General features: G+C 47.0%; 48 protein-coding genes (1 of these 48 running past the window's edge). 19 read left to right on the forward strand and 29 right to left on the reverse strand.

Features of this window, described 5'->3' with window-relative positions; all coding sequences use genetic code 11:
- Window positions 1-100: 100 nt before the first annotated feature.
- From BLR32_RS00005 to trpS, 3 genes are all read right to left on the reverse strand, one after another.
- Entirely contained in the window at window positions 101-919 is an 819-nt protein-coding gene (locus tag BLR32_RS00005) for a hypothetical protein (protein WP_143011304.1), read from the reverse strand.
- 145 nt (window positions 920-1,064) lie between these two features.
- Window positions 1,065-1,700: a deoxynucleoside kinase gene (locus tag BLR32_RS00010; protein ID WP_089828197.1), complete on the reverse strand. Its 636-nt coding sequence runs from the start codon at window positions 1,698-1,700 to the stop codon at window positions 1,065-1,067.
- A 142-nt stretch (window positions 1,701-1,842) separates the two neighbouring features.
- Complete coding sequence (gene trpS / locus BLR32_RS00015) at window positions 1,843-2,847, reverse strand: tryptophan--tRNA ligase (protein WP_089828198.1); 1,005 nt, start codon at window positions 2,845-2,847, stop codon at window positions 1,843-1,845.
- 107 nt (window positions 2,848-2,954) lie between these two features.
- Here trpS and gatC point away from each other — a divergent pair, with 107 nt between their 5' ends.
- Genes gatC through BLR32_RS00030 form a run of 3 tightly spaced genes read left to right on the forward strand, consistent with a single transcriptional unit; the run spans window position 2,955 to window position 4,572 of the window.
- Window positions 2,955-3,245 (forward strand): Asp-tRNA(Asn)/Glu-tRNA(Gln) amidotransferase subunit GatC, encoded by a 291-nt coding sequence (gene gatC / locus BLR32_RS00020; protein WP_089828199.1) that lies wholly within the window; start codon window positions 2,955-2,957, stop codon window positions 3,243-3,245.
- Between the two features lie 25 nt (window positions 3,246-3,270).
- Complete coding sequence (locus BLR32_RS00025) at window positions 3,271-3,996, forward strand: ABC transporter ATP-binding protein (protein WP_089828200.1); 726 nt, start codon at window positions 3,271-3,273, stop codon at window positions 3,994-3,996.
- A gap of 12 nt (window positions 3,997-4,008) precedes the next feature.
- Complete coding sequence (locus tag BLR32_RS00030; protein ID WP_089828201.1) at window positions 4,009-4,572, forward strand: cob(I)yrinic acid a,c-diamide adenosyltransferase; 564 nt, start codon at window positions 4,009-4,011, stop codon at window positions 4,570-4,572.
- 390 nt (window positions 4,573-4,962) lie between these two features.
- Here BLR32_RS00030 and BLR32_RS00035 read toward each other — a convergent pair whose 3' ends face one another.
- Entirely contained in the window at window positions 4,963-5,625 is a 663-nt protein-coding gene (locus tag BLR32_RS00035; protein WP_089828202.1) for an ABC transporter ATP-binding protein, read from the reverse strand.
- A 99-nt stretch (window positions 5,626-5,724) separates the two neighbouring features.
- Here BLR32_RS00035 and BLR32_RS00040 point away from each other — a divergent pair, with 99 nt between their 5' ends.
- Window positions 5,725-5,946 carry a DUF2795 domain-containing protein gene (locus BLR32_RS00040; protein WP_012794455.1) on the forward strand — a complete coding sequence of 74 codons (222 nt, stop codon included), beginning with the start codon at window positions 5,725-5,727 and terminating at the stop codon, window positions 5,944-5,946.
- Between the two features lie 683 nt (window positions 5,947-6,629).
- Here the strand turns inward: BLR32_RS00040 and BLR32_RS00045 are convergent.
- The 5 genes from BLR32_RS00045 to BLR32_RS00065 form a co-directional block, all read right to left on the reverse strand.
- Entirely contained in the window at window positions 6,630-7,442 is an 813-nt protein-coding gene (locus BLR32_RS00045) for an enoyl-ACP reductase FabI (protein WP_089828203.1), read from the reverse strand.
- Between the two features lie 81 nt (window positions 7,443-7,523).
- Window positions 7,524-9,176, reverse strand: a complete 1,653-nt coding sequence (gene recN / locus BLR32_RS00050) for a DNA repair protein RecN (protein ID WP_089828204.1) — start codon at window positions 9,174-9,176, stop codon at window positions 7,524-7,526.
- Window positions 9,177-9,264: 88 nt separating this feature from the next.
- Window positions 9,265-10,752, reverse strand: a complete 1,488-nt coding sequence (locus BLR32_RS00055) for a tetratricopeptide repeat protein (RefSeq protein WP_089828205.1) — start codon at window positions 10,750-10,752, stop codon at window positions 9,265-9,267.
- A 145-nt stretch (window positions 10,753-10,897) separates the two neighbouring features.
- The gene (locus tag BLR32_RS00060; protein ID WP_089828206.1) at window positions 10,898-11,650 is read right to left on the reverse strand and encodes a zinc ribbon domain-containing protein; all 753 of its coding nucleotides are present in this window, start codon (window positions 11,648-11,650) and stop codon (window positions 10,898-10,900) included.
- An 8-nt stretch (window positions 11,651-11,658) separates the two neighbouring features.
- Window positions 11,659-12,753: a Nif3-like dinuclear metal center hexameric protein gene (locus tag BLR32_RS00065; protein WP_089828207.1), complete on the reverse strand. Its 1,095-nt coding sequence runs from the start codon at window positions 12,751-12,753 to the stop codon at window positions 11,659-11,661.
- A gap of 42 nt (window positions 12,754-12,795) precedes the next feature.
- Between BLR32_RS00065 and BLR32_RS00070 the strand changes: the two genes are divergently transcribed.
- Entirely contained in the window at window positions 12,796-14,310 is a 1,515-nt protein-coding gene (locus tag BLR32_RS00070) for a carboxypeptidase M32 (RefSeq protein WP_089828208.1), read from the forward strand.
- Here the strand turns inward: BLR32_RS00070 and BLR32_RS00075 are convergent.
- Window positions 14,305-14,949 carry a rhodanese-like domain-containing protein gene (locus tag BLR32_RS00075; protein ID WP_176842106.1) on the reverse strand — a complete coding sequence of 215 codons (645 nt, stop codon included), beginning with the start codon at window positions 14,947-14,949 and terminating at the stop codon, window positions 14,305-14,307. The genes BLR32_RS00070 and BLR32_RS00075 overlap by 6 nt on opposite strands.
- Before the next feature lie 248 nt (window positions 14,950-15,197).
- On the opposite strand from BLR32_RS00075, the gene BLR32_RS00080 reads away from it, so the two are divergent.
- The 4 genes from BLR32_RS00080 (at window position 15,198) to BLR32_RS00095 (ending at window position 22,172) form a co-directional block, all read left to right on the forward strand.
- Entirely contained in the window at window positions 15,198-20,069 is a 4,872-nt protein-coding gene (locus tag BLR32_RS00080; protein WP_089828210.1) for a PKD domain-containing protein, read from the forward strand.
- Between the two features lie 52 nt (window positions 20,070-20,121).
- Window positions 20,122-21,156 carry a PorP/SprF family type IX secretion system membrane protein gene (locus tag BLR32_RS00085; protein ID WP_176842107.1) on the forward strand — a complete coding sequence of 345 codons (1,035 nt, stop codon included), beginning with the start codon at window positions 20,122-20,124 and terminating at the stop codon, window positions 21,154-21,156.
- A gap of 57 nt (window positions 21,157-21,213) precedes the next feature.
- Window positions 21,214-21,684 (forward strand): redoxin domain-containing protein, encoded by a 471-nt coding sequence (locus BLR32_RS00090; RefSeq protein WP_089828212.1) that lies wholly within the window; start codon window positions 21,214-21,216, stop codon window positions 21,682-21,684.
- A 137-nt stretch (window positions 21,685-21,821) separates the two neighbouring features.
- Entirely contained in the window at window positions 21,822-22,172 is a 351-nt protein-coding gene (locus BLR32_RS00095; protein WP_089828213.1) for a T9SS type A sorting domain-containing protein, read from the forward strand.
- Between the two features lie 104 nt (window positions 22,173-22,276).
- On the opposite strand, the gene BLR32_RS00100 is transcribed toward BLR32_RS00095, so the two are convergent.
- Window positions 22,277-23,449, reverse strand: coding sequence for a class I SAM-dependent rRNA methyltransferase (locus BLR32_RS00100; protein ID WP_089828214.1), 1,173 nt, complete (start codon window positions 23,447-23,449; stop codon window positions 22,277-22,279).
- Between the two features lie 183 nt (window positions 23,450-23,632).
- On the opposite strand from BLR32_RS00100, the gene BLR32_RS00105 reads away from it, so the two are divergent.
- The 3 genes from BLR32_RS00105 (at window position 23,633) to BLR32_RS00115 (ending at window position 26,643) form a co-directional block, all read left to right on the forward strand.
- Window positions 23,633-24,190 (forward strand): nucleotide exchange factor GrpE, encoded by a 558-nt coding sequence (locus BLR32_RS00105; RefSeq protein ID WP_089828215.1) that lies wholly within the window; start codon window positions 23,633-23,635, stop codon window positions 24,188-24,190.
- A 64-nt stretch (window positions 24,191-24,254) separates the two neighbouring features.
- Window positions 24,255-25,418 carry a molecular chaperone DnaJ gene (gene dnaJ / locus BLR32_RS00110; RefSeq protein WP_089828216.1) on the forward strand — a complete coding sequence of 388 codons (1,164 nt, stop codon included), beginning with the start codon at window positions 24,255-24,257 and terminating at the stop codon, window positions 25,416-25,418.
- Between the two features lie 277 nt (window positions 25,419-25,695).
- Window positions 25,696-26,643 (forward strand): class I SAM-dependent methyltransferase, encoded by a 948-nt coding sequence (locus BLR32_RS00115; RefSeq protein WP_089828217.1) that lies wholly within the window; start codon window positions 25,696-25,698, stop codon window positions 26,641-26,643.
- A gap of 61 nt (window positions 26,644-26,704) precedes the next feature.
- Here BLR32_RS00115 and BLR32_RS00120 read toward each other — a convergent pair whose 3' ends face one another.
- The 13 genes from BLR32_RS00120 to tgt form a co-directional block, all read right to left on the reverse strand.
- A complete protein-coding gene (locus BLR32_RS00120; RefSeq protein ID WP_089828218.1) occupies window positions 26,705-28,474 on the reverse strand; it encodes a vWA domain-containing protein in 1,770 nt (589 codons plus the stop codon).
- Window positions 28,475-28,831: 357 nt separating this feature from the next.
- Window positions 28,832-29,368, reverse strand: coding sequence for a hypoxanthine phosphoribosyltransferase (hpt, locus tag BLR32_RS00125; protein WP_089828219.1), 537 nt, complete (start codon window positions 29,366-29,368; stop codon window positions 28,832-28,834).
- A 19-nt stretch (window positions 29,369-29,387) separates the two neighbouring features.
- Window positions 29,388-31,154, reverse strand: a complete 1,767-nt coding sequence (locus BLR32_RS00130; protein ID WP_089828220.1) for a glucosaminidase domain-containing protein — start codon at window positions 31,152-31,154, stop codon at window positions 29,388-29,390.
- 38 nt (window positions 31,155-31,192) lie between these two features.
- Entirely contained in the window at window positions 31,193-31,837 is a 645-nt protein-coding gene (locus BLR32_RS00135) for an O-methyltransferase (RefSeq protein WP_089828221.1), read from the reverse strand.
- A gap of 35 nt (window positions 31,838-31,872) precedes the next feature.
- On the reverse strand, window positions 31,873-32,571 hold the full coding sequence (locus tag BLR32_RS00140; RefSeq protein ID WP_218124129.1) for an LOG family protein: 699 nt from the start codon (window positions 32,569-32,571) through the stop codon (window positions 31,873-31,875).
- 917 nt (window positions 32,572-33,488) lie between these two features.
- A complete protein-coding gene (locus BLR32_RS00145) occupies window positions 33,489-34,073 on the reverse strand; it encodes a hypothetical protein (protein ID WP_089828222.1) in 585 nt (194 codons plus the stop codon).
- Window positions 34,074-34,100: 27 nt separating this feature from the next.
- On the reverse strand, window positions 34,101-35,507 hold the full coding sequence (locus BLR32_RS00150; protein WP_089828223.1) for an FAD-binding oxidoreductase: 1,407 nt from the start codon (window positions 35,505-35,507) through the stop codon (window positions 34,101-34,103).
- 27 nt (window positions 35,508-35,534) lie between these two features.
- Window positions 35,535-36,557 carry a PorP/SprF family type IX secretion system membrane protein gene (locus BLR32_RS00155; RefSeq protein WP_089828224.1) on the reverse strand — a complete coding sequence of 341 codons (1,023 nt, stop codon included), beginning with the start codon at window positions 36,555-36,557 and terminating at the stop codon, window positions 35,535-35,537.
- 4 nt (window positions 36,558-36,561) lie between these two features.
- Entirely contained in the window at window positions 36,562-40,260 is a 3,699-nt protein-coding gene (locus tag BLR32_RS00160; protein WP_089828225.1) for a DUF7948 domain-containing protein, read from the reverse strand.
- Between the two features lie 226 nt (window positions 40,261-40,486).
- Window positions 40,487-42,598, reverse strand: a complete 2,112-nt coding sequence (recG, locus tag BLR32_RS00165) for an ATP-dependent DNA helicase RecG (RefSeq protein ID WP_089828226.1) — start codon at window positions 42,596-42,598, stop codon at window positions 40,487-40,489.
- A gap of 153 nt (window positions 42,599-42,751) precedes the next feature.
- Window positions 42,752-44,071, reverse strand: a complete 1,320-nt coding sequence (locus BLR32_RS00170) for a citrate (Si)-synthase, eukaryotic (RefSeq protein WP_089828227.1) — start codon at window positions 44,069-44,071, stop codon at window positions 42,752-42,754.
- A 198-nt stretch (window positions 44,072-44,269) separates the two neighbouring features.
- Window positions 44,270-45,349: an LptF/LptG family permease gene (locus BLR32_RS00175; protein WP_089828228.1), complete on the reverse strand. Its 1,080-nt coding sequence runs from the start codon at window positions 45,347-45,349 to the stop codon at window positions 44,270-44,272.
- A 22-nt stretch (window positions 45,350-45,371) separates the two neighbouring features.
- Complete coding sequence (gene tgt, locus BLR32_RS00180; RefSeq protein ID WP_089828229.1) at window positions 45,372-46,502, reverse strand: tRNA guanosine(34) transglycosylase Tgt; 1,131 nt, start codon at window positions 46,500-46,502, stop codon at window positions 45,372-45,374.
- 198 nt (window positions 46,503-46,700) lie between these two features.
- On the opposite strand from tgt, the gene BLR32_RS00185 reads away from it, so the two are divergent.
- The 5 genes from BLR32_RS00185 (at window position 46,701) to BLR32_RS00205 (ending at window position 49,907) form a co-directional block, all read left to right on the forward strand.
- Window positions 46,701-47,834 carry a glycosyltransferase gene (locus BLR32_RS00185; protein WP_089828230.1) on the forward strand — a complete coding sequence of 378 codons (1,134 nt, stop codon included), beginning with the start codon at window positions 46,701-46,703 and terminating at the stop codon, window positions 47,832-47,834.
- A gap of 103 nt (window positions 47,835-47,937) precedes the next feature.
- The gene (gene rsmG, locus BLR32_RS00190) at window positions 47,938-48,561 is read left to right on the forward strand and encodes a 16S rRNA (guanine(527)-N(7))-methyltransferase RsmG (protein WP_089828231.1); all 624 of its coding nucleotides are present in this window, start codon (window positions 47,938-47,940) and stop codon (window positions 48,559-48,561) included.
- A 134-nt stretch (window positions 48,562-48,695) separates the two neighbouring features.
- Window positions 48,696-49,253, forward strand: coding sequence for an RNA polymerase sigma factor (locus tag BLR32_RS00195; protein ID WP_089829840.1), 558 nt, complete (start codon window positions 48,696-48,698; stop codon window positions 49,251-49,253).
- Between the two features lie 10 nt (window positions 49,254-49,263).
- Window positions 49,264-49,659 carry a hypothetical protein gene (locus BLR32_RS00200; protein WP_176842108.1) on the forward strand — a complete coding sequence of 132 codons (396 nt, stop codon included), beginning with the start codon at window positions 49,264-49,266 and terminating at the stop codon, window positions 49,657-49,659.
- Between the two features lie 38 nt (window positions 49,660-49,697).
- Window positions 49,698-49,907 carry a hypothetical protein gene (locus BLR32_RS00205; protein ID WP_089828232.1) on the forward strand — a complete coding sequence of 70 codons (210 nt, stop codon included), beginning with the start codon at window positions 49,698-49,700 and terminating at the stop codon, window positions 49,905-49,907.
- Window positions 49,908-50,043: 136 nt separating this feature from the next.
- On the opposite strand, the gene BLR32_RS00210 is transcribed toward BLR32_RS00205, so the two are convergent.
- The 5 genes from BLR32_RS00210 to BLR32_RS00230 all read right to left on the reverse strand — a co-directional run bounded on the left by BLR32_RS00210 (window position 50,044) and on the right by BLR32_RS00230 (window position 55,234).
- Window positions 50,044-51,930: a M1 family metallopeptidase gene (locus BLR32_RS00210; protein WP_089828233.1), complete on the reverse strand. Its 1,887-nt coding sequence runs from the start codon at window positions 51,928-51,930 to the stop codon at window positions 50,044-50,046.
- Window positions 51,931-52,015: 85 nt separating this feature from the next.
- Entirely contained in the window at window positions 52,016-52,684 is a 669-nt protein-coding gene (rsmI, locus tag BLR32_RS00215) for a 16S rRNA (cytidine(1402)-2'-O)-methyltransferase (RefSeq protein ID WP_089828234.1), read from the reverse strand.
- A 106-nt stretch (window positions 52,685-52,790) separates the two neighbouring features.
- Window positions 52,791-53,036, reverse strand: a complete 246-nt coding sequence (gene purS / locus BLR32_RS00220; protein WP_089828235.1) for a phosphoribosylformylglycinamidine synthase subunit PurS — start codon at window positions 53,034-53,036, stop codon at window positions 52,791-52,793.
- Between the two features lie 47 nt (window positions 53,037-53,083).
- Window positions 53,084-53,857, reverse strand: a complete 774-nt coding sequence (locus BLR32_RS00225; protein WP_089828236.1) for a CDP-alcohol phosphatidyltransferase family protein — start codon at window positions 53,855-53,857, stop codon at window positions 53,084-53,086.
- Between the two features lie 84 nt (window positions 53,858-53,941).
- Window positions 53,942-55,234 (reverse strand): aminopeptidase P family protein, encoded by a 1,293-nt coding sequence (locus tag BLR32_RS00230; protein WP_089828237.1) that lies wholly within the window; start codon window positions 55,232-55,234, stop codon window positions 53,942-53,944.
- Window positions 55,235-55,690: 456 nt separating this feature from the next.
- Between BLR32_RS00230 and pckA the strand changes: the two genes are divergently transcribed.
- Together pckA and folD are read left to right on the forward strand one after the other, a co-directional pair.
- Complete coding sequence (gene pckA, locus BLR32_RS00235; RefSeq protein WP_089828238.1) at window positions 55,691-57,292, forward strand: phosphoenolpyruvate carboxykinase (ATP); 1,602 nt, start codon at window positions 55,691-55,693, stop codon at window positions 57,290-57,292.
- A gap of 164 nt (window positions 57,293-57,456) precedes the next feature.
- On the forward strand, window positions 57,457-57,671 hold the 5' portion of the coding sequence (gene folD, locus BLR32_RS00240; protein WP_089828239.1) for a bifunctional methylenetetrahydrofolate dehydrogenase/methenyltetrahydrofolate cyclohydrolase FolD. It continues 673 nt past the right edge of the window; 215 of the gene's 888 nt are visible here — the first part of the coding sequence; it begins with the start codon at window positions 57,457-57,459; the stop codon falls past the right edge of the window.

Below are 57,671 nucleotides of genomic sequence, written 5' to 3' on the forward strand. Positions count from 1 at the left end.
CTATTATGATGCATGATTACAGATAATAACCTCATTGCCGCTGCTTTAATTGCCGTAAGATCACGGCTGCTGTTATGATGCAGGATAACAGATAATAACCTCATTGCCGCTGCTTTAATTGCCATACGATCGCCGTTGCCGGCGTGAAACCTAATTGCGGATGATAACTGGCAGAGAGCTGTATATACAATTGCCGTAATGTAATACCGACAGCGGCACTATTCAATTGCGGATTGGTAGACATACCTAACTGCAGCGACAATTGCTTTATAATACGATACTCGCACATCACTTTGGCAAGTGTTGTTTCATCTGTCTCCTGTGTGACTGCTACACTTAACAGAAAGGTGGGCGCTACTTCATACCCAAGGCCGGCGCTGTATATGGCAGGTACCTTGCTTTTACCCAGGCTTTGAGAACTGCCAGCGGTGGGATTAAACACGTGCAATCCCATATGCAGTTGTGGTGTAAGATGCATGAGGCATCCCAGCTCAAAAACAACAGTAGCCGCTGTTGTATACTGTGGAATGACTTCTGACAGATAATCTGCCTGCATGCCTATACTGAACCGGTCGCCCAGGGTTCTGCCATAAGACAGGCCTATCGCCTGCCGTTTGTAATCAGTATATCCGGATTGCTGTAAATGCAAGCCAAATCCGCCATGCCTGACAGGTACTGCCACTGCGGCAGCATGTGTGCTGATAGCTTTTAACAGGAAACGCCGCTCCGTACTGACACCCGCCGTCACAACAGGTATATAGGCCAGTGCTGCCTGGTTCTGTAAGGCAGTGAGTAACTGATGGAAATTCCGGCTGTAAGTACCGGCAAAGGGCTGTTTATCGACAGACAGCCATACAAGTTGCGCGCAGATAACTGCCGTGCACATTGTGCAGACAGTGGTCGCAATGATCTTTTTCATTTGCTTCGAATCTTGGATTAGTTAGTCTTTCAGGGGGATTGTTACGTGGTGTGGGTCAACGTGTTAACAAACAAAAATCTCCTCACATGGTGAGGAGACAATATTAGGAAATTAATCTTTATTAAAAAAAACTATATCATAATGATCAGAACAGACCATATAACTGGGAGTCTATTTTCGATATGATCTCTCCCAGATCTTCTTCGCTTTCCGGGAATTTATTCTTGTCAATATCGATGATCAGCAGCGGTCCTTCCGAATATTTTTCTATCCAGTTATTATAATATTCGTTGAGTCTTTTCAGATAATCCAGGCGGATATTTTCTTCGTATTCCCTTCCTCTTTTCTGGATCTGTGCTACCAGTGTAGGCACAGATGCACGCAGATAGATGAGCAGGTCCGGAGGTTTCACCATCGACTTCAGCGTTTCGAAGAAGTTGAAATAGTTATCGAAATCACGTTTAGTCATCAGTCCCATTTCGTACAGGTTGGGCGCAAAGATGTGTGCATCTTCGTAGATGGTACGATCCTGGATCACGATTTCATTGCCGTTCTGTATGTCGAGTAACTGCTTCAAACGACCGTGCAGAAAGTATACCTGCAGGTTGAACGACCAGCGTGGCATATCTTCATAAAAATCATTGAGGTAGGGATTATGCTCAACATCTTCAAACTGTGCTACCCATTTATAGTGTTTCGACAGCAGCTCAGTCAGTGTGGTTTTTCCGGCGCCAATGTTCCCGGCTATAGCGATGTGCTTGATTTTGCTTTGTTTTGCCATGATAGTATCAGGGGTCACTAATCATTCAATTCGCAGCCAGCTGATGGCAGCAAGTTATTAGTTGACTAACCTAAAATTTACAATTTATTTGGTTATCAACTGAAAAAACTTGCTACCACTGCCACTGCGATATAACGAGTGATTAATAGTAGTGAATTCCAATGAGTTTCCTCGCTTGTTGCAAAGTTTGTGCCGCACTTTCCCTGGCTTTCTCTGCACCTTCTTTCATGATACGGTTCAGGTAGGCGGGGTCGTTCTGTAAAGCGAGCGCTTTCTCTCTGATGGGGGCGATAAAGTTCACCATATCATCTCCCAACTGCTTTTTCATATCTCCGTAACGGATAGTCTGATTATCGTAGGTGTCGCGGAAATGCTTGATCACATCCGGCGTACTTACCTGTTCCATCAGCAGGAAGAGATTAGTAACAGCGTCTGACATTGGTGCACCTGGTTCGGCAGGGCCACTATCTGATTTTGCCTTCTTCAGTTTATTACGAATCAGGTCATCTGTATCAGCGAGGTACAGGGTGGCCATCTGGTTTTCGCTCTTGCTCATTTTTCCAGTGCCATCCAGACTTGGTATTTTTATCAGGTCATCTCCGAAGTTGAATGCAACTGGTTCCGGGAACAATTCGCCATAGCGCTTGTTGAAGCGTTGCGCATAATTACGGGCCATTTCCAGGTGTTGCTCCTGGTCTTTACCAACCGGTACTTTTACAGCACGATGAATGAGTATATCTGCGCTCATCAGTACAGGATAAGTTAACAGACCGGCGTTCACATTTTCCGGCTGCAGGCGTACTTTATCTTTGAAGGTAGGTACCTTTTCAAGTTCCCCCTTGTAAGCCATCATGTTGAGTAACAGGTATAATTCTGCAATCTCAGGAACGTCGCTCTGTACATACAGGGCCACTTTTTCTGGGTCCAGGCCGGACGCGATATTTTCTGCCAGCACGCGGAAAACATTGGCGCGCAGGTCTTTAGGATCGGGATGGGTGGTCAGGGAATGCCAGTCAGCTACAAAGAAATAACAGTTAAATGTTTCCTGCATCCTGATGTAGTTGCGGATAGCGCCAAAATAATTGCCTAAGTGTAAATACCCGGTAGAGCGGATACCGCTCACCACTATTTCTTTTGATGTAGCCATAATGGGGTGCAAAATAAGGAATTTGCCCATTATGGACTATCGACTATTTAAGGTAACTTTAACGCGGACATGTCCAATATTTATTATTTTTTCATTTAATTTGATTTATGGAAGTGAATGAGATGCTGGTACAACAACTGGCAGACCTGGCAAGGCTCGAATTCAGCGAACAGGAGAAAAAGGAGATCCAGGGAGATCTTCAGCGGATGATCACCTTTGTGGAGAAACTGAATGAGCTGGACACCACTCACGTGAAACCATTATTACACCTGACGGCAGACAGAAACGTGCTAAGAGAAGATACTGTAGTTCCTTCCATAACCCGGGAAGAAGGCTTAAAGAACGCCCCTGCTGCCAACGACCAATATTTCCAGGTACCGAAAGTTATCAAGAAATAGATCAACCTTGTAATGCTATAAATCTATGCGCCCACATTCCGTCATCCATTTGGAACATATCCGTAAAAGCTACTTCATTGGTAAAAATGAACTGCCAGTACTGAAAGGTATAGACCTGGACATTTTTAAGAATGAGTATGTAGCACTGATGGGGCCTTCCGGCTCCGGCAAATCCACGCTCATGAATATGCTGGGCTGTCTTGACACGCCTACCAGCGGCAGATATATCCTGAGTGGCCATGATGTGAGTAAAATGGAAGATGATGACCTGGCAAGGGTGCGTAATAAAGAAATCGGGTTCGTATTCCAGCAGTTTAACCTGATGCCGCGACTCAGCGCACTGGAAAACGTGGCCGTTCCCCTGATCTATGCCGGTATTTCCAAGAAGGAGCGGGAGGACAAGGCCCGGGCCATGTTGGAAAAAGTGGGTCTGGGACAACGTTACAAGCATAAACCCAATGAACTTTCCGGAGGTCAGTGTCAGCGCGTAGCTATCGCCCGCGCCCTGGTCAATGATCCTTCCCTGATACTGGCGGATGAACCTACCGGTAACCTCGACACCAAAACCTCCATCGAAATCATGGAGATATTCGGCACCATTCACGCCTCCGGCAATACGGTGGTACTCGTCACCCACGAGGAGGATATCGCCGCCCACGCCCGCCGCGTAGTGCGCCTGCGTGACGGCCTGATAGAATCTGACAGGCAGAACGAAGAACTGCTCGCTCACGCCGTAAAATCCAATCAGTAAACAGCATCACTGATGTCATTTAAGATCTACACCAAAACAGGCGATCAGGGCAAAACAGCGCTGATCGGAGGTACCAAAGTGCCTAAAAGTAACCTTCGCATAGACGCCTACGGTACCGTAGACGAGCTTAATTCCTATATAGGCCTGGTAAGCGACTACCTGTCTGCCTACGGCGACACAGTAGCCCTGCTGCGGGAAATACAGGACCGTCTCTTCACGATCGGTTCCTCCCTGGCATGCGACCCTGACAAGGACACCAAAATGCGTATTCCTGACCTGCAGGCCGCCGATATTACGTTGCTGGAAAATAGTATCGATAAAATGAATGAAGTGCTGCCGGAAATGAAGTCGTTCATTATTCCCGGCGGCCATGTGGCAGTATCTACCTGCCATATTGCCCGCTGCGTATGCAGGAGGGCAGAGCGCCTTTGTGTGGGACTGCAGGAGCAGCAGCAGTTCATTGAACCACTGGTGCTGCAGTATATGAACCGGCTGAGCGATTATTTGTTTGTATTAGCCAGGTGGATAGGGTATCAGCTGAAGGTGGAGGAGATACCCTGGAAGGCGAGGATGTGAGATCGGGTTCCTGGGTTGTGATAGGATTATAAACACGGCGTCAGGCATCCAGGGGGTTATTACCCGCATTTTCCCGGGGTTGTCACCCCGCGCATTTTTCCCGGGGTTGTCACCCCGCGCATTTTTCCCGGGGTTGTCACCCAACGCATTTTTCCCGGGTTGTCACCCCACGCATTTTCCCGGGGTTGTCACCCCGCGCATTTTTCCCGGGGTTGTCACCCCGCGCTACAAACACTTGGACTCCTCTGGAGTCCTATTATGTTTTGTTAATGACAGTTGATATAAAGTATACTTTTACCATGCCTTTGCTATGCCGTTACCTTGGACTTGATATGCTTCAGACATGCTTTATACCAGACGCATACCAGACGCATAGTTGGACTTAAAGAGTTACACCAGCTCCCCTACTATCCCCCCATCCTTCATTACCAATTGCCTGTCGCTCATAGGAGCAAGCTCTTCGTTGTGGGTAACAATGATAAAGGTCTGCTGGAACTTGTCCCGCAGTTCAATGAACAATTGATGCAGTTCCCGGGCATTTTTGGAGTCCAGGTTGCCCGTAGGTTCATCGGCCATGACAATATCCGGCTGGTTGATCAGGGCCCTGGCTACCGCTACGCGTTGCTGTTCCCCTCCCGATAACTGGTTTGGCTTGTGTTCCAATCTGTTGGAAAGGCCCAGGGTTTCCAGCAGGAAAGCTGCCCTTTCTTTTACCTTCGCCTTACGGGCATTTGCAATATACCCGGGGATACAAACGTTTTCTAATGCAGTGAACTCCGGTAAAAGGTGGTGAAACTGAAAGATGAAACCCATATGTTTGTTCCTGAAATCAGCCAATGCGTTCCCTTTCAGAAGTCCCAGGTTTACGTCATTCAACCAGATTTCCCCGGAACTGGGGGTGTCCAGCGTACCGAGTATATGCAAAAGAGTACTCTTGCCCGCACCGGAAGACCCTACGATAGTTACGATCTCTCCTTTGGATACGGAAATACTTACACCTTTCAGGACGTGTAAGTTGGAATAATTTTTGGTAAGATTGCGTGCGGTTAGCATACTCAAAGAAAAGTAATTAACCTTTAAAATAGTAATAGTTGTTTATTTCAAATTAAATAATACTTTTGCGAAAATTCAGAAAGTAAAAATTTCGATAACATGTACTGGACCTTAGAATTAGCTTCATACCTGGAGGATGCTCCATGGCCAGCTACGAAAGACGAATTAATAGATTACGCCATCCGCTCCGGTGCACCGATTGAAGTGATTGAGAATCTGCAGGAACTGGAAGACGAGGGGGAAATTTATGAGGGAATAGAAGATATTTGGTCTGATTACCCGTCGCAAGACGACTTTTTCTTCAACGAGGATGAGTATTAGACGGATTATTTTCCATTATTGTTGCCTCAGCAATTCGCCTATGCTTAAAAAGTTTAGCCGTTCCTTTTCTTAGGAGGAACGGCTTTTTTTATACCCTGATCAAAAACCTTATACCTGGTCAGTAATAAGCACATGGAGTGAAATGGAATTGTATGCCCCAAAGGATTGTCTTTCCGGATCAGGTTGCAAACCTGGGAGATAGCCACCAGGCATATAGTTTAACCATCCCTAAAAAGAAAGAAGTTTACGTACCTCACGCCTCTCATAGCATCTAAATGATTTTACCTTAACATTAAGTGATTCAGCAGCCGCATTGGTAGCGAGTCAGATAATCTTTCAGCAGCGTTCGGATAGCTTACTATCGGCTTACCATCGGCCTGGAATCGGCTTATCATCAGAGCGCTAAAATGGCATCAAGAGGCTATTTTAAGGACATCTATATATCGGTGGGATATTGAGGTGACCTCTAAATACTATTTTGATCCCCGGTTGCATACCTATTTGTAAGCTAGTCGCACTAAGACTGCAAGCTTTTGCATTGATAACCTCAAAACCATTTTATGGCTATCGTCAAAGACAATATTCTCATGCAGCTACCATTCTGTTTTGACAGGTTATAAATACAAAAGCCGTGAAAAAGGATCATCCCTTTCACGGCTTTCAAATTATGTTACTACGACGTATTACTTTTCCATCTGCTCAATTACCTCTGCGGATACACCGGTAAATGAGAAACCACCATCATGGAACAGGTTCTGCATGGTCACCATTTTGGTCAGGTCAGAGAACATTGCCACGCAGTAATCAGCACACTGTTGTGCACTGGCGTTACCCAGCGGGCTCATTTTCTCTGCATAGCTCATGAAGCCATCGAAGCCTTTCACACCGCTACCTGCAGTTGTTTTGGTAGGAGACTGGGAGATTGTGTTCACACGTACTTTCTTCTTGAAACCATAGTGGTAACCGAAGCTGCGTGCTACTGATTCCAGCATAGATTTAGCATCCGCCATTTCGCTATAGTCAGGGAACACTCTCTGAGCAGCGATGTAGGTCAGCGCTACTACGGAAGCCCATTCATTCAAAGCATCCAGCTGGTATGCAGTCTGCAGCACGCGGTGCAGGGACATAGCTGAAATATCGAATGTTTTATGAGAGAAGTCATAATCCAGGTCGGTGTAAGATTTGCCTTTACGCATATTGATACTCATACCCACAGAATGCAGTACGAAATCTATTTTGCCGCCAAAATGCTCCATGGATTTAGTGAAAAGGCTTTTCAGATCATCCATATTGGTAACATCAGCGGGTATAACAGGAGCCTTACACAACTCAGCCAGTTTGTTGATCTCTCCCATGCGTAATGCGATAGGAGCATTTGTCAGCACAATTTCGGCGCCTTCTTCCACACAGCGTAATGCTGTGCTCCAAGCCATAGACTTCTCGTCCAACGCACCAAATATGATACCTTTTTTTCCTTTTAATAAGTTATGAGCCATTGGGTTCAAAAATTAATTTCGGCAAAAATAGCTGTTATAGTTGAAAAAAAAAGATTAATTGAAAAGCGGCCAATTGATTAGCTATTTCACCAGCTCCCTTGCGTTTTCCAGCGCTGCTGCCGTGGGCTTCTCCCCGCTCAGCATCTGGGCTATTTTATTAATGCGTTCCTCCCTTGTCAGCAGCCTCACGTTGGTGGTTATTTTACCATCACGGGCATCCTTAAACACAAAATAGTGGTGGTCTGCCTTACCCGCGATCTGCGGCTGGTGGGTGATACAGATGATCTGGTGGCCTTTCGCCATATCTTCCATGATGAAGCTGACCTGACGGGCCGCTTCTCCGGAGATACCGGTATCAATTTCATCGAATATCAGTGTTGGCAGGGCTACAGACTGGGCTACCAGCGACTTGATACACAACATCAGCCGGCTCAGCTCACCGCCGGAAGCCACCTTCCTGATAGGGGCAAACTGTCCGCTTTTATTGGCGTCGAAGAGGAATTCGATAGTATCCTGCCCGTAGGGATTCAGCCCTCCCTGCGCAATGGAGGCTTTCAGGCGGGCATTGGGCATACCTACCTGTGCCAGCAGGGCGTTCACTTTTTCTTCAAAAGGGGCGGCGGCGCTCACACGTGCAGCCGTAATCGTATCGGCCTGTTGCTGCAGGTCTGCCCGCAATACTTCCAGTTCGGTTTCCAGGGCTGCCAGCTTTTCATCCAGGTTCAGTGCACCTTCCACTTTGCTGCTCAGCTGTTCCTGGATCTGCAGGAGTTCTGCTGTTGTCTGCACACCATGCTTTTTCAGCAGTTTATAGCCTGTTGACAGTCTTTCATTCACCAGTTCTATACGAGCACCGTCAAACTGCACCTGGTCGTTCATATGGCCTATTTCTGACGAAATATCCTGTAGTTCCAGGTAGGCAGACTGTAATCTTTCAGCTACCGCCGGAGCGTCTTTATGGAAAGCAGCCAGGGCCTGTACAGAAGACTGTATCTGTCTTAGCTGCTGGAGGATAGGCTGTTCATCTTCATTCAGCTGGAAATATACACGGCTCAGTGTGTTGCGGATCTCTTCGGCATGGCTTAACACTTTCAGTTCTGCATCCAGTTCCTCGATCTCGTTTGCTGCAAATGTGGCATCTGCCAGTTCATCCAGCAGGAATTTATTATAGTCCAGTTCCTTATTGGCGCTGTCCCGCTGATCTTTCAGTTGTTTCAGCTGGCGCTGCACCTGGGAATAGCGTTGGAACTGCTGCTGGTATTGCTGCATCATAGCTGGCTGGTTCACCAGTGCATCCAGTACTTCCCGCTGGAAATCGGATTTCTCCAGTTCCAGTGTATCGAACTGCTGATGCAGGTCCACCAGGTACTGGCTTAACTCTGTCAGCTGGTTCAGATTAACAGGCGTATCATTGACAAATGCACGCGACTTTCCGGCCGAACTGATCTCCCGGCGGATGAGTAGCTGATCTTCTTCCATATCCAGCTCATACTGTTGGAAGAAGGCTGCCACCTGCGATTTTTTTACTTTAAAGGCACCCTCTATCACACATTTTGCTTCTTTGTCAAGCAGCATTCCCGGGTCTGCCCGTTCTCCCAATATTAATGACAACGCACCCAGCACGATCGACTTACCGGCACCTGTTTCCCCTGTAATTACATTCAGGTTGCCGGAGAAATCCACCTCCAGGTGATCAATGATCGCGTAATTCTTGATAGTTAGTTTCTGTAGCATAAGGAGTATTGGAAATACGAATATATCACATTGGATTATACCGCAAATTAATACACATATTACGAACTGTATTTGCGTAGTGACAGGCTCAACCACCATTTAATCGCTGTAAACCTGCTTTTGCCCGCTGATCGAGTGAATTTTTATAGTCATGGCCTTTCATATCCAGGCATGCCTGGTAGCATTGCTGCGCTTTGGCCTTATCATTTCTTTTCTCATAGATATATCCCATCTGCAGAGAAGCCCTGGCGGCGAAGTATTCCGGGCGGTTGGTGCCTGTCCGTACTGTTGCCTCGTACATGATGATGGCATTATCGTCCTGGCCCATTTCATCATAAATGCGGCCCAGACGGTAAGCATATTCCAGCTTTTCTTCCATTGTTCCAAAATCTGCGGCCTTCTTCGTTTGCAACAGTTTCAGTGCATCAGAGAAATAACCTCCGTCGCTCAGCAGGCGGGCTTTGAGCAACAAGGTATTTGGCCATTTACCGCTTTTGGCGTCTTTTAAGGCCTGCTTGTCTGCATCGGTTTCCGTATTTCCCCGGGTGAGGATCATGTTGCGGTACTTGTTGGCCGCCTCCATATTGCCATGCAGGTAATAATACCAGCTAAGGCGCTGCAAGCCTTCCTTGAGATAGAACTTACCTTTAAAGCGGTCGATGAATTTCAGCAGATAGACATTCGCATCTTCATCCTGCCGGCACAGTTTCAATTGTCCCAGCAGGTAGTATACGTATGGAATCTCTTCAAACTGCGCACTGTCATTCCGCTCTGTCAGTACTTTAATACCTAGTGCAGCCTTCTGGTTGTTCATGGCGATATTGGCCACCATCAGGGCAAAAAGGTAGTTATTTTTGGTATCCAGCTTATATTTCTGGATAAATGTCCATACATCTTCCGGTTTGTTCTCTATGAATAATTTCAGATAACAGTAATAGTAGCAGGCTTCTTCCCTGAATAACCTGGCCACTTCCGTATTGCTGTCTATCACCTGCTGCACCTGCTGCATACCCTCACGGATACTTCCTTTCATACCAAGCGTATTGGAAATCCAGCGGAACCCTTCGGGGATAGTACCAAACACTGTCTGCATGGAACCGGCCAGCATATTATTAGGCAGGAACTGAGGAAATTTTTTCTGATTGTCTTTTAACAGGATATAGGCTTTACGGACGTCCCAGACGGCATCCCAGCGTTCACTGAACTTCAGGCGGATCATACCCCACTGGAAACGGATAGCTGCCTGTGTGTAGAGATAATAGGGTGAGTTGGCGGGACCTTCTTCCATGCGGGCCAGCCGTTCGGCCCTGAGTGGCTTTCTCTGCGCATACAATGTTGCGTCTTCGTTAAAGAAGAGGAGAAAGAAATCAACATAGTTCTCCAGGAAATACGGGATGAGGTTATCTGGTTGTGCCTTTTTTTCTTCTTCCAACAGGGCTGTTCCGGCGTCGAGGCGCAACTGCATGATGGCGTCATAGGCTTGCTGACAACGGATATTGAAGTCGAAAACCTTTTGCCGTGCTGATAGCGAAAACGAAATACTTAAAATGAATGCCAGCAGGATTGTTGTGCGCATGAAACAAATATATCTGATTGTTAACTCCGGGCCTATCTACCAAATTCCAAACCAAATTTACATTTCCTTACGGCCTGAATGTAAAAGTCCCGGCATAAAAGCCGGGACTTTCCTATTACTATCTTAAATGAGGTATATCGCGCTATTAGATAGTCACGGTTGCGTCCAGGTCATTATCAACCAGGATACGGCCACAATGCTCGCAAACGATGATTTTCTTACGCTGACGGATCTCAGCCTGACGTTGAGGAGGAATAGCATTGAAACAGCCACCACAGGAATCGCGGGAGATGGTTACCACAGCCAGACCATTACGGTAGTTGGTGCGGATCTTCTCATAAGCAGCCAGTAAGCGGGCTTCTACTTTGGTGCGGGCTTCATCGCTCTGTTTGCGGAAAGCTTTCTCTTCTTTCTCAGTTTCAGCGATGATCTTTTCCAGTTCACCTTTCTTGTGCTTCAGGTTAGATTCTTTATCAGCAATCAGTTTCTTGGCACTATCCAGGTTACGGCTCTTATCCTTTACCTCTTCGTTCGCGTCTTTAATATGCTTTTCAGCCAGTTTGATCTCCAGCGACTGCATTTCGATCTCTTTGGTGATAGCTTCAAACTCACGGTTATTCTTAACGTTATCCTGCTGCTTCTCGTATTTCTTCATCAGGGCCTCTGACTCTTTAATTGCCGCCTTTTTGTTGGCAATAAAGTCCTGGATGCCACGGATTTCGTCCTCTACATGAGACAGACGGGTGTTCAGCCCTTCAATCTCATCTTCCAGATCCTTTACTTCCATTGGCAACTCTCCCTTCAACACCTGGATCTCATCCAGTCTGGAGTCCATCTTCTGTAGCCTAAGCACAGACGCCAATTTTTCTTCTACGGAGTATTCTTTTACAGTAGCCATGTATGTTTTTATAAGTAATTTACCGGATTTGTACGAATTGTAGATTTAAGAGGCGCAAAATTAGGGAATTTTTCGGTCAATATATGATAAAATAATTCAACCGTAAACTGCTCACTCTCGAAATGTCCTACATCCGCTATAACTATCTGATTTTCAGCATCAAAAAATTCATGGTATTTAAAATCAGCCGAAATATAGGCATCTGCCCCTGCAGATATTGCCTTTTTCAGCAGGAAACTACCCGCTCCCCCGCAAAGAGCCACTTTTTTAACAGGCTTTCCCCTGAGCGGCGTATATCTCACACATCCTGTATCGAACTGCTGTTTCACCCAGCGCAGGAAGGTATCCTCATCCATCGGCTCTTTCAGGTATCCCACCAGTCCTGAACCCACTTCTGCATATGCATTCTCCAGTTTCACCACATCGTAAGCCACTTCTTCGTACGGATGATTATCCTGCAATGCCCTGATCACATATTGTTCCAAATATACGGGAAATATCACCTCTACCTTTGTTTCCGCCTCATGATGGCGCTCTCCGACCTTGCCCACATAGGGATTGGTGCCTTCTCCTCCTTTGAAAGTACCTGTTCCATCCACACTATAGCTACATTCACTGTAAGCGCCAATATGTCCGGCGCCGGCTGCAAAGAGGGCAGTACGCACCTTTTCTGCATCTGCCTGTGGCACAAATGTATAGAGCTTACGTAACAGCTCTCTTTTGGGCGACAGTATACTACAGTTCTGCAAGGCCAGTTTCCGGGCCATCATGTCACAGACGCCGTTCCTTACATTATCCAGGTTGGTATGCGCTGCATAAACAGCTATATCATTCTTGATAGCCTTGATAGCTACGCGTTCTACATAGTTATTACCATTGATCTTTTTCAATCCGCCGAAAACAATAGGATGATGGGCCACTACCAGGTTACACTTTCTGGCAATAGCCTCCTCAATTACGGCTTCGGTGGCATCCAGCGTCAATAATACGCCGCTTACCTCCCAGTCCGGGTTGCCAAAGAGCAGTCCGGCATTGTCGTAACTTTCCTGGTATTGTAAAGGCGCAAAGGCCGCAATGGCATTGGTAATGTCCCTGATCTTCATATTGCCGGTAATTTACCCCTACTTTTGCACAAAATCAAAAGCATGGCACAGACCTCATCTACAATAACCCACTACGAAGCCTATAAAGAAAAGATGCAACAGGTTGCAGATATACGGCATGCAATGGCTGTACTTGGCTGGGACCAGGAAACCTATCTGCCACAGAAGGGAGCTGCATTCCGCGGACAACAGATCACTACTCTCAGTACGCTTGCCCATGAACTGTTCACCGCCCCCCAGTTGGGCGCGCTCTTGGAAACGCTCAACAACGAAAAAGCAGCCCTCGACCCTGTAGCGGCAAAGAATATTACTCTATCACTGGAAGATTACGAGAAGAATAAGAAGTACCCTGCCAGCTTTGTGGCTGAACTATCGAAGACTACCAACGAATGTTATCATGCCTGGATCAATGCCAGGAAGGAGGGCAACTACGATCTCTTTGAACCGGTGCTGAACAGAATGGTAGCATTGAAAAGGAAGGAAGCAGACATCCTTGGCTATGAGGGCCATCCTTATAATGCCCTGCTGAACGAATATGAAAAAGGGTCTACCACTGTCATGCTCGATAAGATATTCAGCGATGTCAAAACAGCGTTGACTCCCCTGCTGCGTAGCATTGAACAGCGCCCGCAGGTGAAGAAGGATTTCCTGCACCTGCATTATGACCGCAACCGTCAATGGGAGTTCGGTATTCAGTTGCTGAAAGCCATGGGCTATGATATGAATGCAGGTCGGCAGGATGTGTCGGAACATCCGTTTACCACCAGTTTCAATCCTCAGGACGTGAGGGTCACCACCCGTATCGATGAAAATGATTTCGGGAATATGACCTGGAGTTGTATTCACGAGGGAGGTCACGCATTGTATGAGCAGGGACTTGATATAACTGCTTACGGCCTGCCTTCCGGTGAGGCAGCCAGTCTGGGTATTCATGAGTCACAGTCCAGGTTATGGGAGAACAATGTAGGCCGCAGCCTGGTATTCTGGCAGCATCATTATCCACAGTTACAGCAAATATTCCCTGATAACCTGGGTAATGTAAGCCTGCAGGACTTCTATAAAGCTATCAACCTGGTACAGCCATCCCTTATCCGTACGGAGGCAGATGAACTGACCTATCATTTCCATGTGATGGTGAGATACGAAATTGAGAAAGGATTACTGGATGGTACTTATCAGACAAAAGACCTCCGTGAAATATGGAATTCCTACTATAAGGAGTTCCTGCATGTTACCGTACCTAACGATACGCAGGGTGTTTTACAGGATATCCACTGGTCGCATGGCAGCTTTGGTTATTTCCCTACCTATTCCCTTGGTAGCTTCTACGCAGCCCAGTTCTTTGCAACTGCGCAACAGCAGATTCCCGGATTGACAGAGCAGATCGCGGAAGGCAGGTACGAAGATCTGCTGACCTGGTTACGCCAGCAGATCCATCGCCACGGTCGTTATTATACTTCCAATGAATTGTGTGAGAAAATAACCGGTCAGCCGCTGGATTTCAAATACTTCCTGGAGTATGCCACTCAAAAGTTTGGTGATATCTACGGCTTATAACTTATCAGATACACCTTGTTTACGCCACACTTCTCTGCCATCTCTGTAAAGAATAAAAGTTGGCAGGGAAGTGGCGTTTACAGCCTGCATTACCTCGCGGTCACGTCCTCCGTCCACCTTCAACAGGCGTACTTTTTTATTTTCTTTCAGATATGCCTGTATAACAGGTTCCATCTTCCGGCAGGGTGGGCACCATTCCGCTCCTACATCCACCAGCACATCCCCGGATGCGACTGCCATGTGAAAAGTATCTACGCTCATCTGTTGCACGTCAGCCACACCTTCTACAGGTAGTCCAGCCTGCTTCCAGGCATTGATACCGCCTTTAAGCTCAATCACTTCTCTGAAACCATTCTCCCGTAGCCATTTTGCTGCGGCCGTACTCCTTCCGCCGCTCAAACAATATATGTATATAGCCTGCTCTTTGTCAAGATATTGCACTCTCTCTATGAATTCCCCTTTTTTCGTGTAATCGGCTTGTAAAGCATTGTGCAGATGACCGGTATTAAACTCCCCGGCCGTCCGTACATCAAAGACCTGGGCATCCTTTTTCTGTATAGATTGCTGAAATACAGATACATCTACCTGCTGCGCGCTGGCACCACTCACTACTGAAATAAGTAAACCTAAAAGTGCCACGTATGTATAACATTTATAAATCATATTTTTGCTATATATTGTTGAGCTTGTGCTTCCGTAAATTGTTCGTTAGTACTGCACAGTAATAACTTTTGTGTGATTTTGGGACAGCCCCTGAACTGTTTGTGCAAAGTTTACGTTTTAATCTTTAGGATCAGTATTTTTTTAATATTATTCATTTTTATTATTTTTTACACTCTATTTTTCACCCTGAGCTGGCGTCGACAGACAACAGCCATATCCGGAAAATGAAACACCAATACCTACGCCAATTTACGCACTTCTGGTATGCATTGTCATGCTTCGTAGTGTTTTTTCTGCTTTCTGGTGCCAAGGCACACGCACAGAACACTGTAGCATTTACCGCCGACAACTGGAGTGGTTGCGGTGCAGTGTTCGTACAATTTTTAAATCAGTCAAGCCCCGTAGGTACTGCCTCGTGGGACTTTGGGGACGGAGGCGCCACATCCTCGTTATGGAATCCGACACGTTCATTCAATCGCCCTGGTAATTTCACTGTAACGCTTACGGTAACGTTTCCAAATGGGCAGGTAAGTTCCACGCAGCATGTTGTGAATGTTTACAATAAGCCAACAGTAGCTTTCTCTACGTCTTCCCTGGCAGGCTGTACTCCGCTGAATGTAACATTCACTGACCAGTCAACTGCCGGAGATGGAAGTATCTCCAGTATTAACTGGGACTTTGGGGATGGTAACGGAGCTACCGGTTCCATTGCCACCCACTCGTACGATAAAGGAGGCAGCATTACGGCCACCTCTATTGTTACTAACAGTTTCGGATGTACAAGCAGTGGTTCACAAACAATGCAGATAAATGCTACCCCGCAGGTATCGTTTACCAGCAATAACCAGGGCGGATGTCGTGCACCGACAACTGTCAATTTCACCAATACCACCACGCTGAATACCGTGGGTGCTCCCCCGGCTATGACCTATCTCTGGGATTTCGGAGATGGAGCTACCAGTGCGAGCCAGCATCCAAGCCATGACTATACTTCTACAGGTAAATTCACAGTAAAGCTGACCGCTACCACCGCGGATGGTTGTTCACAGACTTCTACTAAAACGGACTATATCGTGGTAAATACTGCCGTGGCAGATTTTACCATCCAGACAGATGCCTGTAGCGGCAACGATGTGACCTTTACCAATACTACGCTGCCAGCTCCGGTGTCTTCTACCTGGACATTCTCAGATGGCTCGGTAATAACCACAAAAGATGCGGTAAAGAATTTCGCAACCGCAGGTCCTTATTCCGTTACGCTGAAATCCATCTCTGCGGATGGTTGTGAAGCGATCGTTACACGGAATTTTACTATTTCCGCACCTCCGACCATCAATTTCACCATGTCGCCAACAGCAGCATGTCTGGTGCCGGTAAATGTACAAATGACCACAACCGGCTCCGGTGGCAGCACGTTTGCATGGGACTTTGCTGATGGCACCTCCAGTACCTTACAGAACCCGCTGCACACTTTTACCGCAGAGGGCACCTATAACGTAAAAGTAGTGGCTATCAGTGCGATAGGTTGTAAGGATTCTGCTGTCAACTCTATTACCATCCAGAAGCCAACGCTTGCTATCACCGGAACCGCCAGAGGTTGTGCGCCGCTGACTGCAACATTTGGCACTACCATCGTAAGCGCTGATCCGGTTGTTTCATATGCCTGGGATTTCGGAGACGGCAGTGTTTCTAACCAGCCTACTCCGACACATGTATACACCAATCAGAACCGGTATACTGTCATCCTGACCATTACGACCCGGACAGGCTGTACACAGACGGCTACTTACGATGTAAGAGTCGGCAATCCTATCAATGTTGACTTTACAGTTGATCAAAATGTCGGCTGTCAGCCACAAATATTCCGCTTTACCGATCTCTCCACCCCTGCTATCGGTGGCTTAACATACCAATGGACGTTTGAGGAGAACGGTAGTGCTCCAGGTACTTCCGGAACAAGAAATCCTACATATGTCTTCAATACACTCGGCATGCACGACGTGACACTGACCGTTACCAATAATGGTTGTTCGCGGAGCCTGACCAAAACCGATTATATTGAAACATTAGCACCTATAGCCGACTTTGCGATAGGCGCAGTTGATTGTGCGAACCCTTTCACAAGGGTATTCACTGACGAAACCAACTGGGGAACCGGCCCTGTAGGCACCTATTCATGGGACTTTGGCGACGGTACCACCGACAATACACCGTCTCCTACCCATACTTATGCTGCAGATGGTACTTACACTGTAGTGCTGAGTGTATCCAACGGTACCTGTACTTCCACTTTCTCTGCTGTAGTAAGGGTCATCACTGCAAAACCGGTGATCTACGCTACTCCAAACGTAGTTTGTCTGGGTACTTCAACTACTCTCAGTGTAGATCCTTTCCCTCCTGGTACTATTACTTCCTTCAGATGGAATTTCGGTGATGGAAGAACAGGTGGCGGTAGCAGCAGACCAGTAGTTACTTACAGAAATACAGGTACTTATAATGTTGTCTATACAGCTAACGACGTGAACGGTTGTCCACACGTATCTGACCCGCTGAGAGTAGATGTTAACGGTTCCACTGCCAGCTTCGTTGTAGATCCACGCCAGTGTAAAGACCAGCCGGTTAGTTTCACTGACCAGTCTACCACCCGTGCCGGCAATACCATCGTTTCATGGACTTTCGATTTTGGTGATGGCTCAGCTCCGGTAGCTTATACCACTCAGCCGATAAACATCACTCATATATTCACTGTGGCCCAGGACTACCCGGTAACGCTGACAGTGAGAGATAACACAGGTTGTGAAGACACTTCTGTCCAGACTGTGACAATCCCTGAAATAAGCGCCAACTTTAGTGCGAAAAGCAACATTGCGTGTCTGAATGTACCGTTCCAGTTTGACAACTCTTCTGTAACTGAGCCACTGACCTATGCATGGACATTCGGAGATGGCGGCACCAGTACAGATAGAGATCCGGCGCACATTTATACCGCACAGGGAACATTTACAGTAACGCTGACCGTAACAAGTGCTACGGGTTGTACCGCTGACACAACTGCCACTAATTTCCTGAAAGTACCTAATCCGATCGCTGACTTTACCTTCCCGAATGTAGCGGGAGATATCTGTCCTCCTGTGAAAGTACAGTTCACTAACCAGTCTACTGATTATGTGAAAACTTCGTGGGATTTCGGAGATGGCAGTGCATCAGACGAAGACAATCCTTTACATAACTATATCAGACCCGGCACCTTCCCTGTTACCTTAACCGTTTACTCAGAAGGTGGTTGTGCAAGCCCTGTTGCCGGACCTAAAGACATCACGATCGCTGGTCCTGACGGTAGCTTCACTGTAACGCCTGAAACGGGCTGCTGGCCGCTAACAGCTAGTATGACAGCGGTATCGGCCACTGCACAGCGATTCATCTGGGACTTTGGAGACGGTTATTCCGTACGTACCACCACTCCTGCTTCTCCATCCTATACTTATCAGAAAGAAGGGATATACTACCCGGTAGTATTGCTGGAAGATGCACGTGGTTGTACAGTACCTGCATCAGGCAGTCCGAAAATAACTGTAGACAGGATCACTGCTGCTTTCGGCGCTGATATCACCCAGGCTTGTGACGGAGGAACAGTGAAATTCACCGATTCTACCAAGGGTGTTTCTATTGACGATGGCATGATGGCTACTTATGTATGGGACTTCGGAATAAGCGGCCGTACAGATGATGTAGCGACCGGTCCTAATCCAACTTTCATTTATGATGCTCCTGGTATTTACACGGTAAAAATGACCGCCACCAGCTATTATGGCTGTGTAAAAGATACCAGCATGCAGATAGAAATAGAAGCGAAACCTGTAGCTCAGATAACACCAATTACACCGGTCTGCGTCGGGACGGCGGTACAGCTGGTAGGAACAGACACCAGGAACCTGCCGGGTACGACGTGGAACTGGACTACCAATAATCAGCAGTATAATGTTCAGACACCTCCGGCTATCACTTATTCACAGGCAGGTATTTATCCTGCACAACTGATCATCACCTCTGCCAGTGGCCTCTGTAGTGATACTGCTACTGAGAATGTGCAGATAGATAATTATCCGACCCTGTCGCCAACACCGGTTGCTGCCAGCATTTGCCGCGGCCAGTCTGTTACGCTGCAGACAAACACACAGGCGGGTGTGGATATTACCTGGACTGACTATAACATTTCTGATATCAAGAGTGCTTCTCCTGTTGTTACACCTGATATAGACACTACCTATCACGTAGTTGTTGCAAACACCACCGGTTGTAGCGCGGAAGCAGATGTAAAAGTAACTGTATCACAGCCGTTCACTGTACAGGTAAATAGTGGGGATATCTGTCCCGGAGGCGCCGTACAGTTACAGGCACAGGGTGCAATTACTTATAAATGGATCCCTGCTACAGGTCTGAGCAATGCAAATATTGCCAACCCGATGGCTACTCCGGATACAACTACTACCTACCAGCTTATTGGATATGGCAATGACAATTGCTTTACTGATACTGTATCGTCTACCATTACCGTACATCCGGCCCCTGTTGTGAATGCAGGCGCGGATATGGAGGTTCCGACAGGTACAGTCGTACAGTTGCCGGTAACAGGCAGCAGCGATATTACACAGATAGAATGGTGGCCGGCCAGCTCCCTGAATTGTGTGGATTGCCTTACACCAATAGCAACACCGAGAGAAAATACCACCTATCATGTAAAAGTGACTAACGCGTATGGTTGTACCACTATTGATGATGTTACCATCACACTGGTATGTTCATCAGGTGCTATATTCCTGCCGAACACATTCTCACCGAATGCTGACGGCGCGAACGACATTTTCTATATCAGAGGTAAGGGTGTAAAATCAGCCAAATCTTTCAGGATATATAACCGTTGGGGACAGCAGGTATTTGAAAGGACCAACTTTAATGTGGAGGATCCGGCATATGGATGGGATGGTCGTGTGAATGGCCAGCCAGTGGATCCGGACGTGTTTATTTACGTGGCAGAACTGGTTTGCGACTCAAACGAAACTTTCACCCTTAAAGGAAACGTAATGCTGGTAAGGTAATTTTTACCTGCCAGCATCCCATTAATACCATATGATATTAAAACTTGCCAGCATGAGAATGAATTGTAGAAACCTGTTAGTGGCATTGTGCGTTTGTGGCACACAATCACTGGTAGCACAGGATATACACCTGTCCCAGTTTTATGAAACACCGATCTTACGTAATCCGGCGCTGATAGGCTTGTTCAACGGCGACTACCGCGTACAGGCTGTATACAGGAACCAATGGAACAGCGTTACTATACCATACCAGACAGGCGCATTAAGCGCGGAAATGAAGTTCCCTGTAGGGAGCAGTGAGGATTTTGTGACTGCGGGCATACAGTTCACCTATGACAGGGCGGGTACTGCCCGTTTGCAGTCGGTACAGGCATTGCCAGCAGTAAACTACCACAAGTCACTGAGCCAGGATAAAAGTATGTTCCTGTCAGTAGGCTTTACAGGCGGCATTGTACAGCGACAGTTCGATGCTACCAAGCTGACTTTCAACAACCAGTATACCGGTGGACAGTTTGATCCTACGGCGCCTACCGGTGAAGAAGGCAGACTGGCGCTGCGCGGATACTCTTACCTGGATGCAGGCGCGGGTATCAGCTTTAACAGTACACTGGGTGCAGATGAGCAGGTGACCTATTATATAGGTGCGGCCCTATTCCACTTTAACCGTCCAAAGCTTTCCTTCTACAAGGATGCTACCATTGCCCTGGATCCCAAGTTCACCTTTAATGCGGGGATCACCTTCCCGCTGGAGGAAAGACTGAAATTCATCGCCCAGTACAATGAGATCCATATGGGCGCCTACTCAGAATACCTGGGTGGAGCTTTGCTGGGTTACAGCCTGTATGACGACGGACTGGAAAGTACAAGAGCATTTTATTTCGGTGCCTATATGCGTTATAAGGATGCCATCATCCCATCTTTCCGTCTGGATATGGACAAGTATGAGATCGGCGTGACCTATGATGCGAATATCTCGAAGCTGAAAACTGCCAGTCACAGCATGGGCGGTTTTGAAATATCGCTGGTATTCAAAGGATTCCGGAGCAGAAACAGTACGCTGGAAAGTGTCCGCTGTCCCAACTTCTGATTGTTGCACCAATTGTTATCTTTACACCTGACTTTAATCACGTAAACAGATAAACAGATGAACATAACAGTTGGTGCCAAAGCTCCTGCCTTTTCGCTGGTAAGTACAGACAAGCAGACAGTTTCCCTGGAGGATTTTAAAGGACAGAACCTGGTCATTCTATTTTTTCCGATGGCCTTTACCAGTGTCTGCACAGCAGAACTTTGCAGTATAAGAGATAATATTGCGCTCTATAATGGTCTGAATACGGCGGTAGTAGGAATATCTGTGGACTCGCCTTTCACACTGAACAAGTTTAAGGCTGACCAGAACCTGAATTTCACCCTGCTGTCGGACTTTAATAAAGAAGCTTCACCGGCTTACGGGGCTTTTTACGAGACATTTAACCTGGGTCTGAAGGGTGTTTCTAAAAGAGCAGCCTTTGTGGTGGATAAAGAGGGCGTCATCAGATATGCGCAGGTGTTAGAATCTGCCGGCGATCTGCCTGATTTTGAAGGAGTTAAGAATGCGCTCAGCAGTCTGCAATAAAAGTTATCCGAAAGCGTTAAATTTTTTAAAAAAGTAATGGCGGGCCTTCCTTTTTGGCTCGCCATTTGTTATTTTTACATAGGTGATATTGTGAAATAAATCGACTGATATTTGAAAAAATCTTTATCTTTACGGGTATGTGGAAAACCTCTACGCTATTACTTACTTGCTTCCTATGCCTTGCATCCTTAACGGGATGGGCACAAAGCGCTAAAACTTCTCCATTCTCTGATGGAGGTAGTAAGATCGTGAAGCTATATCCTAACCCGGCAACCAGCAGGATCAATTTCGAATTACAGAACAATAACGACCAGGGGTATGATCTTATTGTCTTTAACTTCCTGGGAAAAAGAATAGATCAGTTCAAAAATCTGAACACACGTACTACAGTTGAATTGGATAAATATTACAGTGGTGTATATATCTTCCAGTTAAGAGACCGTCAGGGCAACCTGGTAGAATCGGGTAAATTCAACGTAGTTAAATAATTCATCAGGCATTTCCTTTTAACTAGTTATAAAAAGAAAGGGGCTCGTACAGAACGGGCCCCTTTTTTATTTCCCCCCGGTTGTTGCCCGGGGTACAAAATACCTTATTGCACTTCTACGATGAGGAACTTCAGATAAGTGGTATTCTCGATATTCCACAGGATCGGATGGTCCTGCGCCTGGGTCTGGAAGGTTACCTGACGCAGCTTCTTTTTAGCGTCTTTGGCGGCCATATCGATGATCTCCAGGAAGAGGGATGGCGGCACCAGGTTGGTACAGGAAGCTGTTACCAGGAAACCTCCCGGCTTCAGCAGTTTCATACCGCGCAGGTTAATCTCCTTATACCCTGTAATGGCCTTCTGGATGTTTTCGCGGCTTTTCGTGAATGCCGGCGGGTCCAGGATCACTACATCGAATTTCTTTTCTTCCCGGGTCCATTGCTTCAATACATCAAATGCATTGACTGCCTGGAACTTACATACGTCTTCCAGGTTGTTCAGGGCGGCATTCCGGCGGGCGGTATTTACCGCATGTTCGGAAATATCCAGTCCGAGTACACTTTTGGCCCCATAGTGGCCTGCATGGCAGGAGAAGGTACCGGTATAGCAGAATGCTTCCAGTACATCGGCGCCTTTCACTATATGCTGGATGGCACGACGGTTATCCTGCTGATCGAGAAAATAACCCGTTTTCTGGCCATTTTCTATATCTACATGGAACTTAAGACCATTCTCATTGATGATCACGTTAGTGTCGAAAGGAGCGCTTAAAAAGCCCTTTTGCTGGGATAATCCTTCCAGTTCACGTACGGGTACGTCATTTCGCTCATAGATCCCTTTAGGGGAGAAGATCCTGTTCAGGGCATCCACAATGGCGCTTTTCCAGCGGTCCATTCCCAATGCCAGCGTCTGCAATACAAAATGGTCGTTGAACTTGTCGATGACCAGGGCTGGCATCTCGTCTGCCTCTCCGAAAACCAGGCGGCAGTTTTCCACATATCCCAGCTGCTGGCGGTATTTCCACGCTTTCAGCAGGCGGCGGTAAAAGAATTCAGCATCAATCTGCTCATCCTTATCGCGCGTAAGCAAACGCACCAGGATCTGGGATTGGGGATTGATATATCCCCTGCCGATGAAAAAGCCCTGATGTGTAAATACGTCTACCGTATCGCCAGCGGTCACCGGTCCGTCAATTGTCCCCACTTCGTTCCCAAATATCCATGGATGGCCCTGCAGCACACGGTTCTGTATCTTTTTCTTTAAAAAAACTTTGGTCATTGCAATTTTTTCCAGGCTGCAAAGGTAAGGCAATTACAGATTAGGAGGTGGTAATTTAGGGTGGGTACGTGAGGCCCCTTCTCTTCTCTGTGTCAATTTGTCTTCTCTTTCTATCTTGGCAAGTTAATTGTCTGATGTACCTTTGCAGACAATATTACTTCATAAAAAGAAAACGTAAAAGATATGCAGACAAACGGACAGGACACCGAAAATGGTAAAGGCATGCCGGATATTAATGCTGATGAGAACATGAGCGGCACCACACACCTCAACGATGCCTTGGCGGATGAAAGCGAACTGGATAAGAAACAACAGGAGCTCAACGAAATAAGGGATAAATACCTTCGCCTGGTTGCGGAATTTGATAACTTCAAGAAGCGCACCGCTAAGGAACGAATCGAACTGATGCAGACGGCCAACAAGGAAGTGATCATTTCTTTGCTGGATGTGCTGGATGATAGCGAACGTGCAAGTAAACAGATAGAAAACGCTACCGACATTAATGCCGTAAAAGATGGTGTTGCGCTGGTTTTCAATAAATTAAAGTCGACCCTGCAAGCCAAGGGCCTTAAACCTATGGAGAGTTTGCACACCGAATTTAATCCTGATCTACACGATGCCATCACTGAGATTCCCGCACCCTCAGAAGAACTGAAAGGAAAGGTAATTGACGATATGCAGAAAGGGTACTACCTGAATGACAAATTGATACGTCATGCCAAGGTAATAGTAGGGAAATAAGTGACGTTCTGACAGAAATGCTTTCATTAACCATGCCGGCAAATTGCCGGCCTTAGTGTGATATATGTCTACCAAAAGAGATTACTACGAAATACTGGGTATTGCCAAGTCTGCCTCCCAGGATGAAATCAAAAAAGCTTACCGTAAGGTAGCTATGCAGTACCATCCTGACAGAAACCCCGACAATAAAGAAGCAGAGGAGAAATTCAAGGAGGCGGCAGAAGCCTATGAAGTGTTGAGTGATACCGATAAACGGGCCCAGTATGACCGTTTCGGACATGCCGGTCTGGGCGGCGGCCGTGGTGGCTTCAACGGAGGCGGTATGAACATGGATGATATCTTCTCCAACTTCGGAGACATCTTCGGAGATGATATCTTCGGCAGCTTCTTTGGCGGCAACCGCGGAGGCGGTGGTGGCGGAAGACGCGGCAGAGGGACCCGTGGTTCCAACCTGCGCATCAAGATCCGTCTGACCTATGAAGAGATCGCGAAAGGCGCTAATAAAAAGATCAAGGTTAAAAAATATGTTCCCTGTCACCACTGTAGTGGCCTGGGAGCCAAAGATAAAAATGCATTCCAGACCTGCGGTACCTGTGGTGGTTCCGGTCAGGTAAGGAAAGTGACCCAGACCTTCCTGGGCCAGATGCAGACAGTGACTACCTGTCCTACCTGTCACGGTGAAGGACAGACCATTACCAGCAAATGCGGCCACTGTAAAGGTGAAGGACGCGTTTATGGCGAGGAAATGGTAAGCATCGACATCCCTGCAGGTGTACAGGAAGGTATGCAACTGAGCATGAGCGGAAAGGGTAATGCCGGCGAAAGAGGCGGCGCTCCCGGTGACCTGCTCATACTCATCGAGGAAGAACCACATCCGGAACTGCAACGCGATGGCCTGAATGTAGCGTATGACCTCTACATCTCCTTCCCTGACGCCGTATTCGGCACCTCTGTGGAAGTACCTACCATCGACGGTAAAGCGAAGATCAAAATACCAGCAGGCACCCAGAGTGGAAAGATCTTCCGCCTGAAAGGCAAAGGATTCCCTTCCGTAAACTCTTACGAGAAAGGCGATCAGCTGATACACGTGAATGTATGGACGCCACAGCAGGTAAGCAGTGAAGAAAAGGCATTTCTGGAGAAGATCCAGTCTTCTGAGAACTTTAAACCGAACCCGGAGAAGTCTGAAAAAGGCTTCTTTGAAAAGGTGAGGGATATATTTAGCTAAATGCTGTCATTTCATCATGGCAGTATAGCAGTATTAACACAGCACGTACTCAGACTTTTAATATGAAGAGGTTATATCAAATTGGTATAACCTCTTTTTATTTTATTGCGCTAAATAGCTTCGGTTTCAGTATGGGATGGCGGTCGGCGCCTCTCCTGTCTGGAATGCTATCGGGCGTTGTCAAGCGAATAGGGGATTGAATATGGATTGGACAGCACCGGTCTTGTCCTTCTTACTTTGTCTTTCTTACTTTTATATTTTTTACTTTTACAGGCTAATGTTCGATCCATCCAAACTTCAGATGCTGGAAAACCGCCTGGTAAAGGTGTTCAAACACCTGCGCAAGACTGCGCGCCGGCAAAATATTACCTGCTATAGGGTGTATGATGATGATATTCCGGAGTTTCCCTTCAGTATAGAATTGTATGAAGACCACATTTATGTGGCGGAATACCAGCGCCAGCACGGTATGGAGGAAGAAGAACATGAAAACTGGCTGGATAGCTGCCTGGAAGTGATCTCCAAAGTGCTGGAAGTACCCCTGGAAAAGATCTTCGTAAAACAACGCCAGCGTAAGGCCAGCAGGCAGGATCAGTATGAGAAGCTGTCTTTTGAAAGCCATGAAATGACCGTACACGAAGCAGGCCTTTCCTTTAAAGTAAACCTGTCTGACTACCTGGATACCGGCCTATTCCTCGATCACCGTATTACCAGGGGCATGGTCAGAGAGTTATCTGCCGGCAAAAAAGTACTGAACCTCTTCTGTTATACCGGTTCCTTCTCCGTATATGCTGCGGCTGGCGGCGCCATCCAGGTTACTTCTGTGGATCTTTCCAAGACCTATCTGGCATGGGCAGAAGAAAATATGCGGCTAAACGGTTTTGATGTGGCCAAACATCGCTTTGTACACGCCGATGTATTACAATACCTGGATACCCTTGCTGAAGGCGAATTTGACCTGGTAGTACTCGATCCGCCCACCTTTTCGAACAGTAAACGGATGAAGGATTTCCTGGACATTCAGCGCGACCATGTCTCCATCCTTAATAAAGTGTTAAGGGCCATCAAACCGGGTGGTGTGATCTACTTCAGTAACAATTACCGTCGTTTTGTGCTGGAGAGCGACCGTATACTAGCCTCCGAAATAAAGGATATTACGGCGCAGACCATGCCGTTTGACTTTCAGCAGAAGCTGATCAGGAAGTGTTATAAGATCACGCGATAAATGGCGGTAATAGCGGTAAATGGCGGTAAATAGCGATAAGGAGGGGTAAGGACTTTAAGGTTTAATCTTCTATTTTCTTCGATTTCTTCAGTTCTCTCAGTAAGACGATAAATTCCTTGCGGTAGCCGCCGGGATCATCGTCCAGCGACCGCTTTGCGATGTCCAGCACCATATTGCAGGAACCATCTCCTTTATAGGCGGATTTTCTTAGCAACATCCCCATCAGGGCCACTGCACTGGCAAATCGGAAGTCGCCGGAGGCTGCCCTGAACTCAGTCAGTTCACCCGGCACTTTATAATGCAGGAATCTCATGGTGGTGTCAATCGCTTCCCGGTACCCCAACTGAATAGTAGCCAGGGAACTATCCGCTTCCCTGTTTCCATTTTGTGGAACGATCTCATACATGGCTACGGCACAATGCCCTGACCCGATGATCCCACCGGAGATCTTATCGGTTGCCGAATCTTCATCATTTATCACTTTGTTTTCATAGCCTATCAACCTGTAAGACTTCACTGTGCGCGGGTTAAAGAGCACATCAGCCTGCACGTCTTTTGCCACGGTAAACAGGGTGCTCCCAAACTCTTTTGCGAAGATTTTATTGGCTTCTTCCAGGTTATCGATATAGGCAAAATTGCCATTCCCTTTACTGGACAAAGTCTCTAATTTGGAATCCTTGTAGTTTTTCATCCCAAAACCCAGGCAGGTAAGCAATACGCCGGTCTCCTTTTTACCGAGTATCAGCTGCTCCATGTCGTAATCGCTGGTCTGGCCGACGTTAAAATCGCCGTCGGTGGCCATGATGACCCGGTTATTCCCGTCTTTGATGAAATTCTCTTCTGCTATTTTATAAGCCAGCTTAATGGCCGCTTCCCCGGCTGTTGCCCCTCCGGCACTGAGGTTGTCTATTGCATTCAGGATCTTCGCTTTCTGATCGCCGGGAGTACTGGGCAGGATAATACCCGGCGCACCGGCATAAGCAACGATGGCTACATGGTCATTACTACGCAGGTTATTGACCAGGATACGGAAGGCGGCCTGTAACAAGGGTAGCTTATTGGGCAGAGACATAGACCCGGATACATCTATCAGGAAAACGAGGTTACTGGGAGGCAGGCTATCCAGGTTGACGGCTTTACCCCGGACGGCGATCTGTAATAAGCGGTGGTCAGTCGCCCAGGGGCAGGTGGCATAACTGCTGTAAATCGCCAATGTCTGTCCGGGAGGTGGTAATGGATAATGATAATGGAAGTAGTTCATCATCTCCTCTATGCGTACTGCATTGACGGGGATCTTTTCTTTTAGCTTTACGAAACGCCGGATGTTGCTGTAGGCCGCTCTGTCTACATCTACGGCGAACATAGAAGCGTTCTTTATATCCGTTTCGATAAACTTATTCTCGTAGAGCGTCCCATAGGTCTCATCAAAGAAGGCGCGGGTACCCATAGCAGAATTGCCGTAATTGGGATTGGAACCATTGGAAGAACGTTCCCGGGCGATGGCTTTGGCCTTTTTTGCCACATCATCCTGGATCTCTTCCCTGCTGTTCAGCTGAACAAGCATACGGCTATAGGCTCCCGCAGACAAACGTTTCGGGAAGTATTTGTGATGTTCAAATAAAAGTGTCGCGTCCTGAGAGGGCACCGCAATGCGAAAAAGTCCGTACTGGTTCGTAATAACCCTGGCGGTATCATTGTTTACTGTGACGATCACTCCCTGCAGCGGACTGTGAGAGATGCTGTCTTCGACTGCCCCTGAAATCCATATCTTCTGAGCTCTCCCAGGTACAAGGATAATTAAGCTGGCAAGCAGCATAAGGAGCCTTTGCATCAGTTTTGCATCAGTTATACATAAATATAATAAAAACGGAAAAAGGAAGATAGGAATTGTGAATATGATTGGGGATTGGGGCGTGGGGACTGGGGGTGAGAATCATCCATTTCCCCGGGGTTTGTCACCCCGGGCTACAAACACAAGGCTCCTAAAGGAACCTATTGACGTTTGTTGGAAACAGAGATTGGAGCCTTCCGGGGGAATCCGCTCCGCCAGGAGCGGCGTGTTTGTAGCGCGGGGTGATAACCCCGGGTCATAAATAATGCCCCATTAAATCGCGTATGATTATATGGGGCAATATCCCCCGGGGTTCACGCAACCACGTGAACCCCGGTCCGTATAATTACATCTAAATTATTCCAACAGTTTATAGATCTCCGGCAGGTTTCGTCCCAATCCATCATAATCCAATCCATAACCCAGCAGGAATTTATTAGGCACTGAGAAACCCAGGTAATCAATCTTAATAGGATACTGCATTGCTTCCGGTTTAGTGAGCAGCGCAGCGATCATCAGTTTTTTAGGCTGCTGATGCTCCAACTGTGGCAGGAACTGGCTGAGGGTTTTACCGGTATCCACGATGTCTTCCAGGATAACCACGGTACGGCCGTACAGGTCTTCATCCAGACCAATTGCCTGCACTACGTTACCGGTGGATTTCATCCCTTTGTAAGAGGCCAGTTTAATGAAAGATATTTCTGCCTCAATGGTAAGGTATTTGAAAATATCTGCGGCAAACATAAAGGAGCCATTCAGGATGGCGATGAACAAAGGCTTTTCTCCTTTCAGATCATTATTGAGCGCTGCAGCCAATTCTTTTATGCGCTCCTGTAGCTTGTCAGCATTGATGTATGGCTCAAACTTTTTATCGTGTACCTGTATGACAGACATGTGATTCCGATTTATGTGATTAGATTTTACCGACCAAAAGCCGTTGTCCTATTTTGATATCAAAATTTTCCAGATGATTCCATTGCTGCAGCTGTTCTACTGTTACGTTGTAGCGTTTCGCAATACCATACAGCGTTTCTTTCGTCTGTACTTCGTGATATAATGAATTGCCTTCTCTTATAGGTCCGCCTTTCCCGGCTGCTGGTTGAGACGGTGCCTCTGCAGGTTGCGCAGGAGATGTTGTTACTACCGGTTCAGCAGGTTCCTCTGATGCAGGCGTTGGTTGCGCCGGTGTTGCAGGTTGTGTACCTGATGGCTGCGTGGTAGCTGGTGCAGGTTTGGAAGAAGACACAGGCTGCGAAGACGCTGGCGCTGGTTGTGCCGGTGCTGCAGGTTGTGTACCTGATGGCTGCGTAGTAGCCGGCGGTCTGGAAGAATATACAGGCTGCGAAGACGCTGGCGCTGATTGTGCCGGTGCTGCAGGTTGTGTACCTGGTGTAGTAGCTGGTGGTTTGGAAGAAGATGCGGGCTGTGTGGCAGCAGGCTTCGAAGCTGCAGGTGTATTCTGTGCTGCGCCACCGCCTGTAGTCTTCACTTCTCCCAGCTTCTTCAGATCATCCATCATACCTGGAGGCAGATTACTCTGCTGGGCAGGCGTATTGTTCTGCTGTTGCTGTGCCGCGTTCTGCTGCGCTATTTCCTGTTGCCTTTCCATTTCTTCTCTGACGTCTTCCACGATCTGCCCCGGATGAAGATCACCTTCTGTAGGATCTTCTGCCGGCGGATTTTTTGCCAGACGAGGTGTTTTGTTCGCATAACCGGCCAGTGCCAGCCGCTCTCCTACTTCAGGTTCCTGGCCTTCTTTCATTTTATTACGGCGGCGTAACCAGCGAAGCTGGATACCTTCCGATTGTGCAATGTCATACATGGTTTCACCAGCAGCTACTGTGTGGTAGTCGTTCTTTCCTGACTTGCCTTTCTTCTGCAGGAAGATAAAGGTTGCTTCTGGTAAAGGATCATCATTCGGCAGGTCATTGTAGTGAACGAGGTTTCGTAGTTTGATATCCCGCTGATCGGCTATCTGTATCAGTGAGGTGCCGGCAGGTACCAGTATTACCTTACGGTCATTGATCTGGAATACGCCTTTAGGTGCATTGGCTTTGCTAATACCGGATGATTTACTGCCACCAACAGGTGCTTTGGATGGTTTGGATGCCGCCACTTCATCACCTGTCTTAGCATTGCCTGTTCCTGCTTTGGCCACGCCCTCTCCTTCCAGCGTATACTGCTGCAGGTTGTAATCTTCAATGAGCTTGATCAACTGTTGCGGATAGGTATTGCTGGTAGCATACCCGGCCTGTTTCAGGCCATAGGCCCATGATTTATAGTCTTCTTCCTGTAGCTGGAAGAGGAAAGCATAGCGGGGATTATTCCGCAGAAAGTCTGAATGATCCCTGTAGGAATCGGCTGCGGAAGGATATTTGCGGAAACATTCCTGGCGGGCGTCATCGTCATACCTGACACTTTCGCCGGTCCAGTTGTTCTTACATTTTATGCCGAAATGGTTGTTGGAGTTTTGCACCAGCCAGCTGCCACCCGACTGCGTTTCCAGGATACCCTGCGCCAGCTTGATGGAAGCTGGTACGCCACTACGCTGCATTTCAGCAATGGCGATATCCTTGTACTTTGCAATATACTGCTGGGTAATCAGCACTTGCTGTGCCTTCAGCATGGGCATGCAGCCAAACAGAAAGCTACACACTAAAACATATCTCCTTAGTTGCATGTACGGTGAATTTAATGGGTATGGTTCTCGTAAGCGGATCAGCTGATCTTTCTGATGATCATCAGGCCGTCCCTGAGCGTCAGCAATAACTGTTCCGCTCTTCCGTCAGCTGCTACCTTTTCGCAGAAGCTGATCATTGCTTTGGCATTGTTACTTTGTCTTGATGGTTCTAATAGCGTCTCTCCATGAAAGAGTACATTGTCCGCCAGTATATATCCTCCCGGGCGTATCTTCTCCCAGACCAGATCGTAGTAGTGCTCATAGCCTGTTTTATCTGCATCGATAAATACCAGGTCAAATACTTCATCCAGCTGTGTTATAATATCTGCTGCCTTACCAATATGCATTTTTATCTTTCCGGATAGTCCTGCTTCTGCGAAATAACGCTGGCACATCTCTTCTCTTTCCTCATTGATGTCGATGGTGTGTAATACACCTCCTTCCTTTAATCCCTGTGCCAGGCAGATAGCCGAATAGCCGGTATACGTCCCGATCTCCAGCACCTTAGTTGGTTGTAGCATATAGCTCACCAGGCTCAGGAACTGTCCCTGCAACTGGCCGCTTAGCATATGCGGCTGCTCGACCTTCAGATATGTTTCCCGGTGTAACCGCTTCAACACATCTGTTTCAGGACTAGTATACTTTTCTGCAAACGCTTCTACAGCAGCAGGAATTATATCCATGTTGTACAATTTTTGCAAAAATATGGCAATAAATCCTAGAAGTTGGGACGCAACTTATTCGTTGTGTAGAATACCCTGAAGTATTCCACCACTTCATCGGCTGTATCAAACAGCTTTAACAGGCCCAGGTCTTCCGGAGAAATATTGCTTTCCTTTTCCATCATGGTGCTGCTGATCCACTCCAGCAGCCCGCTCCAGTATTCCCTGCCTACCAGTACCATCGGGGTTTCCGTCATTTTCTTGGTCTGGATAAGGGTGGCTACTTCAAAGAATTCGTCCATGGTACCGAAGCCTCCGGGCATCATGACAAAGCCCTGGGAATACTTAGTGAACATTACTTTACGCACAAAGAAGTAGTCGAAGTGCATGTTCTTGTCATGGTCGATATATGGATTAGGGTTCTGCTCATGTGGCAGAGAGATGTTCACACCTACTGATTTCCCTTTCACTTCCTGCGCGCCTCTGTTGGCTGCTTCCATTACCCCCGGACCGCCTCCGGTGATGATGCCGAAGCCTTCATCGGCCAGGCGTTTTGCAATATCGTGTGCTAATTCATAATACCTGCTTCCGGGTTTGGTGCGTGCAGAACCGAATATAGAGATACAGGGGCCCATTTTTGCGAGAGATTCAAAGCCATCCACGAACTCGGCCATGATCTTGAAAATCTGCCAGCTGGAATGGGCTTTTGTTTCTGTCCAGTCTCTCTCCTTCAAATGCATTAAACGATCGTTCATTACTGAGAGTTGTTTGTTCTATAATTGGCTAAAATACTGAAAAAGTGCCGTGAATACGACAGCGAATATAATGCAGGACATTTTAAAGGGCAGATCAGTTCCCCCTCATATGGATTGAGCGTATGCGGAGGGCGGCAACTGCAGAAACATTGCTGAAGCTGATAATACGAGCGTTTTTAAAAAGAAGCAGGTAACTTGAAAGAAACCCGCTTAACATTTAACACGTTATGAACATGTAGTTGCCGTTGTTTGACATACCACATAATTTTTATCCATAGCTGGCCATAACGTATAACGTTCAATGCTTTTTTCTTCCAGGTTAGTAGTGTTGTAATAATTGCAGCCTGTATGTACAGGCATGTGAACAGTACAGTGTTTTCATATAACGTGGTTTAGTTTTCACTTTTGACCTTGAGGGTGGTCAATTTTTACTTAAAATACAGATAATCTTTGTTAATTCCTAACATGATAAAAACAATTGGCAACTAACAATTAATGCAGTCGGGTTACACGGAAAAACACACTGTATAAATACGCAGACATCAGGGAAGCTTGTCGCAATACGCCATCCCACATCCTATATCCTGCATCCTATATCCTGTATCCTATATCCTGCATCCTGTATCTATCCTGTATCTATCCTGTATCCCATATCCTGATAGTGTCCTGCCACCCATAGGAGACAGCTAAGTAGCAGACGGTTAAAGATGGAGCCAGCGGGCCTTCGGCTCTTTGGGCATACGATTGATACTGCCCAATAGATATTCCAAAGCCCATACGCTTGATAAAATCCTAACAGCGATCAGATCCCCAGAGAGGCGCCGACCGCAGGCCCATACTTTAACCGCACGCTACTTGCGGTAAAAAAAAAGGGATCGGGCATTAAATACCCGATCCCTTTATCAAGTAGTTTTTTCCTAAAATCCAAGGCTGGCGCCCACACGCAGTATCAGACCATTCTGGTAAGGCGATCTGCTATCCTGCAATACATCATATAAAGCCATAATGCTAAAGGCAGCACGCTCACCGACAGGCTGTGTATAACCACCCCCCATCAGCAGGCTGGCTACGCCATAGTTCTCCTTGACAACCGTTTTTGGATCAGTATCGTAGTAGGTGCTTTTCAGATTGACGTAGTTGTATTCCGGCTGGATATGAATAAAGAGGAAATCCAGCGGATATACACGGCCCCATACACCGCCACCAAAGATACTATACTGGTTGCGCTGGCCGGTATTGCCATAGTAGTCACGGAAACGCTCGGATCCGTATTGGGCATTAATAGCCAGACCGGCTGCAAATAACTGGGAAATACGGTAACCTACCAGCGGGGATATGTTGATATTGGTATAATCTCCAAATGCGAGGCCCAGGGAACCTCCAATAATGAGGCGGGAACCATCAAATTTTTTCTTGTGGCTAGTTGTATCTGTTTTGTAATACTGTGCATGTACCAGTTGTACAGCTGTCAGCAGTAAAAAACACAACAATAAACGTTTCATATTACTGTCCTTTTAAATGGTTTATCATCAATCAAAAATCTTCCCCCTGTTCAGTATATTGGATGGATCGAACACCTGCTTGATCTGCCGCATCAGCTGCATAGAAGTGTTGTCAAATATCACATCCATATAACTTTTCTGTACCAGGCCTATGCCATGTTCTCCGCTGATGGTACCTCCGAGCTGTTTTACCAGCAGGAAGATCTCGCGGATACCTTCTTTCAGTGTTCCGTTCCACTGCTCTTCGGTCAACTCTCCCCGGATGATATTCACATGCAGGTTGCCATCGCCGGCATGTCCGTAACACACGGAATGGAAACCATATTTACTTCCTATCTCTTTTACACCTTTCAGCAATACCGGCAGTTCTGCCCTTGGTACCACTGTATCTTCCTCTTTGTAAACAGAATTGGCTTTTACGGCTTCTGCCACCCGGCGGCGTAATTTCCAGAGTTCTTCTTTCTGCTGATGATCTTCTGCAAAGAGGATCTCTCCACAGTCGAATTCAGTTACTACTCCGGCAATTCCCTCCATTTCCTGCATCAGCACCTCCTGATAATTTCCGTCTACTTCTATCAGCAGGTGGGCTTGCACATCATCTTCTATTTTGACAGTGCTGCTGTCTACATACTTACTCACCCAATCCAGTGCATCCCTTTCCATAAATTCCATGGCGGAAGGTGTGAACCCCGCACGGAAGATAGCGCTTACCGCTGCACAGGCATTTTCAGCCGACCGGAAAGGCACCAGCATCAGCAGGTTGAATTTAGGTAAGGGGATCAGGCGGAGTACAATTTTGGTAACAATACCCAGTGTGCCCTCACTACCCACTACCAACTGTGTCAGGTTGTAGCCGGTGGCGTTTTTCAGCACATTAGCCCCTGTCCAGATCACATCCCCCGAGGGAAGCACCATTTCCAGGTTCAGCACGTAGTCTTTCACCACTCCATATTTAACAGCTTTAGGCCCTCCGGAGTTCTCTGCAATATTTCCCCCGATAAAGCAGGAGCCTCTGCTGCTGGGGTCGGGGGGATAGAATAAACCTTTTTCTTTTACGGCATCCTGCAATACTTCAGTGATCACACCGGGTTCTGTAGTCACCTGCAGGTTTCTTTCGTCCAGGTCCAGGATCCGGTTAAACCGTTCCATGGAGATCAGCACACCACCCCATTGTGGCAATGCGCCGCCGCTCAGTCCTGTACCACCGCCACGGGGAGTGACAGGCAGGCCTTCCTGCTGGCACAGACGCATGATGCGGCTCAGTTGTTCTGTAGTATCCGGTTTCAACACCACCTCAGGGAGATAGTGCAAATCTTCTGTTTCATCATGTGCATAGTTGTCCAGGCTTTCTGAATCAACTATCACATACGCTGCCCCTACTATCTCACGAAAAGCTTCGAGATGGCGGGTATTTACTTTCGCGAAATCGATCATGCAACAAAAATAGGAAAAAGCATCCTGTTAAAAAGAAGGACAGATAACTGACCTCTTGGCGCCAGAAAAACTACGGTTGGGATACAATCCGGTATAAACAATACCAATCTCATAAGCACCACGACGATTATTGAACTGGGCCAGTGATGATGTGGTTACGTCGTAACTGAACATAATCTTTACCCTGTTCAGCTGATATCCCACCAGGAATACCGCCGCATCATTCAGACGGTAATAAGCGCCGCCATACAATTGCGTGCCTCCGTCGCCGGAAAGGTTATAAGCAAGGTTACCACCAAACACTGTTTCTGTTGCTCCGGCCTGCCTTGCATAGTAGGCAGAGGGATTCACGATCACTTTATCACTCAGCTTCACACTACTGTTCAGGAAAGCGATGTACCGGCGTGCGATCACATTATCTCCCTCGAAAAATGTTTCCCTCGGTGTATTGATATGTTGTGCTGATACGCCAACATTGATATAAACATTGTCTGTCGGGAAATAAGCATAGTTCATTCCCACCTGCATATCAAAGTAAGAGATCTTCGTCTGGCTGAAAGGCTCTGCTGTGGGCACCTGTGCGTCAAAGAACTTTCCATTCCACTGGTCGCCGAAAGTCAGTTTCGTTACATCTACCCTTTTACTGGCAGATCCTACATTGAAGCCGAGCGACAAGAGGCTGCTCTGTCCCAGCAGCTGGTGATAGGCGATAGACCCGTATACTTTGGTGGAGGTCAGGTTACCACTGCCTGCCACATCCCTTAATACTACACCGCCTACACCTAACCAACCATATTCAAGCCTGTCGCGGAATAACTGAAAATCTCCAAAGGCTGACATGGTCTTATAGGGAACGGGAATGCTGGCCCACTGATTACGGTAATTGATGCCGATACGGTAATTACCATCCGGAATGAAGCCTGTATTAGCAGGATTTGTAAGGAGCGGTGAATTGAAGTATTGCGAGAAATGCATATCCTGTGCATTTCCCTCGAATGCTGCGGTTAACAACATTATACAACCTGCGATGTGTTTAAAAATCTGCTTCATATCATCATCTTAACAAGGTTACGCTTCCATTCCTGGTAGCAGTGGTACCGTCACTAAATTGTACGTTGATCACATATGCATAGGCGTCCATTGGTTGTAATGCACCTTTAAAACCTCCATCCCATCCTATTGTCGGACTATTCGATTCAAACACCATCTGGCCCCAGCGATTATAGATCTTCATATTAAACTTGTCAATACCAAACCCTTTTACCAGGAATACATCATTTACTCCATCTCTGTTCGGAGAGAACGCGGATGGGATATCAAACAGCGGTATTACGATAGCACTCACCTGCTTGTGGGCTGTATCCGTACAACCCGCGCTGTTTGTGGATATTAGGTATACATCGAATACGCCTGTCTTATTGTACTGGTGCGACGGGTTAGGTTGCGAAGAAGCATCGCCGTCTCCAAATTCCCACAGGAAAGTTACTGCATCCGGAGAGGATTGGTTAGTAAAAGTGATAGGCGTATTTTCCACCGGTTTAGTCGGTGTAAAAGTAAAGTCGGCTGTTGGCGGCGGGAACACGTTGATCGTCATGGTGGTATCATCTGTTTTGTTACAGGTGTTATTATCCACCACATGCAATGATACCGGAAAACTGCCCGCATTCGGATATACGTGAACGGGATTTACTTCAGTAGAAGTAGTACCATCGCCAAAGTCCCACGTAAATGATTCACCGCCCATGGTTGTATTCACAAACTCAATAGTAGCAGGCACACAGGTGCTGTCGGGCGCTGTGAAGGAAGCCCTTACATTCTGCGCTACACGCAATGGTACAGTGTCTGTATGCGGTGCATTACAATAATTCGTGTCAATCAATGTCAATGTTGCGTTATATACACCTTCTGCTGCATAGCGGTGTGTGTATGGGAAATCATTCGGCCCTACGATTACAGGAGCGGTATTGTCACCGAAATTCAATTCAAAAGAAGTATCAGTAAAAGGTCTCGGCGGTGTCGGCGCTGTGAAATTAAACTGGTAATTCAAATCTTCACATGGTGGTAGACGCTGTGCTGTCATATCAAAGTCAGCCCTGTCGGTACGGATACGCAGGTCCAGTATAGCAGTGTCACAACCATTACAGCTGGCGGGATCACATTTGACGAGGGTCACCCTGTAGTTGCCGGGATTATTGTAAGTATGCTGAATGGTGTCTTTACCGGTTACAGGTGCAGAACCATCTCCAAAGTTCCATGTCCAGGTCTGTGCCGGTATACGTGTGGTATCGACAAAAGTAATCGTGGCCGGTACACAGTAATTCGTTCTTCTTTCCAGCGTTTTGATACCTGCCTTTACACCATCCAGGTTGAAGGCGATCTTCAATGCACCCAGGTTACAGTTAGGAGGAGCAGTTGTTGCATATGCGCCTGGCGTAGTCGGATAACGCGGCCTGACATCCGGATTTCTGCTGGTTGGACACCAGGCACAGATACCCTGGTAGATCACACCATTACGATCGAAACGGCTGGTACCACCATCCACGTGTTCATAAGTACCATTGCCGCCAAAGTAACTCCCATATAGTATGTCTGTAGCATCGCGCTGTAATACAAAGAAATAGAAATCCTGACTATCCATCGTACGCTGTAAAGGATTCTTCAGCGGTAAACCTGATGTATTGGAATTGGGATAATGCAGTTCAACGTCAATACCGCCGCCCCATCCGGATACGTACACGTTTTCGCAACGGTCTACGAGGAAAGCCACCGGTGATATACTCGGCGTGGAAGCACCTTTACCAAATGTGGTGGAGTATACAAATGCAGACAGATCCGGCTGCAGTTTAGAGATAAATTGTTTTGAGTTGTCATTGTAGAAAGAGCCCGTATTAGGCGCCTGCTGCGTAGGCCAGGTTCCTTCGGTAGTACCCATGATGTATACAAACCCTTTGGAGTCCAGCTGGATACCGTATACCTGGTCGGCTGCCACTGTGTTGGCACCCATATAAGTACTCTGTAAGATGGATGTACCATCTGCACTGATATGCGCAATGAAACCATCGCATATCCCCCCTCTGTAAGCGCCATAGATAGGGTTTCCCCTGATGGGGAAGTTGTTACTGGCGGTACCGCCGGCAACATATAATGTACCGCCGTTCAATGCCAGCACATACGCTGCATCTTCCTTGCTGCCACCAATAAAGCTGGCCCACAACAGGCTGGAACAGTTCTGATCTATTTTCAGTACCACACCATCCTGCGCGCCTCCGAAGCCTGTCTGAAATGCGCCGGATGTTACAGGAAACTTATCTGAACGGGTACAGCTGGCTACGTAGATGTTGCCGGTATTATCTATCACTACTTCACTGCGGGCATCATCGCCGTAGTTACGCAGCAGCACGGAAGCGCCCAGTGTTCTGTCTTCACGGATATTAACACCGTCATCGCCAGGACTGGCCACAATGAGAGTTCCTATGATAGCAGAACCTGTAGCATTGAGTTTGGTGACCGCAATATCCCATCCACCACGGTTACCCACCACTACCGGCTGACCGTTGTTGGAAGCGGCACCGGGGAAGTTGCCGGAAGTAGTTCTTCCTGAGATCACCAGGTTACCGGCAGGATCTACAAAGAGACTATGTGGTTGTTCCTTGCCACCGCCACCCAGGTAGGTAGCATAGACCAGGTTACGGCCATTCGGAGAAAACTTACTGATACCAATATCAAAACCACCTTCAGCATAAGTATTTTGCACTACGCCTGGTGTAACAGGATATCCTACATTAAATACGATACCACCGCCATAAAAGGCGCCTGCATTATCGTAGGTAGCGGTGAAACCCCAGTTATCTGCCTGGGAACCAGATACTGTAGAAAAGATATAAGAAGGATCGATGATCAGCGGATAGTTGTTGTCGTACTTACCGGATATCTTAAACTTCAACTTTAATCCATTTAGCACATAAGACACTTTTACGGATACACGCTGATTGTCAATGTACTGATAGGCAAAAGGCATCTGCTCTGTAACAGTACCCACTGAAGTGGTGATGAGCAGTTGTTCTTTTTTGATCTCCAGTTTGTCCACGCCGGTATATTGCAGTTGTACCTGGGAAGGATCAGCGCCTGGTTGTACGATAAGATCATACTTCAGCACACCTGCTTCTGAATACACCTGCATGTCGATGCCATTGTATAGTGCCTTGTAATTAACCAGCTGATAAGATTTCACACCGGATGCCCATTTCTTCGGGTCATTACCGATGAAGTAGTTGGCATAACTCTCAGACGCTTTTTCAGGAACAATTTCCGGATTTCCTGCATTCAGAAAAGTCACTTCATATGCATGTCCTTTTACCGCGGGGATGGGCAGCGGGCCGCTGGCATCACCATCCACCTTTCCGGCAACTGCATTTGCAGCACCGGCTTTTGCGTTGGCAGCATAGCTGGGATCAGGCACCCATATAACGGAGTCTGTACCACCATGTACATGGCCATGTATTCTTTCTGCCAGTTCCTGGCGTTGTTTCATGTCCTGCAGGAGGAATGTAAAACCTGTGCGTTTCAGAAAGGCAGCACCTCCACCCATGTCAGTTTTATAAAGGAAATCGCCGTTCCACTGTCCTTTGTTCTCAGTAAACTGCAGAGGGGTATTGTTATAGATTTCCTGTACCTGTACCTGCGCACTGGCAGTTACGCCTGTAAAAAGCGAAAGAAGGAAAGCTAAACAGCCTATAGGGAAAGTAAAATTCAACGGAGTAGATTTAAAATGTTTATTCCTAGATCTTTATCACTTATATAATACGTAATAACGCAGACAGCGGTACATTTGTTACCGCAAGAACAGCGCCAATTCAATTAGTAGTATCATCCCAAAACGCCGGCGGTTATAATATAGATGGCGGAAAAGGGCCGGAGTTTAAAATAAGTCAATATACCAGCTTGCCGGGGCGCATTTAGATAATAAACGTAAAAGTGGCTCAGGAAATTTTACTCCACTGAGATTTTCCTTGCTGTGCGGCCAGAAACCGCTGTAAGGATTGATTCTCAGGCGTTGACAAGTCAGGGTCTTCCTGCAGTATTTTCTCTGCACTGGCGCGGGCGGCTTCAAGTATCGGTCTGTCTTCCACAATATCAGCCAGTTTCAGGTCAAGTAAACCACTCTGGCGGGTACCTTCAATATCGCCCGGTCCTCTCAATTCCATATCTTTTTCAGATATCACGAAACCATCATTTGTCTGTACCATTACCTGGATACGTTCTTTTGAATCTGCGCCTACTTTGTTGCCCGTCATGAGAATACAGAACGACTGTTCTGCTCCTCTTCCTACGCGTCCGCGTAGCTGGTGCAACTGGGAAAGGCCAAATCGTTCCGTGCTTTCAATAACCATCACGGAGGCATTGGGTACATTCACCCCTACCTCTATCACGGTGGTAGCTACCATGATCTGCGTATCGCCTTTTACAAAACGCTGCATGTTGGTATCCTTCATTTCTACCGGCTGGCGGCCGTGCACCATACTGATATAGTATTGCGGCTCCGGGAAAAACGCTTTCACTTCTTCATATCCCTTCATCAGGTTCTCATAATCCAGCGTTTCTGAATCTTCAATTAACGGATATACGATGTATGCCTGCCGGCCTTTACGGATCTCATCTTTGATGAAGTCCATGACCTGGGGCCGCTGGAACTCCGTACGGTGTACCGTCGTAATGGGTTTACGACCTGGCGGCAGTTCGTCAATTACTGACACATCCAGGTCGCCGTATACGGTCATTGCCAGTGTACGGGGAATGGGAGTAGCCGTCATGACAAGTATATGCGGTGGTATGACGTTTTTCTCCCACAGGCGGGCACGCTGTGCCACCCCAAAACGGTGTTGTTCGTCAACAATGGCCATTCCGAGATTCTTAAACACCACCTGGTTTTCCAGCAGGGCGTGGGTACCGATCAGCAGGTGGATCTCCCCTTCTTCCACTTCTTTCAGGATCTGTTTACGGGCTTTCCCTTTCACATTCCCGGTGAGCAGGGCCACCTTCACCGGCATATTTTCCAGCAAGCCGGCAATGCTTTTATAGTGTTGCTGGGACAGGATCTCGGTAGGCGCCATCAGGCAGGCCTGAAAACCGTTATCTACTGCCAGCAGCATGGTTAGCAGGGCTACCATTGTTTTCCCGCTGCCCACATCTCCCTGTATGAGGCGATTCATCTGCCTGCCAGTAGTGGTATCCTGACGGATCTCTTTCAGTACACGTTTCTGTGCTCCTGTCAGAGAGAAAGGCAGGTGATGATTGTAAAAGGTATTAAATGCGTCGCCTACAGTATTGAAGACAAAACCATGCGACAACTGCTGCCTTTTGATCTTCAGCCGGCAGATCCTGATCTGGGCCAGGAATAACTCTTCAAATTTCAGCCTGCGGCGGGCCTGATTGGCATCGTCCTCTCCGGCCGGCAGGTGAATCTTAAAATAGGCTTTTGCCCTGTCCATCAGCCGGTATTGCTGCAGGATGGAGGAAGGGATATTTTCCGGTATTTCCCCGGGGGATAATTGTTCCAGCAAGGCCTTTGTGAGCTTGCCGATCGCTTTGGCCGTCAGCCCCCGGGCTTTCAGTTTTTCGGTAGTATAATACACCGGTTCGAGAAATGGTTTCCCGCTGGCTATCTCTTCTGTCAGCAGGTCCATTTCCGGATGGGACATCTGCAGGTAACCATTGAATACGGAGATCTTTCCGAACACCAGGTACGACACATTCTGCTGCAGCGACTTTTCCATCCATTGCCAGCCCTGGAACCAAACCAGGGAGATCTCCCCGGTTTCATCCCGCAGATTGGCCACCAGTCTTTTCGCACGCTTATCTCCTATCACTTCCATACGGGTGATCTTTCCGCGGATCTGTACGTAATCCATCTGCATATGCAGACTGATGATCTTTTCCACTTTTGTGCGGTCCACATAACGGAAAGGATAATAATACAGCAGGTCTCTGAAGGTGTGGACGCCTATTTCCTTGCGCAGTAGTTCTCCCCGCTGGGGACCTACCCCCTTCAGATACTCTATCGGATTGGATAATATGGCGTTCTTAAAATCCATAGACTACATTCCTCAGGCGAATGAAGATCCCCGGCCTGTGGATATGCTAATTTTGTTTTTTTAAAGGTCTGGCTTTCTCAATAAGCAGGATACAAAAATAAAAGGTAAACAGCATACACTGTTTACCTTTTGAAATATTATTACAGGTGGTGATTATTCAGCTTCCACCTTACCTTCTACGAATTGTTTCATCCATTCTGTAGTAACGGATTTCGGTCTTTCCAGAGAGAAACCAAGTGCACGGTCCCAGCAGAGGGAAGCCAGTACACCCAATGCACGGGATACGCCGAACAATACGGTATAGAATTCATATTCCACCAGGCCATAATGTACCAGCAGTGCACCGGAATGTGCATCTACGTTAGGCCATGGGTTCTTGATCTTACCGAGGCTTTCCAGGATCGGTGGCACGGTTTCATACACCAGCCATACGATACGTACCAGCTCATCGTCAGACAGGTGTTTCTTTGCAAACTCCATCTGTGCAGTGAAGCGCGGGTCTGTTTTACGCAGTACCGCGTGACCGTAACCTGGTACTACCTTACCATCGCTCAGCGTCTTACGTACGTAATCTTCGATCTGCTGTTTGGTTGGCATACCACCACCCAGTTCTTCGCGCATATCGAGGATCCACTTGATCACTTCCTGGTTAGCCAGACCATGCAGCGGACCAGCCAGACCGTTCATACCTGCTGCAAATGACAGGTAAGCATCGCTCAATGCAGAACCTACCAGGTGGGTAGTATGTGCACTTACGTTACCACCTTCGTGGTCAGCGTGAATGGTCATGTAGAGGCGCATCAGTTCTTTGAAGCCTTCATCTTCATAACCCAGCATGTGAGCAAAGTTACCAGCCCAGTCCAGCAAACCGTTCGGCTGTATGTGGTTGTTGTTTTTATATTTACGACGGTAGATATAAGCGGCAATACGTGGCAGACGCGCGATGAGGTCCATAGCATCATCGTACATCACGCTCCAGTAATCTTTTTTGTTCATGCCTTCTGCATAGGCTTTCGCAAAAGCAGATTCTGTCTGCATAGCCATTACACCTACGGTGAACATGGTCATCGGGTGAGTAGATACCGGCAGGGCATCAATAGCAGCAAAAACGTGGTTAGGCACATGAGAGCGGCGTGCCCACTGGTTAGAAAGGTGCTGTACGTCAGCTTCTGCTGGCAGTTCTCCTATCAACATCAGGTAAAATAATCCTTCCGGCAAAGGCTCAGCGCCACCTTTAACTTTCGGCATTTTCTCCCTCAGTTCCGGAATGGAATATCCACGGAAACGGATCCCTTCGTTAGCATCCAGCAATGATGTTTCTGTCACCAAACCAGTTATGCCACGCATCCCCTGGTATACCTGTGCCAATGTAACATCCTCTATCTTCTTATTGCCATGGTTCTTCACGAGGTCCTTCACTTCCGCATTGAGCTCATCGGCCTTTACCTTGAATTTTTCTTTTATATACCCCATTTTAAACTGTTGATTAGGTAATGATAACAAAAAATCGGATCAATTGTCAAAAGTAATGATTTGTTGAAAAACTTAGCTGCTTACAATCATAGAATTACGGGTAGCAATAAACAACATAACTTTCAAACAACTGATTTCCAATATACAAATAAGCAAATATTAATATAAACGGAATAAATTAAAAAAATGTGAAATTTTCTATTTGGGCGCCCTCAGGTACAACCAGAAAGCCAGTCCCCCAAACAGGAAGTTGGGTATCCACACTGCCAGTAAAGGGTTGAGGTCTGCTTTAATAGAAAATACCGTGGAAAACTGCAGGAAAATAATGTAGCTGGCGCTGATCACTATTCCCACAGCCAGGTGTAATCCACTTCCTCCTCTTACTTTTTTAGAAGCAATAATTCCACCAATCAGTGTCAGGATGATTACTGCCCCGCAGGAAGCTGTACGCCTGTATTTTTCAACGTAGAATGTATTTAAACCTTCAGCCCCTCTCAGCTCCTCCCTGTCTATAAATCTGTCCAGTTCGGGAGTGGTCATGGCCTCCTGGATATTTTTCTCTTCGTACATCTCTTTGGGATTCAGTGCCAGTTTGATAGAAGTATCTGATTTTGACCACCAGTGCTCCTTCAACCCATTAATAGAACGCATGGTCACATAATCCAGTTTCCACATATTGGTGACGGAGTCCCAGGTTACCCTGTCAGACTTCATCTTGAACATGATGTTCTGTCCACGCACAGTTTCCAGCAGGAAGTTACCCCCGCTTTTATAGTTAGGGTCATAAGACCCGAAGGTGACATAGGTGAAGCTGTCCACACGGATCGTCTTATCATACATATTCTGCTGAGCCTTCTGTTTATGCACATAGGCAGCTTCGAACTTCGTCCTGATCTTATTGGCAATGGGCACGGTCCACCTGTTTCCCAGCCACAATATCGCTCCGAAAAGGAGCGCCCCTACCCAGTAAGGACGTAAAAAGCGGCGGAAGCTAACCCCACTACACAGGATGGCGATGATCTCGGTCCGGTAAGCCATCTTGGAAGTAAAGAAGATCACAGAAATGAATATGAAGAGTGGGAACAACAATGCGGCGATATGCGGTATAAAGCCGAAGTAGTAGTCTACTACGATCGTGTAGAAAGACAGGTTGTTGCTCATGAAGTCATCTATCTTCTCCGTCACGTCTATCACTACGGAAATGATGAGCAGGATCATGAGGGAGTAAATAAAGGTACCTATGAACTTACGCAGGATATACCAGTCTATCTTTGTCATATAACGGCAAGATAATATAAATCTAAAGTCTTTGTTTCAACTGAGGCACCATAGTATTTTTCCAGCTGGCATAGTTGCCGGCCAGGATCTGTTTCCTGGCTTCTTTCACCAGTTCCAGGTAAAACGCAATATTATGGATACTGGCCAGCTGCATTCCCAGGATCTCCCCTGCGGCAAATAAATGGCGCAGGTAGGCCTTGGTGTAGCGCTTGCTGGCAAAACAGTCGCTGTTCTCATCTATCGGAGTAAAATCAGTCGCCCATTTCTTGTTTTTGATATTTATGACACCGTTCCAGGTGAACAGCATCCCATTACGTCCGTTACGGGTGGGCATTACACAGTCGAACATGTCCACGCCCAGGGCAATATTCTCCAGGATATTCCAGGGAGTACCTACTCCCATCAGGTAACGGGGTTTCTGTACCGGCAGGATGTCGCACACCAGTCCGCACATTTCATACATATCCTCTTCCGGCTCTCCCACACTCAGGCCGCCGATGGCATTGCCTGCACATTCCCTCGCCGCGATCTCTGTAGCCGAGATGGTACGCAGATCTTTATAAGTACTACCCTGTACGATTGGAAATAAAGTCTGTTCATGACCATAGGCAGGTTGTGTTTCCGCCAGGCGTTTGATACAGCGGTCCAGCCAGCGGTGGGTCAGTTCCATGGACTTTTTGGCGTAGCGGTATTCTGAAGGGTAGGGCGGGCATTCATCAAAGGCCATAACGATATCGGCACCGATGGTCCGCTGGATGTCCATCACATTTTCAGGTGTGAACAGGTGGCGGGAACCGTCAATATGTGACTGGAACAGCACACCTTCTTCCTTGATCTTCCGGTTGGCGGCCAGGGAAAATACCTGGTAACCACCACTATCTGTAAGCAGGGGTCGGTCCCAGCCATTAAATTTATGTAATCCACCTGCCTGCGATAGCACGTCCATACCAGGACGGAGGTACAGGTGATAAGTATTACCCAGGATGATCTGAGCCTGCACATCTTCGCGCAACTGTTCCTGCGTCACTGCTTTTACACTGCCTACGGTGCCCACGGGCATAAAAATAGGCGTTTCAATCTTCCCATGACCGGTAGTGATCTCGCCGGCACGGGCTTTACTGTTGCTGTCTGTTGTTATCAGTTCAAAATTCATCTCGGTATCTGAATGCTTGAGGGCAATTTTTTGCCATTTTCAGGGGGCAAAAATAAGGGGAATTATGCAGAAACCTTCATTTGGAGCCGGGAAAGCGGCTACCTGTCCCGGAGAACGTAACACGTTCATTCCCATTTAAAAATCTTTTTTTCCACAGGCTTATACAGATAACTAAAAACGTATATATTTGTCGTTGCTATGTTGTATAACTTGGGCTTATTAGCCTTTTACGCCTTTGCTACCGTTGCAGCCATACAGATATTGTATTACCTGTTCTTCTTTTCCCGGGTAGCTTTTTATCGCCGTACCTTCGAAAATGATATCGATCCCGATAAGGAGTGTTCTGTTATCATCTGTGCGAAAGACGAGGAGCTCAATTTGCAGAAGAATCTGCCCTCGGTATTGTTACAACGATATCACGGCAGGAAAGAGCCGGCCTATGAGGTGATCGTGGTCAATGACAATTCTGAAGACGACACCAAGTACTACCTCCGCTCTATCGAACCCGGATATCCTCACTACCGCCATATCGAGATCAAACAGGCCGCCAAATTCATCCCCGGAAAAAAATTCCCGCTCTCCATGGGAATCAGAAGCGCCAAACACGAACACATACTGCTGACAGATGCTGACTGTAAACCGTCCAGCACCTATTGGCTGTCGCTGATGAGCCAGGGATTTACTGATGGCAAAGAGATCGTACTGGGTTACAGTCCTTACGAGAAGAAACCGGGCCTGCTGAACAAAGTGATCCGTTATGAAACCTATTTCAGTGCGTTGCAATACCTTTCTTTTGCCCTCAGCGGCATCACTTATATGGGTGTAGGGCGTAACCTGGCCTACAAACGTGAGCTGTTCAACCGCCATAAAGGGTTTACAGCACACCATCATATTGCCTCCGGCGATGATGACCTGTTTGTCAATGCCGCGGCCAATCGTCACAACGTAGGGGTAGTTATCAACAAGCAGGCATTCACCTATTCAGAGCCAAAGACCAGCTGGAAGAAATGGTTCCAGCAAAAGACCAGGCACATGTCTACCGGCAAGCATTACCGCTTCGGCCACAAGCTTCTGCTGGGACTGTTTTCCCTGAGTCACTTCTTATTCTATCCTTTCTTTTTTGCCAGCATCTTCTATGAACCACTCCGCGTGTATACGCTGGCTATCCTGGGAGGAAAGCTGCTCTTACAATCCGTGATCTCCTATATGGCCATGCGTAAGCTGGACGAGGCTGATCTTTTCAAATACAGCCTGTTCATGGATTTTTTCATGTTCATTTACTACATCATTCTCACTCCTGCCCTGCTATTCAAGTCAAAGAACAGGTGGTAGTCGGGGTAAAAGATATATCAGCGGCTGTCTCAAAAGAGGCAGCCGTTTTTTATTGGTGCATCCTTCGTTACATTTGCACCAATTTACAGACCATCACTACATCATGGATATCGTACTTAAATACTTCTCAGACTTTACGGATACACAATTGGAGCAATTAAAGGCATTGTCAGGTCTATACCAGGAATGGAATGAAAAGATCAATGTGATCTCCCGTAAAGATATTGATGCCCTGTACGAGAAACATGTGCTGCATTCCCTCAGTATTGCAGCTGTTGCCGACTTCCCGGCAGGCATGCAGATACTTGACCTGGGGACAGGTGGCGGCTTCCCCGGCATTCCCCTGGCCATCTTCTTTCCGGAAGTGAAGTTCCACCTCGTGGATTCCATCGGTAAAAAGATCAAGGTGGTGCAGGGCGTTTCTGAAGCGCTGGGCCTTAAAAATGTGACCTCCGCCCACACGCGTGTGGAAGATATTAAGGACCGTAAGTTCGACATCGTGGTTTCCCGTGCGGTAGCCCCCTTAAAAGACCTGTGGCGCTGGAGTAAGCCGGTGTTGAAGAAAGCGCCTGCCCATGAGCAGCAACCAGGGCTGATCTGCCTGAAAGGTGGCGATCTGACCGAAGAAATAGCAGATAGTGGCGTGCGCCCTCGTCTGACGAATATCTATAAACTGTTCCCGGAAGAATTTTTCCTGGAAAAGCACATTGTTGTCGTGAATAAATAACTGAGAATCAACATTACTCCCAAAATACACCCGGAAATATTATAAAAATTGTGTAAACTGTAAAATATCGATACTGGTTTTTCGTCTCCATTAGTAAGATGAAAGAATTGCTCCTTAAAAAAACGCCTCTGGCTATGGCTGCAGAACAAAATGAGCGCATCCAGGAAACGGTGCGACAGGAGCGCAAGCGCTTACTTCATTTTATCCGGAAACGGGTGAATAATGTAGCTGACGCGGAAGATATATTACAAGACGTTTTTTACCAGTTTACAGAATATTCCCGCCTGGGTAGTCAGATTGACTCTATTACCGCCTGGCTGTTCACTGTAACCCGTAATAAGATCACCGACTGGTTCCGTAAGAAACGTGAATCCACCTTCAGCGAGCATACCCGTGAGCAGGATGGAGAAGAATCCCTGTTCCTTTCTGAAATGATAGCTGACCCGGGTGCGCTAAGTGATGCGCCCATGACCCGTAAAGTAATAGCCGAGTCTATTATGGAAGCTATTGATGAATTGCCCGAGGACCAGCGCATGGTGTTTCTGCAACATGAGATAGAAGGCAAATCCTTTAAGGAGATGTCTGCCGAAACAGGTATATCCGTCAATACCTTATTATCCAGAAAAAGATATGCAGTGCTGTACTTACGTGAACGGCTGGCGGAACTGTACAAAGAACTTTTAAAAGATTAAAACATTATATATGAAACGTCGAACTCCGAAGATTGTGCATGTGTTCAAGTTCATCGTACTTGGTGCGCTCTTCATTTGTTTCATTGGCTTCGCTGTACAATTGCTCTGGAACTGTCTGATACCAGATCTTTTCCATGGTCCGCTCATCACCTTCTGGCAAGCCATCGGTCTGTGCTTACTTGGTAAGCTGATCTTCGGATGGCATGGTAACGGTGGTGGTCCCTGGGGTATGCGTGCCAAAAACCAATGGCGCAGGAAAATGATGGAGAGAATGGAGAATATGTCAGAGGAAGAAAGGGAGAAACTGCGCGATAAACTACGTCGCTGTGGTATGCCCAACCGCTGGGGAAACGAAGGCTTTTACAACGAACCAAAAGATCAGCAGAAAACAGAAACGAATCTATAATGCAAAGCTTAGCTGTAAACTACTTAACACCATTTGCTATGATAGGTATATTCAAAACCAATATAGCTACAAAGGAAGACAGGCAAAATATACTGCAGGCTATCCGTAACAGATTTGAAGTAGGTCATTGCCATGTTGACCTGGAAGACTGTGATAAAGTGTTGCGCATTACGGAAATGAAAGTGCAGGAAGATGATGTGATAGACTTTGTGAAGAAGCAGGGGTTTTATTGTGATGTGTTGGAATAGACAAGCCGTTTTTTAGATAGATAGACTATTGTCATAGAAGGGCTGTTCCTGCCGGAACGGCCTTTTTTGTTTGGACAAAAAAAACAGGCTGCCTTCTTTCAAAAGCAACCTGTTCTCAACTGAAATTATTTAGCTATTATTTCTTCATCACGTTATTACTCCTATCCATGTCCGCCATTCTCTCACTTGGATCAATCTCTATCTCTGCAATCCCACTCAGCGGCATATCTACTTCCACATCATAAGTTCTGTTTGTCCATGGCCAGTAGTCATGCACTACGCGAGGTATACTGTTGTCTTCATTAGGTTTGGAACCAAACATCAGTGACATCGGTACATAATGCATTACTTTCTTACCATCTTTACCGGTGATCAGCAGATCAATTGGCATCGGCATATTATCAATACGGTGCAGTCTTACGATAGTCTTGCCATTGTTCTCAAATGCAGAGTCGATACCGTAATCAATATGTTTGGTAGAATATACAAAGTATTGTTTGTACCAATCCAGCTGCAAACCACTTTCTTTCTCCATCACACGTACGAAGTCATTCACATTAGGATGTTTAAAACGCCATTCCCAATAGTATCTTAAAAGCCCTCTGTCACGTGCAGGAGCACCGATAATATAACCCAGCTGCTCCAGGAATACAGCGCCTTTTGAATAGGCAGACAGGCTGTAACCATAGTTGCTGTTATAATGATCGGAATGTGTGCTCAAAGGCTCTTCATAACCACTTCTTACCAGTGAAAAATAACCATTGTATGAACCTGACTGAGGAGAAGGAGATCTCAGGGAATCCAGTGTATGATATACAACATTGTTTTCTGCGAAAGTAGTGAAGCCCTCATCCATCCATGGATAGAGACTTTCATTTGTTCCCAGCATGCCCTGATACCAGGTATGCATCCATTCATGTGCAGCCAGGCCGTATAAACCTTCTATTTTACCATTACCCATGATCAGTGTAGCCATCGGATACTCCATACCGCCGTCTCCTCCCTGGATGAAGGAATAGCTCTTGTAAGGATAAGGACCATAATGCGCTTTGATATACTTATAGGCATCAGGGATCATTTTAGCTAACTGTGGCCAGGTATCTTTAGTGGTTTCATTCTCGATGTAGAAGAAGTGTGCAACGAAACCATCTACCTGCTGCGTGATATGTTTGTAGTCAGGATCAGCTGCCCAAACGAAGTCGTGTACGTTAGGTGCTACGAAATGCCAGGTCAGTTTATCGCCTGCCGGACGCAGTACCTTGGTACCGGCCATTTCATATCCATACCCGATCTGGTTAGGATTCTGCAGATATCCGGTAGCTGCTACGACAAACTTTTTATTGATAGCGATCTTCACATCAAAGTCGCCCCATACACCATAGAATTCGCGGGCGATGTAAGGTGTAGGATGCCACCCTTCATAGTCATATTCGCACATCTTCGGATACCATTGCGCCATGGAATAATCCACACCTTCGGCATTATTCCGGCCGCTGCGACGGATCTGTACCGGCACCTGCGCTTCAAACTCCATATCAAATGTAGCAGTGGTATGAGGCAGGATAGGCCTGGCCAAAGGCACTTCGAGAATAGTACCGATGACGTTATATTCCTGGTTGACGCCATCTTTTTTCAGGGAGAGTATCTTCTGATAACCGATCTGGTCAGGTTGCAGTTTAGAAATGCGGTCGGTTACTCGGCCATCCCAGTCGCGTCTTTCATTACCATTCTTGTCTCTGAATAACACTGTTTTACCCAGTTCACGGCTACGAACATCCATCATACTGTTGGGCTGAAACGCGTTCCAGTAAAGGTGATAGAATACCTTAAAAAGTGTGTCGGGTGAGTTGTTGGTATATTGTAGTTTCTGTTTGCCGCTGAAACGGTGAGTAGCAACATCCATGTCGATGTCCATTACATATTTTACTCTCTGCTGCCAGCGGTCAGACTGTGCCTGTGTACTATGCCAGCCGGCAATGAGCAGGCATGCCAGGAGGCATTTTGTTACTCTCGGTTGCTTCATCCTAAGTTCTGAATTTGCGTTAAGTTGAGTTACGTTAGCTAAGTTTATGCTGATCTAAGTTTACGTTAAATTGAGAAGCGTGGTTTTATGATTTACCTTCCACAATGAGAACGATTTCTCCCTTCACCCCTTTTTCGTTGAAGTAGTCATGTACTTCCTGTAAGGTACCCCTTTTATTTTCTTCAAACATTTTAGTCAGTTCCCGGCTCACGCAGCACTGGCGGTCTGGTCCGAAATATCCGATCAGGTCGGCCAGTGTTCTCACCAGTCGCTGAGGAGATTCATAGAATACCAGTGTACGCTCGTCCGTAGCCAGTTCGGTAAACAATGTATGCCGTCCTTTTTTTAAGGGTGGAAATCCTTCAAAGGCAAAACGGTTCATCGGGATGCCGCTGTTGACCAATGCTGGTACAAAGGCAGTAGCGCCTGGCAGACATTCTACGGGCACACCGACCCTGTTGCATTCACGTACAAGGAGGAATCCCGGATCGGAAACGCCGGGTGTACCTGCATCGGTAATGAGAGCCATGGTTTTACCAGCCTGTAGCTGCTGTACCAGGTGTTGCAGTATTTTATGTTCGTTATGCTGATGGTAGGGAGTAATGGGCTTATTGATATTGTAGTGTTTCAATAATACCCCTGAAGTGCGGGTATCTTCCGCCAGCACCAGGTCCGCCTCTTCCAGTACTTTGACTGCGCGGTAGGTGATATCGGCCAGATTGCCTATGGGAGAAGGAACAAGATATAACTTCATACAATTGCGGATTACAAATTACGAATTACGAATGACATGCAGCGATGATCATAGATGCCAGGAGCTCATTCGTAATTCGACATTCGTAATCCGTAATTGCTGTTTTTTACTGGATGCTTACTTCAAAAGATTCCATCACCTGGTTAGCCAGCAGTTTCTGACAGGCTACTTCGGCCAGTTGTTTAGCTTCTTCTTTGGTAGCAGCATCTATCTGCAAGGTAATATGTTTGCCAATCCTTACGTCGTGTACATTGTTGATGCCCAGGTTCTTTAAACCACTCATTACCGCCTTACCCTGAGGGTCCAGTAATTCTTTCAGCGGCATCACATTAATATGTGCAGTAAACGTCATTTTTAAAAATTTTGACGCAAACCTAAGATTTAAATCGCAAAAAACAACTACTTAACGGCATTACCGGTAGAAGGTTTTGATACAAATGACAGCAGAACGTAGCACACAAAGACAAAAGGTACGGTAGCAAATTTCAGCACAGGAATACCTGCTATTGACAATGCCACCAACACCAGACGGGCCCAGTTGGGCCTCAGCTGCAGGCTTTTAAACTTCAGACTAAGCATTGGTATTTCTGCTACCATCAGGTAACATAAGAGCGCAATGATGGTATACAGCACCCATATATTCTGCAGCCAGTGAGCCAGGTTGAACGGGTTATACAATATGATCAGCGGGAAGGAAGCTACCAGCAATCCAACTGCGGGTGTAGGAATACCGATAAAATTCTCTGACTGCCGGGTATCCAGGTTGAACTTAGCCAGCCTGTATGCGGCAAAACAGGGCACCAGCAATGCAGGTGCAAGGTTGATATAAGAAACGTCAAATACATCCGGCATACGCATATAGGCGCTGCGCAGCAGGCGGAATAACATCAGTCCCGGTACCAGCCCAAAGCTGATCACATCTGCCAGGGAATCCAGCTCGCGGCCGAAGGGCGATTGTAATTTGAGCCACCTCGCTGCCAGTCCGTCGGTAAAATCAAACAAAGCGGCCAGCACTACCATAGCAGACGCCCAGTAAACAGGCTCCGGGTTAGTGATAGTATACTCTACACCGTTGAACTCCGCAATGTACTGCGGAGCATGCAGGATATAAATAACGGCGAGGGCGCCGCAAAAAAGGTTGCTGAGCGTAAGGATGTTAGGTAGTTGCTTCATTTGTATTCAAGCCGATCGCCTATGGGAATTGTATCCATAGACGATCGCACATTTTTAGCATTAAATATTTAGTAAATATATACACTATTTCTTCATCAACGACTCTATCTCCTCAGCAGTGATAGGAATATTCTTCATGAGATCTACATTTCCGCCTGCTGTCAGCCAGACATTGTTCTCAATACGGATACCCATTTTTTCTTCCTCAATATAGATACCGGGTTCTATTGTCATCACGGAATTTTCCGGGATAGGCAGGAAAAAGGATGGTCCCAGGTCATGCACCCCTACTCCCAGGTGGTGAGAGATACCATGATACAGGTATCTGCGGTAAGCAGGTGCTTCCGGATCCTGGTTTTTGATGTCTTCCTCTTTCAGCAGCCCAAGCTTCACAAACTGCTTTCCGGCTTCCACACCTACCATATCATGGTATTTAGCGATGGTCAGTCCTGGCCTGAGGATGGATTTCGCATAGTTATGCAGGTGCAGGCAGGCATCATATACTTCACGCTGGCGGGCGGTGAACTTACCATTTACCGGCACGGTACGGGTAAGGTCTGCATTGTAACCGCCATAGGCTGCCCCAAAGTCCATGAGGATCAGTTCCCCGTCCTTACATTCCTGGTTGTTGAATATATAATGGAGGATGCGGGCACGGTCGCCGCTGGCGATAATGGAACCATATGCCTCCCCGTCTGCCCTGTTGCGCAGGAATTCATGCAGGATCTCTGCATGGATCTCATGTTCCCAAACGCCGGGACGAATAAACTGCAATAAGCGGCGGAAGGTCTTTTCGGTAATGTCGATAGCCTGCTGGATCACGTTCACCTCTTCGGCAGACTTGACAGCACGCAGTTTCTTGAATATAACGGCGGCACGCAGGTAATTATGCAGAGGGTAACGGCTGCGCAATTCATTCGCGTAGCGGTAATCCCTTACAGGTACCAGGCTGGATTTACGGTTATTTTCGTTTGTGTTCAGGTAAATATTGGTGGCATCATGGATCCATGGCTGCAATACGGCATCCAGGGAGTCCAGCCATACTACCGTAGAGATACCGGAAATGGCGAAAGCCTCATTTTTCCTTAAACGGTGGCCATCCCACTTCTCTTTCAGCTCGTTAGGGCGTACCAGTACCAGCACTTCCCGGTATTTCGGGTCCGGATTGTCGGGGTACAATATAACCATCGTATCCTCCTGCTCTATACCGGTTAGCCAATACAGATCTGCATTCTGCTGGAACTTGTGAAATGCGTCGCCATTGGTAGGCAGTTCATCATTGGAGTTGATGATCGCTATGGACTGTGGCTGCATTTCTGCAATAAAGCGCTGACGATTCTTTATAAAGATCTGAGAGTCTAATGGTAAATTTTTCATATTCTTTGTTTACGTTGGTGTATGTAAAAGCGCGTCAAACCTACTGAAATTTCACAATAAGCGCCACCCTGTCTTTTACAGCCGGAGGCCCGCCCTGTTCCATAATATTATATGAGCGCTTGTTCCATGCTACGCAGGAGCATAAAGCGTACTTTACTATGAGCAGTGTTCAGATTTATTACGGTGGAATTCAGAAAGAGATAGAAATAAATATCGGATAACATTTACCTGGCTGTAATATAATGAAATATACCATTATACGATATAAGAATAAGTGTATAGCAACCGCTTATTTCTTTACCGTTTCCTGCAAAACAGCCAGATCCATTTTAGATATTTATCAAACAAATATCCATTTAGCAGTTAGGATTTCTAAATTTAGACAAATCTGCAGCCTTTAATTTGATAATATCAAAAAAGCACTAGATTTGCTTACTACACCAAAACAATCTTACTATGCAAGTCAGCAGTGTAAGGAATCCTGTTGCCGACCTATTAGAGTTAGGTATTAGGCAACCTAATCACGTTTATTATCAATTGGAGCCGGCAGAACTGATTGCACAAACAGTAGCTGCAGGCCAGGGGGTCATCACCAGCAGCGGCGCACTTGCCGTGAATACCGGTCAATTTACAGGCCGGTCTCCCAAAGACAAATTTATTGTGAAAGATGAGCTTACGGCGGCTACCGTTAACTGGAATGATTTCAACATTCCGGTTAACCCTGCCAGCTTTGATAAGCTGTACAACAAACTCACCCGCTACTTTACAGGCAAGGATGTATGGGTAAGAGATGGTTATGCCTGCGCCGATCCGGCTTATCGGGTGAACATCAAAGTGATCACAGAAACACCGTGGGCCAACCTGTTTGCCTATAATATGTTCCTGCGGCCTACTGAAGAGGAACTGGAAAACATGCATCCGGAATGGACCGTTATCCAGGCGCCGGGCTTCCTGGCAGATCCTGCTACGGATGATACCCGTCAGGGCAATTTCGCCATGATCAGCTTCACCAGGAAGACGGTTATTATCGGTGGCTCAGCCTATACCGGCGAGATCAAGAAAGGCATTTTCTCTATCCTCAATTATATACTCCCCCATGAACATGGTGTATTGAGCATGCATTGCTCCGCCAACCAGGGAGAACAGGGAGATACCGCTATTTTCTTCGGATTGAGCGGTACCGGCAAAACCACTCTCAGTGCAGATCCTGACCGTAAGCTGATCGGCGACGATGAACATGGCTGGTCTGAGCACAACGTCTTCAATTTTGAAGGTGGTTGTTATGCCAAGTGTATAGACCTCAGTGAAGAAAAGGAACCGCAGATATTCCATGCTATCCGTGAAGGTGCGCTGCTGGAGAATGTGATCTGTTATACCGGCACTAATGATGTGAACTATGCGGATAAATGCATCACGGAAAATACCCGTGTATCCTACCCGCTGCATTACATCGATAATGCCCTGATACCATCCATAGGCAATATTCCGGAAAATATCTTCCTCCTGACATGTGATGCCTATGGCGTATTGCCGCCTATCTCCAGGTTGACGCCGGAGCAGGCCATGTATCAGTTCATCTCCGGTTATACCGCCCGGGTGGCGGGAACAGAAGCAGGTATTACCGAACCTACAACTACTTTCAGTACCTGTTTTGGCGCACCTTTCCTTCCTCTGCATCCGGTTAAATATGCAGCTATGCTGGGAGAGAAATTACGCCGTTACCAGGCGAAAGTATGGCTGGTGAATACCGGCTGGACCGGAGGAGCATACGGCACCGGGCAGCGTATCAAGCTATCTTATACCCGCGCCATGGTAGCTGCCGCCCTGAAAGGACAACTGGACAAGCTGGCATATAAGGATCATCCTGTGTTCGGCTTCTCTATTCCTGAATCATGTCCGGGCGTACCGTCAGAACTGCTGGACCCAAGCAATACCTGGGCCGATAAGGAAGCATACGACAAGCAGGCTATTGCACTGGGACACAAGTTTGTACACAACTTTGAAAAATATGCCGATCAGGCAACACCGGAAATTTTATCTGCATCTCCAAGAATTTAGCTATATTGGCATTCTCACTCCGCCTTTAAAATTTCCACTACTTATTACAAGTTCATTGATACAGGCTTTGCCTGTCGCGAAACAAGTAACCTATTCATTATTTGCATGATTAATGACAGGGAACTTGTTTTGCGGAACTTGAAAGGAAAATCCTACCTTTGCGCATGCAAATTTTAGACGGTAAACTTGTTTCAGCGGCTGTTAAAGCCCAATTGGCAGATAAGGTAACTGAATTGAAAGCGTTGGGCGAAAAAGTCCCCCACCTGGCAGCCATCCTGGTTGGCAACAATCCAGCCAGTGAAACTTATGTGGCATCTAAGGTGAAATCCTGCGCCGAGATCGGTTTTCACTCCACTCTTTTACGCTTCGATGCGAAAAT

It is taken from the genome of Chitinophaga filiformis, assembly GCF_900102545.1.
Taxonomy (GTDB): domain Bacteria; phylum Bacteroidota; class Bacteroidia; order Chitinophagales; family Chitinophagaceae; genus Chitinophaga; species Chitinophaga filiformis.

Bases quoted from the DNA above. Each gene is read 5' to 3' on its own strand.
- BLR32_RS00005 (WP_143011304.1), bottom strand. From the start codon at position 919: ATGAAAAAGATCATTGCGACCACTGTCTGCACAATGTGCACGGCAGTT.
- BLR32_RS00010 (WP_089828197.1), bottom strand. From the start codon at position 1,700: ATGGCAAAACAAAGCAAAATCAAGCACATCGCTATAGCCGGGAACATT.
- trpS (WP_089828198.1), bottom strand. From the start codon at position 2,847: ATGGCTACATCAAAAGAAATAGTGGTGAGCGGTATCCGCTCTACCGGG.
- gatC (WP_089828199.1), top strand. From the start codon at position 2,955: ATGGAAGTGAATGAGATGCTGGTACAACAACTGGCAGACCTGGCAAGG.
- BLR32_RS00025 (WP_089828200.1), top strand. From the start codon at position 3,271: ATGCGCCCACATTCCGTCATCCATTTGGAACATATCCGTAAAAGCTAC.
- BLR32_RS00030 (WP_089828201.1), top strand. From the start codon at position 4,009: ATGTCATTTAAGATCTACACCAAAACAGGCGATCAGGGCAAAACAGCG.
- BLR32_RS00035 (WP_089828202.1), bottom strand. From the start codon at position 5,625: ATGCTAACCGCACGCAATCTTACCAAAAATTATTCCAACTTACACGTC.
- BLR32_RS00040 (WP_012794455.1), top strand. From the start codon at position 5,725: ATGTACTGGACCTTAGAATTAGCTTCATACCTGGAGGATGCTCCATGG.
- BLR32_RS00045 (WP_089828203.1), bottom strand. From the start codon at position 7,442: ATGGCTCATAACTTATTAAAAGGAAAAAAAGGTATCATATTTGGTGCG.
- recN (WP_089828204.1), bottom strand. From the start codon at position 9,176: ATGCTACAGAAACTAACTATCAAGAATTACGCGATCATTGATCACCTG.
- BLR32_RS00055 (WP_089828205.1), bottom strand. From the start codon at position 10,752: ATGCGCACAACAATCCTGCTGGCATTCATTTTAAGTATTTCGTTTTCG.
- BLR32_RS00060 (WP_089828206.1), bottom strand. From the start codon at position 11,650: ATGGCTACTGTAAAAGAATACTCCGTAGAAGAAAAATTGGCGTCTGTG.
- BLR32_RS00065 (WP_089828207.1), bottom strand. From the start codon at position 12,753: ATGAAGATCAGGGACATTACCAATGCCATTGCGGCCTTTGCGCCTTTA.
- BLR32_RS00070 (WP_089828208.1), top strand. From the start codon at position 12,796: ATGGCACAGACCTCATCTACAATAACCCACTACGAAGCCTATAAAGAA.
- BLR32_RS00080 (WP_089828210.1), top strand. From the start codon at position 15,198: ATGAAACACCAATACCTACGCCAATTTACGCACTTCTGGTATGCATTG.
- BLR32_RS00085 (WP_176842107.1), top strand. From the start codon at position 20,122: ATGAGAATGAATTGTAGAAACCTGTTAGTGGCATTGTGCGTTTGTGGC.
- BLR32_RS00090 (WP_089828212.1), top strand. From the start codon at position 21,214: ATGAACATAACAGTTGGTGCCAAAGCTCCTGCCTTTTCGCTGGTAAGT.
- BLR32_RS00095 (WP_089828213.1), top strand. From the start codon at position 21,822: ATGTGGAAAACCTCTACGCTATTACTTACTTGCTTCCTATGCCTTGCA.
- BLR32_RS00100 (WP_089828214.1), bottom strand. From the start codon at position 23,449: ATGACCAAAGTTTTTTTAAAGAAAAAGATACAGAACCGTGTGCTGCAG.
- BLR32_RS00105 (WP_089828215.1), top strand. From the start codon at position 23,633: ATGCAGACAAACGGACAGGACACCGAAAATGGTAAAGGCATGCCGGAT.
- dnaJ (WP_089828216.1), top strand. From the start codon at position 24,255: ATGTCTACCAAAAGAGATTACTACGAAATACTGGGTATTGCCAAGTCT.
- BLR32_RS00115 (WP_089828217.1), top strand. From the start codon at position 25,696: ATGTTCGATCCATCCAAACTTCAGATGCTGGAAAACCGCCTGGTAAAG.
- BLR32_RS00120 (WP_089828218.1), bottom strand. From the start codon at position 28,474: ATGCAAAGGCTCCTTATGCTGCTTGCCAGCTTAATTATCCTTGTACCT.
- hpt (WP_089828219.1), bottom strand. From the start codon at position 29,368: ATGTCTGTCATACAGGTACACGATAAAAAGTTTGAGCCATACATCAAT.
- BLR32_RS00130 (WP_089828220.1), bottom strand. From the start codon at position 31,154: ATGCAACTAAGGAGATATGTTTTAGTGTGTAGCTTTCTGTTTGGCTGC.
- BLR32_RS00135 (WP_089828221.1), bottom strand. From the start codon at position 31,837: ATGGATATAATTCCTGCTGCTGTAGAAGCGTTTGCAGAAAAGTATACT.
- BLR32_RS00140 (WP_218124129.1), bottom strand. From the start codon at position 32,571: ATGAACGATCGTTTAATGCATTTGAAGGAGAGAGACTGGACAGAAACA.
- BLR32_RS00145 (WP_089828222.1), bottom strand. From the start codon at position 34,073: ATGAAACGTTTATTGTTGTGTTTTTTACTGCTGACAGCTGTACAACTG.
- BLR32_RS00150 (WP_089828223.1), bottom strand. From the start codon at position 35,507: ATGATCGATTTCGCGAAAGTAAATACCCGCCATCTCGAAGCTTTTCGT.
- BLR32_RS00155 (WP_089828224.1), bottom strand. From the start codon at position 36,557: ATGAAGCAGATTTTTAAACACATCGCAGGTTGTATAATGTTGTTAACC.
- recG (WP_089828226.1), bottom strand. From the start codon at position 42,598: ATGGATTTTAAGAACGCCATATTATCCAATCCGATAGAGTATCTGAAG.
- BLR32_RS00170 (WP_089828227.1), bottom strand. From the start codon at position 44,071: ATGGGGTATATAAAAGAAAAATTCAAGGTAAAGGCCGATGAGCTCAAT.
- BLR32_RS00175 (WP_089828228.1), bottom strand. From the start codon at position 45,349: ATGACAAAGATAGACTGGTATATCCTGCGTAAGTTCATAGGTACCTTT.
- tgt (WP_089828229.1), bottom strand. From the start codon at position 46,502: ATGAATTTTGAACTGATAACAACAGACAGCAACAGTAAAGCCCGTGCC.
- BLR32_RS00185 (WP_089828230.1), top strand. From the start codon at position 46,701: ATGTTGTATAACTTGGGCTTATTAGCCTTTTACGCCTTTGCTACCGTT.
- rsmG (WP_089828231.1), top strand. From the start codon at position 47,938: ATGGATATCGTACTTAAATACTTCTCAGACTTTACGGATACACAATTG.
- BLR32_RS00195 (WP_089829840.1), top strand. From the start codon at position 48,696: ATGGCTGCAGAACAAAATGAGCGCATCCAGGAAACGGTGCGACAGGAG.
- BLR32_RS00200 (WP_176842108.1), top strand. From the start codon at position 49,264: ATGAAACGTCGAACTCCGAAGATTGTGCATGTGTTCAAGTTCATCGTA.
- BLR32_RS00205 (WP_089828232.1), top strand. From the start codon at position 49,698: ATGATAGGTATATTCAAAACCAATATAGCTACAAAGGAAGACAGGCAA.
- BLR32_RS00210 (WP_089828233.1), bottom strand. From the start codon at position 51,930: ATGAAGCAACCGAGAGTAACAAAATGCCTCCTGGCATGCCTGCTCATT.
- rsmI (WP_089828234.1), bottom strand. From the start codon at position 52,684: ATGAAGTTATATCTTGTTCCTTCTCCCATAGGCAATCTGGCCGATATC.
- purS (WP_089828235.1), bottom strand. From the start codon at position 53,036: ATGACGTTTACTGCACATATTAATGTGATGCCGCTGAAAGAATTACTG.
- BLR32_RS00225 (WP_089828236.1), bottom strand. From the start codon at position 53,857: ATGAAGCAACTACCTAACATCCTTACGCTCAGCAACCTTTTTTGCGGC.
- BLR32_RS00230 (WP_089828237.1), bottom strand. From the start codon at position 55,234: ATGAAAAATTTACCATTAGACTCTCAGATCTTTATAAAGAATCGTCAG.
- pckA (WP_089828238.1), top strand. From the start codon at position 55,691: ATGCAAGTCAGCAGTGTAAGGAATCCTGTTGCCGACCTATTAGAGTTA.